Source organism: Pantoea sp. ME81, assembly GCF_903970985.1.
In the GTDB taxonomy this organism is placed as follows: domain Bacteria; phylum Pseudomonadota; class Gammaproteobacteria; order Enterobacterales; family Enterobacteriaceae; genus Pantoea; species Pantoea communis.
Window position 1 is genome coordinate 1 of the sequence record NZ_CAJCKS010000008.1, and the last position, 57,671, is coordinate 57,671.

At 56.0% G+C, this 57,671-nt stretch carries 46 protein-coding genes, 1 tRNA gene, 1 pseudogene and 1 riboswitch (1 of these 49 running past the window's edge); of the genes and pseudogenes, 28 read left to right on the plus strand and 20 right to left on the minus strand.

Translation table 11 applies throughout. The features are described from left to right. Together H7A81_RS02720 and fdnG are read right to left on the minus strand one after the other, a co-directional pair. Nucleotides 1–306, minus strand: a pseudogene (locus tag H7A81_RS02720) (formate dehydrogenase subunit beta); the annotation flags it as partial. A 10-nt stretch (nt 307–316) separates the two neighbouring features. Further along, nucleotides 317–3,364, minus strand: a complete 3,048-nt coding sequence (gene fdnG / locus H7A81_RS02725; RefSeq protein ID WP_182056661.1) for a formate dehydrogenase-N subunit alpha — start codon at nt 3,362–3,364, stop codon at nt 317–319. Between the two features lie 303 nt (nt 3,365–3,667). On the opposite strand from fdnG, the gene fdhD reads away from it, so the two are divergent. Next, complete coding sequence (fdhD, locus tag H7A81_RS02730) at nt 3,668–4,450, plus strand: formate dehydrogenase accessory sulfurtransferase FdhD (protein WP_255253273.1); 783 nt, start codon at nt 3,668–3,670, stop codon at nt 4,448–4,450. On the opposite strand, the gene H7A81_RS02735 is transcribed toward fdhD, so the two are convergent. Then, entirely contained in the window at nt 4,447–5,223 is a 777-nt protein-coding gene (locus H7A81_RS02735) for a DeoR/GlpR family DNA-binding transcription regulator (RefSeq protein ID WP_058961122.1), read from the minus strand. The two genes, fdhD and H7A81_RS02735, sit on opposite strands and share 4 nt — an antisense overlap. A 172-nt stretch (nt 5,224–5,395) precedes the next feature. On the opposite strand from H7A81_RS02735, the gene H7A81_RS02740 reads away from it, so the two are divergent. Next, nucleotides 5,396–6,736 (plus strand): aspartate aminotransferase family protein, encoded by a 1,341-nt coding sequence (locus tag H7A81_RS02740; protein ID WP_034827718.1) that lies wholly within the window; start codon nt 5,396–5,398, stop codon nt 6,734–6,736. Nucleotides 6,737–6,855: 119 nt separating this feature from the next. On the opposite strand, the gene alsE is transcribed toward H7A81_RS02740, so the two are convergent. From alsE to H7A81_RS02760, 4 genes are read right to left on the minus strand one after another with little or no spacing between them, the layout of a single operon-like run. Next, nucleotides 6,856–7,536, minus strand: a complete 681-nt coding sequence (alsE, locus tag H7A81_RS02745; RefSeq protein ID WP_182056662.1) for a D-allulose 6-phosphate 3-epimerase — start codon at nt 7,534–7,536, stop codon at nt 6,856–6,858. A 50-nt stretch (nt 7,537–7,586) separates the two neighbouring features. Beyond that, the gene (locus H7A81_RS02750; protein WP_034827723.1) at nt 7,587–8,849 is read right to left on the minus strand and encodes a PTS ascorbate transporter subunit IIC; all 1,263 of its coding nucleotides are present in this window, start codon (nt 8,847–8,849) and stop codon (nt 7,587–7,589) included. Nucleotides 8,850–8,878: 29 nt separating this feature from the next. Then, nucleotides 8,879–9,145, minus strand: coding sequence for a PTS sugar transporter subunit IIB (locus H7A81_RS02755; protein WP_034827725.1), 267 nt, complete (start codon nt 9,143–9,145; stop codon nt 8,879–8,881). An 18-nt stretch (nt 9,146–9,163) separates the two neighbouring features. Further along, complete coding sequence (locus H7A81_RS02760) at nt 9,164–9,604, minus strand: PTS sugar transporter subunit IIA (RefSeq protein ID WP_182056663.1); 441 nt, start codon at nt 9,602–9,604, stop codon at nt 9,164–9,166. 294 nt (nt 9,605–9,898) lie between these two features. Between H7A81_RS02760 and H7A81_RS02765 the strand changes: the two genes are divergently transcribed. The 3 genes from H7A81_RS02765 (at nt 9,899) to H7A81_RS02775 (ending at nt 12,925) form a co-directional block, all read left to right on the plus strand. Further along, nucleotides 9,899–10,924 (plus strand): LacI family DNA-binding transcriptional regulator, encoded by a 1,026-nt coding sequence (locus tag H7A81_RS02765; protein ID WP_166933285.1) that lies wholly within the window; start codon nt 9,899–9,901, stop codon nt 10,922–10,924. Nucleotides 10,925–11,111: 187 nt separating this feature from the next. After that, nucleotides 11,112–11,729 (plus strand): superoxide dismutase [Mn], encoded by a 618-nt coding sequence (gene sodA, locus H7A81_RS02770; protein WP_034827730.1) that lies wholly within the window; start codon nt 11,112–11,114, stop codon nt 11,727–11,729. Between the two features lie 191 nt (nt 11,730–11,920). Continuing rightward, nucleotides 11,921–12,925: a VirK/YbjX family protein gene (locus H7A81_RS02775; protein ID WP_160868665.1), complete on the plus strand. Its 1,005-nt coding sequence runs from the start codon at nt 11,921–11,923 to the stop codon at nt 12,923–12,925. Nucleotides 12,926–12,932: 7 nt separating this feature from the next. On the opposite strand, the gene H7A81_RS02780 is transcribed toward H7A81_RS02775, so the two are convergent. From H7A81_RS02780 to H7A81_RS02835, 12 genes are all read right to left on the minus strand, one after another. Beyond that, nucleotides 12,933–13,295, minus strand: a complete 363-nt coding sequence (locus H7A81_RS02780; RefSeq protein WP_058961117.1) for a YibL family ribosome-associated protein — start codon at nt 13,293–13,295, stop codon at nt 12,933–12,935. Between the two features lie 88 nt (nt 13,296–13,383). Next, nucleotides 13,384–13,917 (minus strand): MltR family transcriptional regulator, encoded by a 534-nt coding sequence (locus tag H7A81_RS02785; RefSeq protein ID WP_034827734.1) that lies wholly within the window; start codon nt 13,915–13,917, stop codon nt 13,384–13,386. 76 nt (nt 13,918–13,993) lie between these two features. Beyond that, nucleotides 13,994–15,142: a mannitol-1-phosphate 5-dehydrogenase gene (gene mtlD, locus H7A81_RS02790; RefSeq protein WP_160868666.1), complete on the minus strand. Its 1,149-nt coding sequence runs from the start codon at nt 15,140–15,142 to the stop codon at nt 13,994–13,996. 94 nt (nt 15,143–15,236) lie between these two features. Next, nucleotides 15,237–17,171 carry a PTS mannitol transporter subunit IICBA gene (locus H7A81_RS02795; protein WP_034827738.1) on the minus strand — a complete coding sequence of 645 codons (1,935 nt, stop codon included), beginning with the start codon at nt 17,169–17,171 and terminating at the stop codon, nt 15,237–15,239. Between the two features lie 479 nt (nt 17,172–17,650). After that, nucleotides 17,651–18,364 carry a DUF3053 domain-containing protein gene (locus tag H7A81_RS02800; protein WP_034827740.1) on the minus strand — a complete coding sequence of 238 codons (714 nt, stop codon included), beginning with the start codon at nt 18,362–18,364 and terminating at the stop codon, nt 17,651–17,653. Nucleotides 18,365–18,637: 273 nt separating this feature from the next. Further along, the gene (locus tag H7A81_RS02805; protein WP_182056664.1) at nt 18,638–20,236 is read right to left on the minus strand and encodes a gamma-glutamyltransferase family protein; all 1,599 of its coding nucleotides are present in this window, start codon (nt 20,234–20,236) and stop codon (nt 18,638–18,640) included. A gap of 9 nt (nt 20,237–20,245) precedes the next feature. Next, complete coding sequence (locus H7A81_RS02810) at nt 20,246–21,127, minus strand: ABC transporter permease (protein ID WP_058961112.1); 882 nt, start codon at nt 21,125–21,127, stop codon at nt 20,246–20,248. Nucleotides 21,128–21,129: 2 nt separating this feature from the next. Then, a complete protein-coding gene (locus H7A81_RS02815) occupies nt 21,130–22,071 on the minus strand; it encodes an ABC transporter permease (RefSeq protein ID WP_182056665.1) in 942 nt (313 codons plus the stop codon). Between the two features lie 17 nt (nt 22,072–22,088). Then, nucleotides 22,089–23,606: an ABC transporter substrate-binding protein gene (locus H7A81_RS02820; protein ID WP_182056666.1), complete on the minus strand. Its 1,518-nt coding sequence runs from the start codon at nt 23,604–23,606 to the stop codon at nt 22,089–22,091. An 18-nt stretch (nt 23,607–23,624) separates the two neighbouring features. Continuing rightward, entirely contained in the window at nt 23,625–24,686 is a 1,062-nt protein-coding gene (locus H7A81_RS02825; protein ID WP_182056667.1) for an ABC transporter ATP-binding protein, read from the minus strand. Further along, nucleotides 24,683–25,678 carry an ABC transporter ATP-binding protein gene (locus H7A81_RS02830; protein WP_182056668.1) on the minus strand — a complete coding sequence of 332 codons (996 nt, stop codon included), beginning with the start codon at nt 25,676–25,678 and terminating at the stop codon, nt 24,683–24,685. Before H7A81_RS02830 ends, H7A81_RS02825 begins: the two co-directional genes overlap by 4 nt. After that, a complete protein-coding gene (locus H7A81_RS02835; protein ID WP_160833346.1) occupies nt 25,675–26,397 on the minus strand; it encodes a FadR/GntR family transcriptional regulator in 723 nt (240 codons plus the stop codon). Before H7A81_RS02835 ends, H7A81_RS02830 begins: the two co-directional genes overlap by 4 nt. A gap of 408 nt (nt 26,398–26,805) precedes the next feature. After that, nucleotides 26,806–26,900, plus strand: a riboswitch (guanidine-I (ykkC/yxkD leader). A 63-nt stretch (nt 26,901–26,963) separates the two neighbouring features. Here H7A81_RS02835 and H7A81_RS02840 point away from each other — a divergent pair. From H7A81_RS02840 to H7A81_RS02870, 7 genes are all read left to right on the plus strand, one after another. Next, nucleotides 26,964–28,022 carry a putative urea ABC transporter substrate-binding protein gene (locus tag H7A81_RS02840; protein ID WP_182056669.1) on the plus strand — a complete coding sequence of 353 codons (1,059 nt, stop codon included), beginning with the start codon at nt 26,964–26,966 and terminating at the stop codon, nt 28,020–28,022. A 14-nt stretch (nt 28,023–28,036) separates the two neighbouring features. After that, a complete protein-coding gene (locus H7A81_RS02845) occupies nt 28,037–28,849 on the plus strand; it encodes an ABC transporter permease (RefSeq protein WP_182056670.1) in 813 nt (270 codons plus the stop codon). 14 nt (nt 28,850–28,863) lie between these two features. Next, nucleotides 28,864–29,625, plus strand: a complete 762-nt coding sequence (locus H7A81_RS02850; RefSeq protein ID WP_182056671.1) for an ABC transporter ATP-binding protein — start codon at nt 28,864–28,866, stop codon at nt 29,623–29,625. A gap of 11 nt (nt 29,626–29,636) precedes the next feature. Next, nucleotides 29,637–30,344 carry an urea amidolyase associated protein UAAP1 gene (locus H7A81_RS02855; RefSeq protein WP_182056672.1) on the plus strand — a complete coding sequence of 236 codons (708 nt, stop codon included), beginning with the start codon at nt 29,637–29,639 and terminating at the stop codon, nt 30,342–30,344. After that, nucleotides 30,344–30,979 (plus strand): urea amidolyase associated protein UAAP2, encoded by a 636-nt coding sequence (locus H7A81_RS02860; protein WP_182056673.1) that lies wholly within the window; start codon nt 30,344–30,346, stop codon nt 30,977–30,979. The genes H7A81_RS02855 and H7A81_RS02860 overlap by 1 nt, the downstream gene beginning before the upstream one ends. A gap of 81 nt (nt 30,980–31,060) precedes the next feature. After that, nucleotides 31,061–34,660, plus strand: a complete 3,600-nt coding sequence (gene uca, locus H7A81_RS02865) for an urea carboxylase (RefSeq protein WP_182056674.1) — start codon at nt 31,061–31,063, stop codon at nt 34,658–34,660. A gap of 249 nt (nt 34,661–34,909) precedes the next feature. Then, nucleotides 34,910–35,206 carry an HTH-type transcriptional regulator gene (locus H7A81_RS02870; protein WP_034827767.1) on the plus strand — a complete coding sequence of 99 codons (297 nt, stop codon included), beginning with the start codon at nt 34,910–34,912 and terminating at the stop codon, nt 35,204–35,206. A 44-nt stretch (nt 35,207–35,250) separates the two neighbouring features. Here the strand turns inward: H7A81_RS02870 and H7A81_RS02875 are convergent, their stop codons facing one another. After that, complete coding sequence (locus H7A81_RS02875) at nt 35,251–35,844, minus strand: HD domain-containing protein (RefSeq protein WP_034827769.1); 594 nt, start codon at nt 35,842–35,844, stop codon at nt 35,251–35,253. Between the two features lie 61 nt (nt 35,845–35,905). On the opposite strand from H7A81_RS02875, the gene H7A81_RS02880 reads away from it, so the two are divergent. The 16 genes from H7A81_RS02880 to H7A81_RS02955 all read left to right on the plus strand — a co-directional run. Continuing rightward, nucleotides 35,906–36,370 carry a MarR family winged helix-turn-helix transcriptional regulator gene (locus tag H7A81_RS02880; protein ID WP_182056675.1) on the plus strand — a complete coding sequence of 155 codons (465 nt, stop codon included), beginning with the start codon at nt 35,906–35,908 and terminating at the stop codon, nt 36,368–36,370. A 98-nt stretch (nt 36,371–36,468) separates the two neighbouring features. Next, on the plus strand, nt 36,469–36,897 hold the full coding sequence (locus tag H7A81_RS02885; protein WP_034827959.1) for an organic hydroperoxide resistance protein: 429 nt from the start codon (nt 36,469–36,471) through the stop codon (nt 36,895–36,897). Nucleotides 36,898–37,155: 258 nt separating this feature from the next. Next, entirely contained in the window at nt 37,156–38,847 is a 1,692-nt protein-coding gene (gene eptB / locus H7A81_RS02890) for a kdo(2)-lipid A phosphoethanolamine 7''-transferase (RefSeq protein WP_182056676.1), read from the plus strand. Nucleotides 38,848–38,972: 125 nt separating this feature from the next. Further along, nucleotides 38,973–39,049 (plus strand) — tRNA-Pro (locus H7A81_RS02895). Between the two features lie 1,020 nt (nt 39,050–40,069). Further along, nucleotides 40,070–41,680, plus strand: coding sequence for a dipeptide ABC transporter periplasmic-binding protein DppA (gene dppA / locus H7A81_RS02900; protein WP_034827775.1), 1,611 nt, complete (start codon nt 40,070–40,072; stop codon nt 41,678–41,680). 198 nt (nt 41,681–41,878) lie between these two features. After that, a complete protein-coding gene (gene dppB, locus H7A81_RS02905; RefSeq protein ID WP_034827777.1) occupies nt 41,879–42,898 on the plus strand; it encodes a dipeptide ABC transporter permease DppB in 1,020 nt (339 codons plus the stop codon). Nucleotides 42,899–42,908: 10 nt separating this feature from the next. After that, nucleotides 42,909–43,811: a dipeptide ABC transporter permease DppC gene (gene dppC, locus H7A81_RS02910; RefSeq protein WP_034827779.1), complete on the plus strand. Its 903-nt coding sequence runs from the start codon at nt 42,909–42,911 to the stop codon at nt 43,809–43,811. 12 nt (nt 43,812–43,823) lie between these two features. Further along, nucleotides 43,824–44,810, plus strand: coding sequence for a dipeptide ABC transporter ATP-binding protein (gene dppD / locus H7A81_RS02915; RefSeq protein ID WP_038643846.1), 987 nt, complete (start codon nt 43,824–43,826; stop codon nt 44,808–44,810). Further along, nucleotides 44,800–45,807 (plus strand): dipeptide ABC transporter ATP-binding subunit DppF, encoded by a 1,008-nt coding sequence (gene dppF, locus H7A81_RS02920; RefSeq protein ID WP_160868678.1) that lies wholly within the window; start codon nt 44,800–44,802, stop codon nt 45,805–45,807. The genes dppD and dppF overlap by 11 nt, the downstream gene beginning before the upstream one ends. Nucleotides 45,808–46,283: 476 nt before the next feature. Next, entirely contained in the window at nt 46,284–47,060 is a 777-nt protein-coding gene (gene bcsO, locus H7A81_RS02925; RefSeq protein ID WP_182056677.1) for a cellulose biosynthesis protein BcsO, read from the plus strand. Beyond that, complete coding sequence (bcsQ, locus tag H7A81_RS02930; protein ID WP_034827788.1) at nt 47,051–47,851, plus strand: cellulose biosynthesis protein BcsQ; 801 nt, start codon at nt 47,051–47,053, stop codon at nt 47,849–47,851. Before bcsO ends, bcsQ begins: the two co-directional genes overlap by 10 nt. A 62-nt stretch (nt 47,852–47,913) precedes the next feature. Further along, on the plus strand, nt 47,914–50,019 hold the full coding sequence (gene bcsA, locus H7A81_RS02935; RefSeq protein WP_160868680.1) for a UDP-forming cellulose synthase catalytic subunit: 2,106 nt from the start codon (nt 47,914–47,916) through the stop codon (nt 50,017–50,019). Continuing rightward, nucleotides 50,016–52,559: a cellulose biosynthesis cyclic di-GMP-binding regulatory protein BcsB gene (bcsB, locus tag H7A81_RS02940; RefSeq protein WP_182056678.1), complete on the plus strand. Its 2,544-nt coding sequence runs from the start codon at nt 50,016–50,018 to the stop codon at nt 52,557–52,559. The genes bcsA and bcsB overlap by 4 nt, the downstream gene beginning before the upstream one ends. Nucleotides 52,560–52,570: 11 nt before the next feature. Continuing rightward, nucleotides 52,571–56,374: a cellulose biosynthesis protein BcsC gene (locus H7A81_RS02945; protein ID WP_182056679.1), complete on the plus strand. Its 3,804-nt coding sequence runs from the start codon at nt 52,571–52,573 to the stop codon at nt 56,372–56,374. Continuing rightward, on the plus strand, nt 56,375–56,821 hold the full coding sequence (bcsD, locus tag H7A81_RS02950) for a cellulose biosynthesis protein BcsD (RefSeq protein ID WP_034827794.1): 447 nt from the start codon (nt 56,375–56,377) through the stop codon (nt 56,819–56,821). A 9-nt stretch (nt 56,822–56,830) separates the two neighbouring features. Further along, nucleotides 56,831–57,671, plus strand: partial view of a glycosyl hydrolase family 8 gene (locus tag H7A81_RS02955; RefSeq protein ID WP_045833193.1) — the 5' portion only. It continues 164 nt past the right edge of the window; the window shows 841 of its 1,005 coding nt (coding positions 1–841); its start codon is at nt 56,831–56,833; the stop codon falls past the right edge of the window.

Here is a 57,671-nt window from a genome sequence, read left to right on the forward strand (position 1 = left end):
GTGCATGCACCCATCCTTGCGGATAAGCCACTCTAACTTGCCATTCTCCTCCACTTCTGAGAAGCGCATCACCGTCCAGGATTTGGCGGTAAGATCCGCTGGGTTGTCATACACCCCAACGTTATGCCCAACCTCATCGCGGATGTCGTTCCACTCTGAACACGCCACCTGGCAGGCTTTGCAACCGATGCAGGTGGTGACGTCGATCAGCTTCGCCACCTCCTGCTGATGATTACGCGCCTGCGGGGCAGGCGTGAAACCATTGGTGGCGGAGCGGCGGATAATGTCTTGCGATTGATAAGCCATCTACGTTCTCCTACACCTTCTCAACGTTAACCAGGAACGCCTTAAACTCCGGCGTTTGCGTGTTGGCATCACCGACAAACGGCGTCAGGGTATTGGCGATAAAGCCTTTCTTCGCAATGCCCTGATAGCCCCAGTGAATCGGAATGCCGACGGTATCGACGGTTTTGCCATCCACATCGAGCGGACGCAGGCGTTTGGTGACCACCGCTTTGGCTTTGATGTAACCGCGATTGGAGCTCACTTTCACCGTATCGCCCTGCACGATGCCCAGCTTGTTGGCCAGTTTCTCGCCAATCTCCACAAACTGCTCCGGCTGCGCGATGGCATTCAGCAACGCGTGTTTGGTCCAGTAGTGGAAATGCTCGGTGAGACGATACGTGGTGCCGACATACGGGAAGTGCTCGGCTTTACCCATCGCCGCCAGATCGTCTTTGAATACGCGTGCTGCCGGGTTCGAAATGACGTTCGGATGCAGTGGATTCGTGCCGAGTGGCGTTTCAAACGGCTCGTAGTGTTCCGGGAACGGACCTTCGGCCATTTTATCGAGCGCGAACAGGCGGCCCATGCCTTCTGGCTGCATGATAAACGGCCCGACGTTGCTGCCCGGTGCGGCGGTGCTGTAGTCCGGAATATCCATGCCGCCCCACTTGCTGCCATCCCATTTGAGGATTTGCCGTTTCGGATCCCACGGATTGCCCTGTGGATCGGCCGATGCACGGTTGTAGAGGATGCGACGATTGAGCGGCCATGCCCAACTCCAGTTCAGCGTATTGCCCAATCCACTCGGATCGGTGTTATCACGCCGCGCCATCTGGTTGCCATCTGGCGTCCAGCTGCCCGCAAAAATCCAGCAGCCGCTGCTGGTGGTGCCGTCATCTTTCAACTGCGCAAAGCTACTGAGCTGCTGGCCTTTTTTCACCAGCAACGTGCCTTTGTCATCGAACACATCCGCCAGCGCTTTGCCGTTGCTCTCCATCGCCACTTCTTCCGAAGCAGGGTTATCAGGCGTCTGGTAGTTCCACGTCATGTTCAGCACCTGTTCGGGCAAGGCACCGCCCTCACTGGCGTACATTTTGCGCAGACGGCTGTAAATGCCGGAGAGAATTTCGCCATCGTTCAGCGCTTCGCCCGGCGCATCCTGACCTTTGAAGTGCCACTGCAGCCAGCGTCCGGAGTTGACGATGGAGCCATTCTCTTCCGCGAAGCAGGTGGAGGGCAGGCGGAACACTTCGGTCTGAATCTTCGCCGGATCGACATCGTTAAACTCACCGTGGTTTTGCCAGAAGGTCGAGGTTTCGGTGTTGAGCGGGTCGATGGTCACCAGGAACTTCAGCTTCGACAGTGAATCGATCACTTTGCGTTTGTTCGGGAATGAGGCCACCGGGTTAAAGCCCTGGCAAAGATAGCCATTCACTTTGCCCTGCGACATCATCTCGAAGTACTGCAAAACGTCGTAGCCTTTGTCCCATTTCGGTAACCAGTCGAATCCCCAGCTGTTCTCTGCTTGCGCTTTGTCGCCAAAGAAGGCCTTCATCATGCTGACAAAGAATTTCGGGTAGTTACCCCAGTAGTTCACCTGGCCGGGTAGCGTCGGTTTCGGCGTGTTGGCCGCGAGGTAGGTTTGCAGATCGGTTTGTTTCTCCGACGGCAATGTCATATAACCTGGCAAACTTTGCGACAGCAGGCCGAGATCGGTGAGCCCCTGAATGTTGGAGTGACCGCGCAGGGCGTTAACCCCGCCGCCCGCCATGCCCATGTTGCCGAGCAACAGCTGGATCATCGCCATGGTGCGGATATTTTGCGCACCGACCGAGTGTTGCGTCCAGCCCAGCGCATAGAGGAATGAGGTGGTGCGATCGCGCGCGCTGGTCTCACCGATCAGCTCGCAGACGTGCAGGAAGTCCTCTTTCGGCGTGCCACAGATGCGTGACACCATTTCTGGCGTGTAGCGGCTGACGTGTTGCTTGAGGAGATTCCACACACAGCGTGGATGTTGCAGGCTGTCATCACGTTTGGCAAAGCCGTCATCGCCCAGCTCATAGTTCCAGCTGGTTTTGTCATACTTGCGATTGGCTTCGTCGTAGCCGCTGAACAGGCCGTCATCAAAATGATAGTCTTCGCGCACTATCAGGCTGGCGTTGGTGTACGCCTGCACATATTCATGCTGGATTTTGTCATTTTGCAGCAGCCACAGCAGCACGCCCGACAGGAAAGCAATGTCGGTGCCGGAACGGATCGGCGTGTAAAAGTCTGCCACCGATGCCGTACGCGTGAAGCGAGGATCGATAACAATCAATTTGGCTTTGTTGTGAATCTTGGCTTCCATCGCCCAGCGGAATCCCACAGGATGCGCTTCAGCGGCGTTGCCACCCATCACAACGATCAGATTGGCATTACGGATGTCGACCCAGTGGTTGGTCATCGCACCGCGACCAAATGTTGGAGCAAGACTTGCTACCGTTGGTCCGTGTCAAACGCGTGCCTGGTTGTCGACCGCTAACATGCCGAGCGATCGGGTAAATTTTTGGGTTAAATAGCCAGTTTCATTGCTGGATGCGGATGCACACAGCATGCCTGATGAGAGCCAGCGGTTCACGGTAACGCCTGCGGCGTTTTGCGCGATAAAGTTGGCGTCGCGATCCGCTTTCAGCAGTTTAGCGATACGATCAAAGGCGTCATCCCAACTGATACGCTGCCATTTATCGGAGCCTGGCGCGCGGTATTCGGGGTAGTGCAGGCGGCTTTCACTGTGGACAAAATCCAGCAGGCCAGCGCCTTTCGGACACAATGCGCCACGGCTCACCGGATGATCCGGATCGCCTTCAATGTGGAAAATGGTCTCTTTGGCGTTTTTCGCGCCGTCACCGAGGCTATACATTAATAAGCCACAGCCCACTGAGCAGTAGGTGCAGGTGTTACGGGTTTCGCGGGCACGCAGCAGCTTATACTGTCGCGTTTCCGCCAGCGCCACCTCTGGCGTGAAGCCGAGGAGTGCTGCCGATGTTCCTGCCATACCGCCAGCACAGATTTTGAAGAATTTTCTTCGGCTGACGTTCATGAATAATCCTTGAGTCGACATTGCTACAATTTGCCTGCGTCGTTCAAATGGTCGCTACATGACCTTCACCCATTCGTTTCTGTCGCTTACGGGTGTAAGCTCCCGGTTTGAAGGGGCTTGCTGCCTTGCCACCATCCGCATGACGGGCAAAATTTTTTGTGAAGCGTTGGGCCGAGATTCACAATGACCCAACTAACAGTGTGAGAATAGCAGTAGAATAATACCACTGCTTTAATAGGGTTGTTGTCCGAGGCGAGCAAAGTGAAAGTCAAAGCACAGGAAAGTCATCAGAGTGTGATTGAGATCTCAGGCGCAGTGCAGGCGCCGGTACGTCAGCGGCGTGATATCAGCACGTCTGAAACCGACTGGCTGGCACAAGAGGTGCCGATCGCGCTGGTGTATAACGGCATTTCCCATGTGGTGATGATGGCCACGCCCAACGATCTTGAGGCGTTTGCGCTCGGTTTCTCACTCTCAGAAGGCATTATTGAGAAGCCTGATGAGATTTTCGGCATGGATGTGGTGCCCGGCTGCAACGGTATTGAAGTGCAGATCGAACTCTCCAGCCGACGCTTTATGGCGCTAAAAGAGCAGCGCCGTGCCATGGCGGGCAGAACCGGCTGTGGCGTGTGCGGCGTGGAACAACTCGACCAGATTGGTAAACCGCTGCAACCGTTGCCGTTTACCCAAACCTTCGATCTGGCAAACCTCGATAGCGGGCTGGCGCAACTGCGCAATTACCAACCCATCGGCAATCTCACCGGATGCACGCACGCGGCGGCATGGATGTCGCCGCAGGGGGAATTGCTCGGTGGCTGCGAAGACGTGGGTCGCCATGTGGCGCTGGATAAACTGCTGGGGCATCGTAGCCAGCAGCCGTGGCAGCAGGGCGCGGTGCTGGTCTCCAGTCGCGCCAGCTATGAGATGGTGCAAAAGTCCGCGATGTGCGGGGTGGAGATTTTATTTGCGGTATCCGCTGCGACCCAGCTCGCCGTTGAGGTCGCCGAGCGTTGTCATTTAACGCTGATAGGGTTTAGTAAGCCGGGACGCGCCACGGTGTACAGCCATCCGCAGCGCCTGGTTTAAACCACCTGTACCTGTGGCAGCGCCTGCTGGAGCGCAGCTAATGCGCCTGCTTTGGCGGGGCCGCTGTCGCAAATAAGCAAATCCACTTCTCCAATCGGCGCGTACACCGTGCGGCTGATCACCCCCAGCTTGCTGTGATCTGCCAGTAAGAAGGTGCGCGCAGCCTGCTGCACCATGGCACGGGCAATCGCCGCTTCGTGTGGATGGAAACTGCTGGCGCCGTTTTTAGCATCAATGCCAACCGGTGACAGCAGGGCAACGTCGGCGCGATAGCGGTAAATCTCGCTGACCGTGATTTCGCCGCGCGTCTGCTGTGCACCTGCCATCATCATCCCACCGAGCAAAATCACCTGATTATTCAGCGTTTCATGTTCTTCGGCGGCGCTTAGCGCCAGTGCAGCCTGCAAACTGTTAGTGATAATGGTTAAGCCGGCCATGCTGCGCAGCTGCTCCGCCAGCATGGTGGTGGTGGTGCCGGCATCCAGAAACAGCGTCTGGCCCGGCTGCAAGTGCTGTGCGGCCGCCACGGCAATCGCACGTTTCTCTTTGGCTTGAGCACTACGGCGCACTTGCAGCGGTGCTTCCGGCTGGCTATCTACCGCGACTAAACCGCCGTGCACCCGTCGTGCTAAACCCTGCGCTTCCAGCTCAATAATGTCTCGCCGTGCCGTTTCCCGTGAAATACCCAGCTCATTGATAATGCGCTCGGTGCTGACCTGATGCTGCGTGGTCAGCAGGGCTCGAATGCGGTGTAAGCGGGTTTCCTGCAGCATGACTTTTCCCTGTAGCGTAATAATCTGGGCCTAAGCTTACCTGAGTGTCATTACGGCGTCATGTGTATTTGGTTGTATTTGTGTATTTGGTTGCATTTCTCGTTAAAGCAGGCATGATGGTGACAACGGTCACACATCATGCACCCCTTTCACCTTCGCAACGGGAGTTACCATGGCTACACGTTCCACCATCATGGACACCAACAGTTTTCGTGCTGAGCACGCCGACGGTCTGGATGCAGCAACCCGCCAGCTGACGGACAAGCGCAGCAAAGTGTTGGGCGAGTCGTATCGCCTGTTTTATCGTAAGCCGGTGCATCTGGTACGCGGTGAAGGGCAGTATCTGTGGGATGCTGCAGGTAACAAATATCTCGATGTGTACAACAATGTGGCCAGTATTGGCCACTGCCATCCGGCGGTGATCGAAGCGGTGAATCAGCAGATGAAGATGCTGAACACCCACACCCGTTATCTGCACGAACGCATTCTCGATTACACCGAAGAGCTGCTGGCAACCACGCCAGACGCCATCGACCGTGCCATGTATATGTGCACCGGGTCGGAAGCTAACGATTTGGCGATCCGCGTGGCGCGTGCTTTCAGCGGCGGCACGGGCATTATCGTGTCGCAGGAGGCCTATCACGGCACCAGCGATCTCACGTCTGGCGTCTCCCCGGCACTGGGCAGCGGTCAGCCACTGGCGGCCACCACGCGTTTGGTTTCGCCACCCGATGCTTACCGCGTCAACGCACCGGATCTCGGCGAATGGTTTGCCAACGAAATTCAGAAACAGATCGATGACATGAAAGCACACGGCATTAAATTTGCTGGCTTCCTCGCGGATTCGATCTTCTCTTCCGATGGTGTGTTACCGAATCCACGCGGCTTCCTGCAGAAAGCGGTGGATGTGGTGCACGCTAATGGCGGTATCTTCATTGCGGATGAAGTGCAGCCTGGCTTTGGTCGTACTGGCGATGCGTTCTGGGGCTTTGCCCGTCACGGCGTGGTGCCGGATGTGGTGACCACGGGTAAGCCGATGGGTAACGGCATTCCGGTTTCCGGCCTGCTGGCGAAGAGTGATGTGCTGGCGGCGTTTAGTGACGATATCCCTTACTTCAACACCTTTGGCGGTAACCCGGTTGCTATGGCGGCGGCGCAGGCGGTCCTGACGGTGATTAAAGAAGAGGGCTTGCAAGAGCACAGTCGCGTGGTGGGTGCCAAACTGCTCGCCGAGTTGCAGAAGTTAATGGATCGCCATGAAAGCATTGGCGATGTGCGCGGAGCGGGGCTGTTTATCGGCTTCGAACTGGTGCAGGACCGCACCAGCAAAACGCCGGATAAAGCGCTTGCGCTGGATCTCACCGAGAAGCTGCGCGATCACCATGTGCTGACGTCGGTGGCCGGTCCGTACGGCAACGTGCTGAAGCTGCGTCCACCATTGGCGTTCCAGGAATCGGATATTGATTGGCTGGTGGGTGCGCTGGATAAGTCACTGACCGAGCTGGGTCGGTAAAAGGCTAAGGTTGCCCCAAAGCAGTATCAGGAAGATGAAGCGGGTCGCCATTCCTGGCGACCCGGCTGAGAATCTGCACGTTTCACTCAATGTGCACGTGGATGCGCACCTGGAAAGGATTACGCGGCTGCCGTTTCCTCGGCAAAAATACTTTCCATCTTCTGCCACGCCTGCGCCACATCGTCATCCAGATTGAACAAACCTGACGTGCCAACGATAAACACATCCACACCAGAAGCCGCAATCTGCTTAAAGGTGCGCGCATTGCAGGAACCATCAATCTCGGTCAGATAGTGATAACCGTGCTCTTCGCGCATGGCAATCAGCTGGCGAATCTTGTTCAGCGTCTCCGGAATAAATTTCTGCCCCGCAAAGCCAGGATCCACCGACATCACCGTAACCTTATCCAGCAGATGTGCATACTCACGAATGCTCTCGGCAGGTGTCGCCGGGTTTAATACCACGCCGCAGCGACGGCCCGCATCCTTAATCTGAGTCAGCAGGCGGAATATTTTGTTATTCGCGGTTTCGGGATGGAAGCTAATAATATCCGCCCCCGCTTCAATGCACATCGGAATAATATCTTCCGGGTGATTGACCATTAAATGCACATCAATTGGCACATCGGTAATTTTACGCAGGTTCTCAATAAAGAACGGCGATAACGTAATATTTTTAACGTAGCTGCCATCCATAATATCGACATGATAAAAAGCCGCAGTACTATTCATCGCTTCGATCTGTTCACGAAAGCGGGTGAGATCCATACACATTAATGACGGTGAAAATTGAGCGTTCATTGTTTTTTCCTCATTACATAAACAGCGCCCGCAGGCGCTGTGTTATGACATCAATGGAAGAACGAAATAATGTGGCCGAGTACGATGCCGACAATACCGAAGTCCGCGTCGCCGAAGGTGGTCGAAGCAAAGCCCAGGTCGCCCATCAGCGGCAGCAGAATCGCCGGCAGGAAGGAGATCAGCAGCCCTTGTACAAAGGAGCCGACTACCGCGCCACGACGTCCACCCGTGATGTTGCCGTATACACCCGCGGTGGCACCGCAGAAGAAGTGGGGCACCAGACCAGGAACAATCACGCTCAGACCAAACAATGGGCACAGGAACATGCTGATCAGACCGGCGGAGAAACTGCACAGGAAGCCGATGATCACGGCATTCGGCGCGAACGGGAACACGGTTGGGCAGTCCAGCGCCGGTTTGGCGTTCGGTACTAACTTATCTGCGATGCCTTTAAAGGCCGGCACGATCTCGGCAATCACCATACGCACACCGGCGAGGATGATATAAACGCCCGCCGCAAAGGTGATGGACTGAATAATCGCGAACACGATGAAGTTCTGACCGCCGCTCACCTGGCTTTCGGTGAACTCTTTACCCGCCACCAACACCAGCGCGATAAACAGAATCATCATGGTCAGCGAAATCGCGACCGAGGAATCACGCAGGAAGTTGAGGGTTTTCGGCACCTTCAACTCTTCGGTGGATGGACTGCCTTTGCCCACTGCTTTACCGACCAGCGCAGACAGCAGATAACCGGTTGAGCCGAAGTGGCCGAGCGCCAGATCATCCGAATTGGTGATTTTACGTGTGAACGGCTGCAGAATCGCCGGGCACACCACCATCATGGTACCGAGAATCAGTGAACCGATTAGCACCAGCCAGAAGCCATGTACGCCGCCGACGGAAAGAATCACCGCCAGCATCGCCGACATATACAGCGTGTGATGACCGGTCAGGAAGATGTACTTCAGCGGGGTGATACGCGCCAGCAGGATGTTCACCAGCATACCGAACACCATGATCATCGCGGTTTCAGTACCGTAACTCTTCTGCGCCAGCGCGGCCATCGCATCGGTATTCGGCACCACACCCTGAATATTGAATGAGTGCTCAAACAGCTGGCTGAAAATGGTCAGTGTCGCCGCAATCAGGTTGGCCCCGGCGATAAGAATCACAAAGCCCATGATGGTTTTCAGCGTGCCGGAAATCACATCCGACACCGGTTTCTTTTGCAGTAATAAACCAATCAGGGAAAAAAGGCCGACAAGTATTGCGGGTGTTCCGAGAACATCCTTGATGATAAATTGCAGCATAATTACTCCATGTGAGTAAAATCGGGCTATTACAGATTTTCCGCCAGGATTTCTTTAATTTTGGCGTTATCTAATAAATTCGTCAGGCCAAATACCTGCGCACTATGCCCGGATAACTGATCGGCAATATCTTTGGCGCTGATAATGAGGTCGGCCTGTTCAGATTTTGCCGTGGTTAAATCGGTATGGCCCACTTCGGCCTCTTTCCCTAATTCCGCCACAATTTTCTTCACGTTCATTTCCACAATAAAGCTGCTGCCTAAACCATTACCGCACACAATCAGGACTTTTTTCATAATAGGATTCTCTGGTGGTTAATTTGTAATAACAGCTTCAATCGCTGGTAGGGTTGCCGCCGTCAGCAACTGCTGCAGGCGAGATTCGTCACTGAATACTTCGGCTAACGCTGTGATCATCTGGATATGATCGTCGCCGGAAACGGCGCACAGCATAATCACCACATGCACCGGATCGTTTTCATCCGCTGCAAAGCTCACACCGTTCTTCACATGCAGCAACGACAAGCCATTCTTACGCGCGCCCTGTTCCGGACGGGCATGCGGCATCGCCAGGCCGGGTGCCAGTACGTAATAAGGCCCCAGTTCGGCATGCGAAGTGAAGATGGCATCAAGATAGGCTGGGGTAATCGCGCCTTCAGCCAGCAGCGGCTCAGCGGATAAACGCACCGCCTCCTGCCAGTTGCTGACCTGATCTACGATGCGGATATGTTGCGGTGTCAGCCATTGAGTGAGCATCAGTAATTCCTGGTTATTCGTCGATGGAGTGCACTTTAGGTGATTTTCTCAGCGTTTTTCTGTGATGTTTGTCGCAAAAGTTAGCGCTAACACGAGTGTTGTTAAAAACTGTGTTATCGCTAACATTTTTGTGCAGCCCGTTTGTCATCGTTGCAAGCACCTGACATGCTCCGAGAATCTGAAAATCCTCAGCAGGTGAGGCGTGCCCGAATCTGTGGTGATTAACGTGGCACGTTGACGCATTTGGTTTTAAGCTGCGTGCGGGCATTTGTAGCGAGTCAGTTAGGAGAAGGCATGGCAGAGAAAAAACGGCGCGGTACCGGCAAAAGCACACTGGCCGATGTTGCCCGTTTGGTCGGCGTGAGCACCATGACGGCATCACGTGCGTTACGCATGCCGGAAAAGGTCTCGCCTGAAATCCGCGCCAAAATTGATGCGGCCGTCGCCGAACTGGCTTACGTGCCCAATATCCAGGCGCGTAATCTGGCGTCGGCATCGTCGAAGCTAGTCACCATGGTGGTGCCTTCGTTCGCCACGCCGGGCAGCGCGATTGTGTCGGAAGCGCTGCAAGAGATCCTGCGTCCGCAGGGCTACAACATGATGCTGGCGGAAGCCAACCACTCGGCGGCGGAAGAGAGCGAGTTGATCGAGATGCTGCTCTCGTATAATCCGGCGGCGATGGTGCATTTCAACTTCGACAATGCCGCTGAAGCTCATCGTTTGCTGAGTAATTCCGGCCTGCCGGTGATGGATATCGGCGGGGTGCATCAGGAATCTGCGGGTATTAGCATTGGTGTCGATTACGCTAAAGCGATTCGCCAGCTGGTGCAGAGTTTGGTGGAACGTGGCTATCGCCATCTCGGCTTGTTGTGTACGCAAACCAATACCACGATTTTCCGCCAACTGCTGAATGGCTGGCATAGCGGCATGCTGGCATCAAATCAGGCGCCGCACCGCGTGGTGACCTCGCCGAAAATGCCGACCTTTGCCGCTGGACATAGCCTGCTGGCGGAGATCCGGCTGACCTGGCCGGAACTGGATGTGCTGATTTGTACCAGCGATGAAGTGGCGTGCGGTGCCATCATGGCTTGCCACGCCGCAGGCATCTCCATTCCCAGCCAGCTGGCGATTGCCAGCATCGGTGGCGGCCCATTGGCAGCAGTCTGCTCACCGCCGCTCACCAGCGTTGTCCTGCCTTATGAAGAGATGGGGCGCATGGCGGGCAAGCGCTTACTTTCCGCATTGAAAGGCGATGAGCCTCCTGCCATCAACGAACTGCCGGCACAGCTCAAACTGCGTGCCAGCACCCACAAGATGTAATCCTGCGGCATCGCGTGCATGAGATGTGACTCTGCGTGCGGTGCTTTTCCCAGATTCATCAAATCCTTATCATTACTAAGGCATTGATAACCCTTTTACCGATCATGATTTTAACTATAATGATCCGACTGCTTACGCGGCACCCTGCTAAGGTGATGCTGCAAAACACTAAATGGAGAGGAAGAACATGAGTTATTCACTGCCATCCCTGCCTTACGCGTACGACGCACTGGAACCACACTTCGACAAGCAGACGATGGAAATCCATCACTCTAAACACCACCAGGCTTACGTTAACAACGCGAATGCAGCGCTGGAAGGTACCGAATTCGCTAACCTGCCGGTTGAAGAATTGATCGCTAAACTGGATCAGCTGCCAGCAGATAAAAAAGGTCCACTGCGTAACAACGCAGGCGGCCACGCTAACCACAGCTTCTTCTGGAAAGGCCTGAAACTGGGCACCAGCCTGCAAGGCGAACTGAAAGCCGCTATCGAAAAAGATTTCGGCAGCGTTGAAGCTTTCCAGGCTGAGTTCGAGAAAGCCGCTACCACCCGTTTCGGTTCAGGCTGGGCGTGGCTGGTGAAAAAAGGCGATAAACTGGCTGTGGTTTCAACCGCTAACCAGGATAGCCCGCTGATGGGTGAAGCCATCTCTGGCGCATCCGGTGAGCCAATCATTGGTCTGGATGTGTGGGAACACGCTTACTACCTGAAGTATCAGAACAAACGTCCTGACTACATCAAAGCGTTCTGGAACGTGGTGAACTGGGATGAAGCGGCTGCGCGTTTCGCTGCTGCTAAGTAAGTTCAGGCGATAGCCAACGCACAGAACCGGTGAAGCTGCTTCACCGGTTTTTTTCTTTACGAAAGCTAAACACTTCTTAAACCACTTCGAGATTACCTCTGCTGACAATACCGTTACGTTCGTTATTAACCTGCCGTTGATAATTTGGGGCATACAGTAGCCGCAGTTGATCACACGAAAGTAAAATAACTATGTCTACTATCACTACCCCTGTGGCGAATAAAGATTCGTCGGCATCCCTGTTTTTGCCGTTAATTAGCGGAAAAGTCAGACCTGATAAGTTATGGAATAGCAGTATGTTCCGCTTTAAATTTGCTTTAAGGTCTTTAATCTTTCCTGTTACAACATTTAATTACCTTAACGCATTAGCGAAACTGCCGTTTCTGCCGCAACTGCTGAAAATGCAGGGTTTGCTGCCGGCTAAACCGCATCGCCCTTACCTGCGCGCAGGCTTTAGCGTGGCACAACGTGCGCAGGCACTGCTTGACCATTACACGCTGATGGATCAACTCGATAATGCCAAACTGCGCCAGTTACTGCTGAGTCCGGTGTTAAATGTGATTGCCACTTTTAACGGAAAAAATGATGAGGTGTTTGCTATTAATTGTTGCCCGGGACATTTTGACCGTGAAGGTGAAATAACCCTGACACTGCATTATCAAACCATGAATATTGCCTCGCTCTCTTTTTCCATTATTCAGGAAAAGGGCAAGCGCACATTATTGATTGGTGGATTGCAGGGGCCGCGCAAACACATCTCAAATGATGTTATTCGCGATGCAACCAAAGCCGCACATGGCGTATTTCCGAAACGTCTGTTAATGGAAGCGGTATTTATTCTGGCGCAACAATGTGGCGTGCAAGCGATTTGCGCAGTAGGAGATACCACGCATGTGTTCCGCAGCATGCGTTATCGCCACAGTAAAGGTGATAAGTTCTTTGCCAGCTACAGCGAGTTCTGGCTGTCACTGGGCGGTGAAGCCCGTGCCGACGACCTGTTTACGTTGCCGCTGCAGATGGAAAGGAAAGCACTGGAAGAGATCGCCAGTAAGAAACGTGCGGAGTATCGTCGTCGCTATGCACTGTTGGATGCGTTGAACACCCAGGTATTGCTGGCAGCAGGGGTTGAACCCGTGGCAGGGGTTGAAGCAGTGCAGGAACAGAGCGTGGAACGCGACGTATCACACGCCGCGTAATCGGGTATCAGAACGGCTGCTTCGCGTAGCCGGTCATCACCTTCAGCCCCATCTCACGTCCCAGCGCGGTCATTGGATGCACCACCACCAGGCCGCGCACGCTCTTCTTAAATGCGCCCATGTTGGCTTGTTCTTTCCTGGTGATCTCACGGCTGAAACCCAGCTTCTGCAGCTGTTGCGCTTCTTTACTCAGTTTCTCATCGCGAACACTGCGCAGACGTTCAATTTCCTGCACCAGCTTCTCTTTTTCACGCAGCAGCTCGCCGAGTTTTTCGGCATCGCCAGATTCCAGCAGCTGGGGTTCTTTTCGATTCAATGCGTCCAGTTGATCACTGAGCAGTTTGATCTCGGCTTTTTCTTGTTCTTTCATCAGGGGAAACTCGTTAAGGAAAACAGGCAAAGGATACATCAAAACGGGGCGATTTTGCAGCGGGGCGGATTCGACCGCGACAGTGCCCCTAAACGGCCGGCTTCTTGAAGGCTTGCTTGTGGGAGATGCGCGATATCAGCTCTGTGAGCGACAGCACCATGGTGGATCGCACCATTTGCAGATAGCGCTGCTGCTGCATACTGCGTAATGCTTCGTCATCCCGGGTGAAGTCAGGTTGTGGCGGCCACGCTACAACGCAGTGCAGTTCACCAAATGGCCCCAAAATCTCATCGTCAGTAAAGCGGTAGTCGCTGGTGTCGTGATTGAGTTCTTCACGCAGCGCCAGCAGCAGCTCACAATCTTCATATTCATGGCGATTAATCACGCCCAAACCGTAAATCAGTTTCAAACGCACCGATAGCTCGCCCAGCGGACCGTCACCGAGCAGCAGCGGTTCAACCGCGTACTTTACGGCATAATCGTCTTTACGGAAAACCTGCAACACAAGCAGGTTGACCGCTTCAGCCAATAGCTCAACGGCGGCGATCAGGAAGCTTCTCACCGATCGACCGGCGTTCAGGCGCTCAAGCACCCGGTTTTCAAAAGCTTGCTTCTCTTCCATTATTGCCTGCATCGTTCCGCTACCGCCGACGGGCACGGTTGGCACCGCGCCCGAGTGAGCTATTAAAAGGCGCGCATTATGCCATAGCGTTGTAAGCACTCACCACTGAGGTGACCACTTCGCTATTGGCTTCCAGTCCAGAGATCTCGGCCAGCGTTGCCTGCGGGCCTTTTTCAGCCAACAGGGCAGTCAGTTCCTGCGCCTGCGGATCGGCTTCGCTGCGGTAGTGCATCGCGGCAGCAATACCCTGCACCAGGTTGGCGTGTGGCAGGTGGTACTCAAGGGTGCCGAGCGTGGGTTTGATCAGACGATCGCCCGCGCTGAGTTTACGCAGCGGCTGGCGGCCAACACGTTCAACATCATCTTTCAGGTACGGATTTTCAAAACGAGTGAGGATTTTCTGGATGTAAGCGGCGTGCTTGTCGGCATCAAAGCCATAGCGCTTGATCAGCACCTCGCCGCTCTCCTGCATCGCACCCTGCACCACGGCACGCACTTTCTCATCCAGAATCGCATCGCGGATGGTGGCGTGGCCAGCTAACTGGCCAAGATACGCGGTGATGGCATGGCCGGTATTCAGCGTGAAGAGTTTACGCTCGACAAATGCCATCAGGTTATCAGTCAGCTCCATGCCAGGAATGTTTGGCAATTCACCTTTGAACTGCGTTTTATCGACAATCCATTCGCTGAAGGTTTCGACTGTCACTTCCAGCGGATCGTTGCTGCCGGCCTCAGATGGCGGCACGATGCGGTCAACGGCGGAGTCGACGAAGCCAACGTGCTCTTCAACCCACGCGTGATACTGTTCTGGCAGCGCTTTCAGAACGTGCTGCTTCAACTGACTGGTGCCGCGCACCATGTTTTCACAGGCGATGATATTCAGCGGACGGACATTACCGTTGTCGCTGCGTTTGGCCAGACCTTTCGCCACACCGCCTGCGATGCGCTCCAGAATTTGCGGACCAACCGCCGTGGTAACGATATCAACCTCAGCAATCAGCGTGACGATGTCGTCGCTGGTGCTGTTCACTGCGCTAACGCCGGTAACGATTTCGACCTTTGCCTGCTCGCCAACTACATGAACCGGATACTCATGACGGGCGTTAAGGGCATCCAGAACCACTTGATTCACATCCGCGAAGACCAGTTCGATACCGGCATCAGCCAGCAACTTACCGATAAAACCGCGACCGATGTTACCTGCTCCAAAATGTAACGCTTTCATAAATTTGACCCATATCAAATGACGAAAGGGCGGGCAAATCCGCCCCGGAAATGTGGGACGGGCTTGCCCGCCCCAGGGAAGTTAAAACGTGGTATTACGCTTTCGCGGTGTTACCTGACAGCAGATCCAGCACATCCTGCACGCTGGTGGTGTTCGCCAGCTTCTCAATCACGCTGTCATCATCCAGCGCGTTGGTCAGGCTGGTAATCACCTGAATGTGTTCGTTATTGCGAGCCGCAATACCAATCACCAGGCGCGCCACGTCATCGGCTTCTTCGCCAAACAATACGCCCGCAGGGTACTGGCAGAACACCACGCCAGTTTTCAGCACGCGATCTTTGGCTTCCACGGTGCCGTGCGGCACAGCGATAGACTCACCGAGATAGGTCGGGGTCAGCTTTTCACGTTCCAGCATCGCTTCAACGTACTCTGGCTGGACATAACCGCCTTTCACCAACTGCTCACCAGCAAAGCGAATCGCCTGCTCTTTGTTGCTGGCGCTCAAGCCCAGGAACACGTTGTCCGCGCCCAATTTAAACAAGTTAGCACTGCCATCGTCGTAGCTGTCTGCCAGCGTGGTCTGCACGGTTTCACGATGTGCTTCACTGCGGTTAGCGGCGATCAGACGTTCAGTCAGATTGCTGTACAGCGCGCTATCGAGGAAGTTGTTCAGCGAAATATGCTGCGCCTGCGGTGCCTGGCGCATCGCACGCTCGGTCAGATCGCGGTGAGTAATCACCAGATCCACATCGCCCGGCAGTGAGTTAATCGCACTGTTGGTGACCGAGATATTGCTCAGGCCGGCATCCTGCACTTTCTTACGCAGCACACCTGCACCCATGGCGCTGGAACCCATACCGGCATCACAGGCCACGATGATTTTACGCACGTGGCTCACATCAACACTGTTGGCATCGGCGATAACCGGAGAACCGGCAACGGCCTGACCTTTCGACTGCGCTTTCATATCACGCATACGCTGAGTCGCAGCTTCGATGTCGTCATCTTCTTTTACTTTGCTGGTTTTCAGCAGGATAGAAGAGACCACGAAGGAGACGGCAAACGCCGCGATGATGGCCGCGATGTTGGCGAAGTATGCGCCTTTTGGCGTCATCGCCAGTACTGCGAGAATAGAACCCGGAGACGCTGGAGACACCAGACCGCCGTTCAGTACGGTCAGGGTAAACACGCCTGTCATACCACCGAGGATCACTGCCAGCAGCAGACGTGGCGCCATCAGCACGTACGGGAAGTAAATTTCGTGGATACCACCGAGGAAGTGGATGATTGCCGCACCGCCTGCAGACTGCTTAGCGCTACCGCGACCAAAAATCATGTAGGCAACCAGTACACCCATACCTGGGCCTGGGTTCGCTTCAATCAGGAAGAAGATGGATTTACCGGCTTCGCTAGCCTGCTGGATACCCAGTGGCGAGAAGATACCGTGGTTGATGGCGTTGTTGAGGAACAGGATTTTCGCCGGTTCAACAAAGATAGAAGTCAGTGGCAGCAGGTTGTTCTGCACCATCAGGTTTACGCCCGCCGCAAGGATGTGTGACAGACCTTCAACCAATGGACCGATGCCGATGAACGCCAGCAGCGCCAACAGCATACCGATGATACCGGCTGAGAAGTTGTTAACCAGCATCTCAAAGCCGCTTTTGATTTTACCATCAACCATACGGTCAAAGGTTTTGATCGCCCAGCCGCCCAGTGGACCGGCAATCATCGCGCCGAGGAACATCGGCATATCTGCACCGACAATCACACCCATGGTGGTAATGGCACCGACCACGCCACCGCGATCGCCGCCCACCAGACGTCCACCGGTGAAACCGATCAACAATGGCAGCAGGTAAGTGATCATTGGGCCGACGAGTTTCGCCAGCGTTGCGTTTGGAATCCATCCGGTTGGGATGAACAGTGCTGTGATGATACCCCAGGCGATAAACGCACCGATGTTTGGCATCACCATGTTACTCAGAAAGCGACCAAAGCTCTGGACCTTGACCTTCGCTGATGAGGACATAAACCCACCCCTTATTGAGACGCGCTGCAATAAGAGCGCGGTTGTTTTTGTTAAGACTTTTATTGAGCCGTTCCGGCGCGGGCCGTGGCATCACTGTATGCACGCGGACTCTAGCACTAGTTTATTACGCTGCGTAGCATCCGGGATAAGTGTGATGCAGATCACTCAAAATTGGGGTGGTCAGGGTGCTATAAGGTGATGAAGATCACATAAATAGAGTGTAAGAAAAGTACGAAGGCGAAATTTTAAGCAAAACAACGGGATAAATGTGACTTAAGTCACCTTTGCAGCTCTCAGGTTTGTTTCATAAGTGTGATTGAGATCACAAACTATTTTTGGTTGAAAATGCGTCAGATCACACAATAGCGATGCTGATAAGTAAGGTGTAAGGAAGTGACGAAAAATCTGAAAGATGCAATGAAAAGTATGTCAGGAAAAGGGCGACCTGTTAGTCGCCCCTGAACGCATTCAAAGCGAGGTTATAAACCACCCTGCACAGCATTCTGTGCCTGAGTCAGGGCTTGAGCATTGCTGGAAAGGTTGCTCATCAGGGTGTTGTACTGCGTGGCCTGATCCTGCGTTGGGAACTGAACGCCACCGTCATTGAAGGTCACACGCGTGCCCTGCGACTGCAGATAATCACCGGTTTGCACCGCCGCCTGGCTCAACGCCTGAAGCTGAGGCAGTAACGGAATCAGTGTACCCGCTGGCTGCGTCACCACTTTGGCGTAGACGCTGTCATACACTTTCTTCAGATCGTCAGGCTGCTTCAGCGTGGCTTTGCTGCTGTCGGCCTGCATTTTGGCGCTCTGAATCTGCTGTGACAGCACACTGAGGTTGCCGCTCGCCTGACGCAGACTATCGCGACGGGTCAGATAATCTTGTGGCACACGAATCGCAGCCAGTTCATCAACCACAGGGCGCATGCCTTGCTCAACCGCCTGATTGGCCTGCTGTGAGAAGCCATACAAAATGGCGTAGTCGCTGGCGTAGTTACCGAAGGTTTGCTTCTGGTTTTCGCTCAGGCTTGGCAGATGTTCGCCGCTACGCATCGCGGTGTTCTGCAGGAAATCGGTGAAAGCTTTACGCTGATCGCCTTCTTTATCGCCACAGGCGGTAAGTTGCAGCACAACCAGTGCGCTGATCATAAGCATGCCGGTACGCATCCAGATGCGGGATAATCCTGACGCCATGTTGAACTCCTGTTATGGCTAATTTCGATTCGGTGGGAATGGTCCTAAAGGATAGTGCAATGGCCTGGCGTGTACAACGGGTTGAGGCGCGGCAAACTGTGGGAAAAGGCGCACTCTGGCGCGCCGGATTAAGGTCATGAAAGAAATGTGCGGGTAGTCGGCCCTAAAGGTTGTGCTCCATCGACACCAACGAACGCAGGCAAAAACCGAACCCGAAGGCTGAAATCACCTGGCGGCATCTGGCTGTCCGCACTGATGCCGCCAGATTGTGATTTAAAACACCAGCGCCTGTCCATCCTTCCGGCTTTCAGTGGCGGCTATGTAGAAGCCCTGCGGGTCACGCACAATCGCCTGCGCACCGCCGAAGTTGTAGCTCTGTAATGGATCCTCCACCGAAATCTGGTGACCCATCTCGCGCAGTTTCGCCAGCACATTACGGTCAATACCCGGCTCCACTACTACCGCACGGCCTTGCTCAACACGCCAGCGCGGCGCATCAATCGCTGCCTGCGGGTTTTGCTTGTGCTGCATGATGCGCAACGCCAGCTGTAAGTGCCCCTGCGCCTGCATCGGGCCGCCCATCACGCCAAACGACATCAATGGCTGTCCCGCCGCATCCAGCGCAAACGCCGGAATAATAGTGTGGAACGGACGTTTGCTACCGGCCACTACGTTCGGATGGTGCGGATCGAGCGAGAAGCCGCAGCCGCGATTCTGCAAGCTGATGCCGGTGCCCGGCACAACCACGCCTGAACCAAAGCCCATATAGTTGGACTGAATAAAGGAGACCATCATGCCGCTGGCATCGGCAGTCGAGAGATACACGGTGCCGCTCTGCTGCGGGGAGCCGAAGGTAAAATCACCGGCCTGATCGGGATTGATGAGCTGAGCGCGCTGCTTGAGGTAGCTGTCACTCAGCAGCAACTCTGCCGGGAATTCCAGATGGTCGTAATCGGTGACGTAACGATCCAGATCGACCAGCGCCAGCTTCATCGCTTCAATCGACAAGTGCAGCCACGGCACGGAATCCGGCGTGTAGCTGCCGATGTCCCACTGCTCCAGAATGCCGAGCGCAATCAAGGTTGCGATGCCCTGACCATTAGGCGGCAGCTCCTGCACCGAGCCATCGGCAAACGGGCGTGACAACAGCTCAACCCAATCGGCGCGATGGTTGTTGAGATCGGCCATGCTCAGTGCCGCGCCGTGCTGCCCGGCAAATGCCACCATTTTCTCCGCCAGATCGCCCCGATAGAAGGCTTCCCCCCTGGTTTCGGCGATTTTCTGCAGTGTGGCGGCCTGCGCCGGGTTACGGAAAAGCTCACCAGCACGCGGCGGTCGGCCATCTGGCGCAAAACACTCAACAAAACCCGGCTGAGACTTCAGTTTGTTGTAGCCGCGCTGCCACAGATGGGCGATCAGCGGCGAAACCGGGAAGCCGTCGCGGGCGTATTCGATCGCCGGTTGTGCCAGTGTGGTCAGCGGCAGCGTGGCAAAGCGCTCGGCCAGCGTGACCCAGGCAGAAACCGCGCCCGGCACGGTGACAGCTTCCCAACCGATTTCCGGCATGGTGCTCTGTCCGGCAAAGCGTTCTGCATTCCAGCTGGCGGGGGAACGGCCGGAGGCATTTAAGCCATGCAGCGTTTTCCCATCCCAGATAATGGCAAACGCATCACTGCCGATACCGTTGCCGGTCGGTTCCAGTACGGTGAGCGCCATCGCCGTAGCAATCGCCGCGTCTACCGCATTACCGCCCTGTTGCAACATGCGCATCCCCGCCTGTGCCGCCAGCGGCTGTGAGGTGGCGACTGCATTGCGGCCCATCATTGGGGCGCGGTGCGAGGCATAGCTAACGTTGAAATCCAAATCACTCATAACGGTTCCTTAATGTGAGTCATTGCGCGGATCAAGTGCGTCGCGCAGTCCGTCACCCAGCAGATTGAAGCCCTGCACAGTGAGAAAAATGGCCAATCCAGGGAAAATCGACATCCAGGGTGCCTGCTCCAGATAGCCTTTTGCGGTGTTCAGCATCGCGCCCCAGGAAGGTGACGGCGGCTGCTGGCCAAGGCCGAGAAATGACAAGCTGGCTTCCGTGATGATCGCCGAGGCAATCGCCAGCGTGGCCTGTACCAGAATCGGCGACAGCACGTTGGGCAGCACATAACGCAGGATGATCCAGCGGTCCGGCAAACCGATGGCGCGCGCGCCGTCGATATACTCTTCATGGCGGATAGCAATCACCTGGCCGCGCGTCAGACGAGCAAAGATGGGCATGGCGGAAAGGCCAATGGCGATCATTGCATTGGATAAGCTTGGTCCGAGGAAAGCGCCCAACGCAATCGCCAGAATCAGAAACGGGCAGGCGAGCAGCGCTTCGATAAAGCGCGAGATGATGCCATCGCACCACCCCCGCCAGTAACCGGCAATTAAGCCCAGCGGCACGCCAATCAAAATGGCGATCATCACTGAAATACAGCCCGCCAGCAGAGAGGTGCGCGCCCCCCAAATCAGACGCGACAGAATATCGCGGCCCAGCTCATCGGTCCCCAACCAGAACAGCGCGGAGGGCGCTTTGCGCACGGCAAGGAAGTTTGCCTTGATCGGATCGGCCGGTGCCAGCCAAGGGGCCAGCAACGCCACGGCTACAAACAGCAGCACGATCACTGCGCCGATCAGCGCACTCTTATTACGCAGAAATTTCTTCAGCACCCGGCGGTTAGGCTTTGTGACCGCAGGCACTGCGCCTGCTGTTAACACCTCGCTCATGGTTAGCCTCGCATTTTCGGGTTGATTAACAGATAGAGCACATCGGCCAGCAGATTCAGCAGCAGAAAGCCGATCGCCACCACCAGCACCACACCTTGTACCACCGCGTAATCACGGTTAAACACCGCATCGACAATCATCTTGCCGAAACCGGGTAGGGTGAAAACCTGCTCGGTTAACACCGCACCGCCCAGCAGCTCACCAAACAGCAAGGTGGTGAGCGTGACGATCGGCATCAGTGCGTTACGGAAGGCATGTTTCAGCACCACTTTGGGGGCCAGCAGACCTTTGGCGCGCGCGGTGCGGATGTAATCGGCCTTCAGCACGCTGATCATTGACGCCCGCGTATGGCGCATCAGCGTGGCGGCGAGGCCAGTCCCCAGCACTAAAGCGGGCAGCAGCAGCGTTTTCAGGTTCTGCGCCACATCTTCACTGATGGGGACAAAGCCTGAGGCTGGCAGCCATTGCAGATGCACGGAAAACAGCAGGATCAGCAGAATCCCCAGCCAGAAATGCGGCACCGATATGCCGGATAACGCGACAAAGTTGGTGGTGTGATCGACCCAGGTGTCTTTACACACCGCCGCGATAATGCCCATGCTGATGCCAATCCCCAGCGCAATCACCATCGCCAGCAGCGACAGCTCCAGCGTCACCGGCAGTTTGCTGGCGATCAGCGAGGTTACCGGCTCTTTGGTGCGCAGTGACATGCCCAGATCACCCTTCAGCGCATTGCCGATCCACGAGAAATACTGCGTGGGGATCGGATCATCCAGGTGATATTCCGCCCGCAGTTGCGCGATGACCGCGGGATCGCGCTCCTCACCCGCCATCGCCAGCACCGGATCGCCCGGCAGCAGCTTTTGCAGCGCAAACACCATGATGCTCACCAGCAGCAGCGTGGGGATCGCCAGCAGTAAGCGTTTAACTATCAGTTCCAGCATCATCGCTCCTCAGCGGTTTACTGCGCCATGCTCACACCCGCGAGGCGTACTAAGCCATCAGGCCAGGCTTTAAAGCCCTGCAGTTTTTTCGTCATGCCGAAGATGCGCGGCTCGAAATAGAGATAGGCGATTGGCATATCGGTTTGCAGCTGATTCACCACTTTGGTGTACAACGCCTGGCGCTGCGCCTGATCGTTGGTAAGACGTGCGGCGTTCAGCCACTCATCAACCTGGGGATTGCTGTAGCGGCCGTCGTTGAGCGTGCCTTTGCTGTTGATAAACGAGTAGATGCTGCCGTCGGGATCGGGACGGCCGGACCAGCCGGATAAGCTGAGCTGGTAATCGCCGCGCTGCTGACGATCCAACAAGCTGGCGAACTCACTCATCTGCAAGTTGAGGTTAATGCCCGCCTCGCCGACCATCGCCTGAATCACCTGGCCTACCTGCTGTGCGGTTGGATTGTTGGTGACCAGCAGCGTCAGATTGAGCGGTGTAGTCACGCCCGCCGCCTTCAGCAACTCTTTGGCTTTCTCCACATCGCGTGTACTGATTGGAGTGTTGACGTGATAGGCACTGACCGGCGAGAAGGCTTGGTTGGATGGGGTATATAAGCCTTCAAACGCCACCTGATTCAGCGCATCGCGATCGATCGCCAGCGAGAAGGCCTCACGCACACGCGGATCTTTCAGCGGACTGTTGGCGTCTACCTTGCCGTTATTGATATTGAAAGTGATGCCCTGATAGCCGAGGCCGGTGACTTTGGCCAGCGCCAGCTTGCTGTCGCCTTCAACCGTTTTCACATCGCTGGCCGCCACGCCTTCTGTCAGGTCGAGATCGCCTGCGCGCAGGTTGGCGAGACGCACTGAGGCATCCGGGATCGGCAGGAAAATCACTTTATCGAAGTGGTATGCGCTTTTGTTCCAGTAGTTTTCAAAGCGCGTCAGCACGATACGGTCCTGCTGCACGCGGCTGGCAAACTGATACGGGCCGGAGCAGACTGGATGGGTCGCGAAGTCCGGTTTTTTAGCGGCTTCCGGTGCCAGCATCGCGCCAGCGCGGTCGGTGAGCTGGCTGAGCAGCGCCGCATCCGGTGTTTTCAGGTGGAATTTCACCTGCATCGGCCCGCTGACTTCCACGCTGTCGATGGAAGAGATTTCGCTTTTACGCAGCGAACCCGGCAGCGTCAACGCACGCTCAATATTAAACTTCACCGCGTTGGCATCAAACTTCTCGCCATCCTGGAAGGTCACGCCCTCGCGCAGGTTCATAGTCAGGGTTTTGCCGTCATCACTCCACGCCCAATCGGTTGCCAGGCCGGGCACCACTTTCAGGTTCTCATCCACATCCACCAAGCGGTCGCACATAGCCGCAAACACGAAACGTCCGTAATAGGTGCGCGCCAGATGCGGATCGAGCATGTCCGGGTCGGCACCCAGACCAATGCGAATCACACTTTCCGCCTGGCTGTGTGCACTGGCACCGAGTAAGAGCAGGCCGCTTAAGGCCGTGAGTAACGTTATACGAGCTTTCTTCACAGGCGAATCTCCAGAGGGTTAGGCTTGTTGCTTGACCGCCTGCTCAAACAGCGCGCGGCGACGTAAAAAGGCGGCAGAAGGGGGGGCAATCACGATGACGCTGCGATCGCGGTTAATCTCCTGCCAGCGATGACAGGCAATCTGGCGGCCACCGCTCAGCACCTGGTTAATCGGTTCAAACTGACGGCAATCCGATGTCGCCCATGGGCAGCGTGTGTGAAAACGACAGCCGCTGGGCGGATTGGCTGGATTGGGCAGATCGCCCTGCAACATCGGAATCTGGCGGCTGACGCCCGGTTGCATCTGCGGCGCGGAGGCGATCAGCGCTTGGGTATAGGGGTGCAGCGGCGCGTCAAAAATCTCGTCCACGGTGGCGACTTCAACAATCTGTCCGAGGTACATCACCGCCACGCGATCGCTCATATGGCGAATCACCGCCAGACCGTGCGCCACGATGATCATCGTCAGGCCAAACTGCTGTTTCAGGCTTTCCAGCAGATTCACCACCTGCGCCTGCACGGAAACGTCTAAGGCGGAAACCGGCTCATCGCCCAGCAGCAATTTGGGTTGGGAGGCGAGAGCACGGGCGATGCCGATACGCTGACGCTGACCGCCGGAAAATTCGTGCGGATAACGCTCTGCCCAGGCAGCCGGTAAACCCACGGTGCGCAGTAACTCAGCGACGCGCGCATGGCGCGCCTCTCGGCTCAGTTTTTCATGCAGCCACAGCGGCTCGCCGACAATCTGTTGCACCGTCATACGCGGATTTAGTGAGGCAAAGGGGTCCTGAAAGATGATTTGCAGTTCGCGGCGCAGTTGATTCAGGCGTGCGCCGCTGGCATCGGTAATACTTTCGCCCTGATAAAACACGTCTCCGGCACTGGCCGCCAGCAGACGTAGCAGCAAACGACCGAGGGTCGATTTACCCGATCCCGATTCGCCGACAATTGCCAGCGTCTCACCCGGCATCACCTGTAACGACACGCGATCCACCGCGGTGACGCCGCGATTGCGTTTGAACAGGCGGTTGGGTCCGGCAAAGGTTTTGCTTAAATCGCGGCACTCTAAAATCGGCTTCATGCGATCTCTCCCAACGAGACGTACTGTTCCAGCGGCGCGCGGAAACAGGCGACCTGATGATCGGTAGCCAGCGCACGCAGCGTCGGGCGGTTATGCTGGCAGCGGAGTTCGGCAAAGGGGCAGCGGTTGGCAAAACGACACCCTGCGGGCATGTTTTCCGGTAATGGAACCTGGCCAGGAATGGTGGCCAGTGTGCCGCTGCGTGCGCTCAGGCTGGGAATCGATCCCATCAGGCCAATGGTGTACGGATGCTGGGGATCGTTAAAAATCGCTTCCACGCTGCCGGTTTCTACCACCTGACCGGCGTACATCACCGCCACACGCTGCGCGACTTCCGCCACCACGCCCAGGTCATGAGTAATCATCAATACGGCGGTGCCGGTTTCCTGCTTCAGGGTATTCAGCAGCGCAAGAATCTGTGCCTGAATGGTGACATCGAGTGCGGTGGTTGGCTCATCGGCAATCAGCAGCTTTGGATTGTTAATCAATGCCATTGCGATCATCACGCGTTGGCGCATACCGCCAGACAACTGATGCGGGTAGGCTTTGAGGCGCATCTCCGGGGCGGGAATCTGCACTTTTTGCAGGATGGTCAGCGCGGCTTCCATCGCCGTGCGGCGATTGACGCGGCGATGACGCATCACCGCTTCACTGAGCTGATCGCCGAGGGTGAAGGCCGGATTGAGCGAGGTCATCGGCTCCTGGAAAATCATCGCCAGCTGATTGCCGCGCAGGCTAGCGTAATCGCTGGCACTAAGATCGCGCAGGCTGCGCCCGTCGAACTGCATCTCGCCTTGTAAAATCTCAGCATTGGCGGGTTGCAGGCCCATCAATGTGAGTGAGGTGATGCTTTTGCCGCAGCCCGATTCCCCAACCAGTGCCAGCGTTTCACCCGCGTGCAGCGTCAGAGAGATATCGTCCAATACCGTGACGGGCGAACCGCGAAACTGCACGCGCAGGTTGCGAACGCTAAGCACCGGGTGATCGTTCATGGCGTCTCCTCTTGATGGTTGTAAAGCGCTTCAAGCAGCGCCTGTTGCAGTGCCAGTAAGTGTTCGCGCATCGCGGCAGCGGCTTCATGCGGCTGGCGTTGCGCGATGTGATTCACCAGGCGCTGGTGATGGTCATCGTAGTTGTTGAGGCGAGCGGGCGTGCGCGCCTGCACCCGCAGATGCTGCCAGCCCGGATCGCGGCGCACGGCATCCACGGCATCGAATAATCCCAGCATCAAGCGATTCCCGGCAGCTTCGGCGATGGCGCGATGAAAGGCGCTGTCCCACAGTTCGTGCTGGTCGCCATCCTCCGGTGCCGTGATGCCATTCATGCGTTCCAGCAGGCGCTTCATCAGTGCAATCTGCTCTTTACTGGCGCGCAGGGCGGCCAGTCGCGCCAACCCTGGCTCCAGTTGCAAGCGCGCTTCCATCACTTCCAGCAGATTCGACTGCTGCGGCAGGTCGTGCAGCGCCAGCGGCTGCACCGGTGCAGCAGGGCCAACAAAGGTGCCTTTGCCCTGTTTCCGCCAGATGCGTCCCTCCTCTTCCAGCACGTCGAGGGCGCGGCGGATCTCACGGCGTCCGACGCCAAAACGCTCCGCCAGTTCACGTTCCGTGGGCAGCGCACGATCGGGCTGCTGCTCCTGTTGCTGGATCAGTTGACGCAGTTGCTCCAGAGCAGAACTGGAGTTGCGAGCGCTATCTGACGTGTGACTCATGATTGGTTCGCCTGTTTAAGCATCAGAAAAAGATCGGTAATCCCGGATTAACCAGCACTTTTACTGATGAAAGGCTGAACAATCGGCTTTATCAGCTTAGGCAAGAAGCGAACCAATATTGGATTGGTTCAAAGATGACAGGTACGTGACAGGAATAACCCTTTGAACAGTAAGTAAAAGTTTTTTCGGGCTTCGTTTAAAACTGCGAGGTGCATCAATATTCATGGTGGAAGTTGCGCTTCATGTTGGTGCGCTCACGCTGCATTGCTGTGCACGAGGCGAACCGTTCGAACTGGAAATAACGTGAATGATGTTGTTTTTCAATGAATTGAAATATTGGCACTTTTTTTGAATGTGTTTATGCAGATGCAGGAGCGATAGCGGGCAACCGATGTCGCCAGACAATTTGCAATGGGTCACTAGGGTTCCGGTCGAAAGATGCTGGTCCAAGAGTGACCGACCGTCCTCTGACGGTTACACGGCGGGACAAAAGCCCGGGAGGAAAGCGAGATCGTTGCTCGCCGCCTCCTGCTTTTATTTCGCCCGTTAACGCCAGAGGAACCATCATGATCAAAGCCTGCCTTCGCTTGCTGTTGCTTTGCACCGTCGTACTGTTCAGCGTCAATACGCTGGCCGCCGACAAACCCTCCTTCAAGATCTGTTGGTCCATTTACGCGGGTTGGATGCCATGGGATTTCGCCCAGCAGAGCGGCATCGTGAAAAAATGGGCCGATAAATACGGCATCGACATCCAGTTTGTGCAGGTCAATGACTACATCGAATCGGTGAACCAATACACCGCAGGTGGCTTTGACGGCTGCACCATGACCAACATGGATGCGCTGACCATCCCTGCCACCGGCGGCGTGGACAGCACGGCGCTGATCGTCGGCGACTACTCCAACGGCAATGACGGTATTTTGCTGAAGGGCAAAGGCAACATTGCCTCGCTCAAAGGCAAGCCGATCAATCTGGTCGAACTCTCGGTCTCTCACTATCTGCTGGCGCGTGCGCTAGAGAAATCGGGCATGAGCGAGAAGGATGTCAAAGTGGTGAACACCGCGGATGCCGATCTGGTGGCGGCGTTCGGCACGTCTGACGTTCACTCCATCGTCACGTGGAACCCGCTGCTGGCCGAAGCGGAAAAGCAACCGGACAGCCATCTGATTTTCTCTTCTGCACAGATCCCGGGCGAAATCCTCGACTTGCTGGTGGTGAATACCGCCACGCTGAAAAAGTATCCGCAGTTGGGCAAGGCGCTGACCGGTGCCTGGTATGAAACGCTGAAAACCATGTCCGGCGCCAGTGACAGCGCCAAAGCTGCGCGCACGCAAATGGCGCAGGCTTCCGGCACCGATCTGGCGGGCTTCGATCAGCAGCTGGCCGCCACTCACTTGTTCAGCGATGCCAAAACCACCCTCGATTTTGTCGACAGCCCGCAGTTGAAAGCCACCATGCAGCTGGTCGCAGAGTTCTCCTTCAAGCACGGTTTACTGGGTGAAGGCGCACCGAGTGCTGATGTGGTGGGCGTGGAAACGCCAGCAGGCAATTGGGGCGATACCAACAACCTGAAACTGCGCTTCACCGATGAGTTCACCAAACTGGCCGCTGCGGGTCAGCTTTAAGCGAGACGATGCCGATGCGTAAATTGATCAACTACCAACCGCTGCCGCTCGGTCGCCTGCTGCTTGGCATCCTGCCGCTGCTGGCGCTGCTGCTGGTCTATCTGTTCGCGTCGGATGCGCGTCTCAGCCTGAACGCCGCAGACAAACTGTTGCCAGGGTTTAACGCGATGGGGGACGCCATCAGTCGCATGGCGTTTCAGCCCAGCCCGCGCACCGGGGAATACCTGCTGTGGACCGACACCGCCGCCAGCCTGATGCGCCTGCTGAGCGGGGTGGCGATCAGCGCACTGCTGGCGCTGGCGATTGGCCTGTTCACCGGCGCGCTGCCGGTGGTGCGGGCAGTGCTGGCACCGCTGGTGACGGTAGTCGCGCTGGTGCCGCCGCTGGCAATTCTGCCGATTCTGTTTATCTGCTTTGGCCTCGGCGAAGTGTCGAAAGTGGTGCTGATCGTGATTGGTATTACCCCGCTGATTGCGCGCGATTTGCAGTTGCAGGTGGAGAAAATCCCGCGCGAGCAGCTGGTGAAAGCGCAGACGCTCGGTGGGCACAGCGCGCAGATTTTGTGGCGCGTGATTCTGCCGCAGATGATGCCGCGTCTGCTGGATGCGGTGCGTCTGTCGCTGGCGTCGGCGTGGTTGTTCCTGATTGCTGCTGAAGCGATTGCCGCCACTGAAGGGTTGGGTTACCGCATCTTCCTGATGCGCCGTTATCTGGCGATGGATGTGATTTTGCCGTACGTGGCGTGGATCGCGCTGCTGGCCTTTGTGCTCGACCTGCTGCTGCGGCTGATCAGCCGTCGTTGCTGGCCGTGGTATCACACGAAATGATTCAGGAGCGAACCATGCCATTACTGCAACTGAAAAACCTCGAAAAGCATTACGGCGATCAGGTGGTGCTGGAACGTCTCAACATCAACGTCGAGCAGGGCGAGTTTGTGGCGATTGTCGGGGCGTCCGGCTGTGGCAAAACCACTTTCCTCAACATGCTACTTGGCACCGAATCGCCGACCAAAGGCCAACTGCTGCTGGACGGTGAACCCATCCCCGACGAACCCGATGCCCATCGCGGCGTGGTATTCCAGCGCTATTCGGTGTTTCCCCATCTGACGGTGCTCGGCAATGTGATGCTGGCGGAAGAGTTCAGCAGCGCCCGCTGGCTGGGACGTGTGTGGGGCAAAAAGCGCCAGGCGATTCGTCAGCGTGCGCAGGCAATGCTGGCGCAGGTTGGCCTGGAGCATGCGCAAAGCAAATACCCGCACCAGCTCTCGGGCGGCATGCAGCAACGCCTGGCGCTGGCACAGGCGTTGATGAAACAGCCGCGTATCCTGCTGCTTGATGAGCCGTTTGGTGCGCTCGATCCCGGTATCCGCAGTGAAATGCACCAGCTGATTACCCGCCTGTGGCAGCAACACAACCTGACCATATTTATGATCACGCATGACCTGAAAGAGGGCTTCAGCCTGGCTTCACGCCTGCTGGTGTTCGACAAACTGCGTCATGACCCGCACGCGCCGCAAGCCTGGGGCGCGACTATCACTTACGACCTGCCGCTGGATCGCACACAGCCTGATGTTGCGCTGCCATCTGAGCCGCAGGTGGCTTAAAGGAGCAACACATGAATGCTTATCAAACCCTGTTACCGGCGGGATCGCACTGGTCGCTGGTGATGCGCAGCGGTACGGCGCTGACACTGACCGATATTGAAGGCGGTGCCAACGTCGGCATGCTGTTCTACAACCCGGAAAATCTGCTGGAGCGCTACAACGCGCCCGATACGCTGAAGTGCCAGCACACTTTCCGCCTGACGGCCGGGCACTGCCTTTATTCCGATATGGGGCGCATTTTTTGCGGCATCGAAGAAGACAGTTTCGGCTGGCATGAGAGCGTTTGCGGCACCTTGAATGCTGAGCACACTGCCGCACGCTTCGGCGCCAGCAACTATCAGCAGGCGCGCAATCTGCGCCATCAAAATGGCTACGACAGTTTCCTCGTCGAGCTGGCGAAATACGGCCTCGGCCAGCGTGATATGGCCTCTTGCCTCAACCTGTTTGCCAGGGTGCGCGCCGATGATAACGGCACGCTGCAACTGGAGCAGCAGGGTGCACCTGGCGCACAGGTGCGGCTGCGCTTCGCCATGGACACGCTGGTGATCCTACACACCTGCCCGCATCCGCTGAATGTAAGCAGCGAATATCCGCGCCAGCCGGTGCAGATCGCACTGGACGCCCAGCGCGCGCCGCTGCCGGACATTTGCCTGGCGCGTGGTGAGAACCAGCGCGGACTGCGCAACAACGCACTCTATCAGCTGCAAGGAGAAATCTGATGATCACTGAAAGCTTACTCTATCCCGCCGAAGCTAAATTCCAGCAGCAGGTGAACGCCGGTGATTACTGGTTGCAGCGCATCGAAGCGGGCCAGACCTTGCGTATCACCGATCTGGAAGGGAATCAGGCTGCCGATACCCTGTTCTTCAACGCCGACGACACCGCCGAGCGCTATAGCATGAGCGATACGCTGCGCGGGCAAAAGAATGTGTTCCTCAGTGCGGGCAGCGTGCTGCGTTCCAACTTGGATCGCCCGATGCTGACGATAACTGCCGATACCTGTGGTCGCCACGATACGTTGGGCGGCGCCTGCTCCTGTGAAAGCAACACCGTGCGCTACGACCTGGAGAAGCGCCATATGCATTCCTGCCGTGACAGCTGGATGCTGGCGGTGGCTGAGAAGCCAGAATTTGGCCTGACGCGTCGCGATATCACCCACAACATCAACTTCTTTATGAACGTGCCGGTGACGCACGACGGTGGTTTGACCTTCGCCGATGGCATTTCTGCACCGGGTAAATACGTCGAGATGGTGGCGGAGATGAATATCCTGGTGCTGATCTCCAACTGCCCGCAGCTCAACAACCCCTGTAACGGTTACAACCCGACGCCGATCTTAGTCAGCGTGTGGTGAATCTTTGACGCAACGGGACGACCCGTTTTTAAGCCGTCATTGTCCCTGCAGGACGACCTGCCGTAATAAGAGATTTCACTCATGATTGATCGCGTATTGATTGCCAACCGTGGCGCGATTGCTGTGCGCATCATCCGTACCTTGCAAGCGATGAACATCCGCGCGATTGCGGTGTATGCCGAAGCCGATCGCCACGCGCGCCATGTGCGACTGGCCGATGAAGCCTGGTCGCTGGGCGAGGGGCAGGTGCGAGACACTTATCTTAATCAGCAAAAAATACTGGAAATTGCCGCACAGAGCGGGGCGCAGGCAGTGCATCCCGGTTACGGATTCCTCAGCGAAAATCCCGAGTTTGTGACGCGCTGTGAAGCGGCCGGCGTGCAGTTCCTCGGGCCGAGTGTCGGGCAGATGGCCGCGTTCGGTTTAAAACATCGTGCGCGTGCGCTGGCACAGGAGAATCAGGTGCCGCTGCTGCCGGGCAGTGGTTTACTGACTTCGCTGGACGAAGCGCGAGTGATGGCGGAGAAGATTGGCTACCCGGTGATGCTGAAAAGCACCGCCGGTGGCGGCGGTATTGGCATGCAGCGTTGTGATGATGCCGAACAGCTCAATGCGGCGTTTACGCGTGTTAAACGACTGGCAGGCAATAATTTCGCCGACGATGGCGTATTTTTAGAGAAGTTTATCGCCCGCGCGCGCCACATTGAGGTGCAGATCTTTGGCGATGGTGCTGGCAATGTGATTGCCCTTGGCGAGCGTGACTGTTCTGCTCAGCGCCGCAACCAAAAAGTGCTGGAAGAGACGCCCGCACCGGGATTGAGTGCGGCGGTTCGCGCTGAGCTACAAGCAACTGCGGTGCGACTGGCGCGTGCGGTCAACTACCGCAGCGCGGGCACCGTGGAGTATGTCTACGATGATGCCAGCCAGCAGTTCTGGTTTCTTGAAGTGAACACCCGTTTGCAGGTGGAGCACGGCGTCACTGAAATGGTGTATGGCGTGGATTTGGTACGCTGGATGGTGGAGCTGGCGCAACAAACGTTGCCGCCGCTGCACACCTTATCGACCGAAGCGCAAGGCCATGCGATTCAGGTGCGCCTGTACGCTGAAGATCCGGCCAAACAGTTCCAGCCCAGTGCCGGTTTGCTCAGTCACGTCCAGTTCCCGACGGAAAGTGAAGACGCCACGCTGCGCATCGACAGCAGCGTGGAAACCGGCATGGAAGTATCGCCGTTCTACGATCCGATGCTGGCGAAAGTGATTGTGCATGCGGCCAGCCGTGAAATGGCATTGCGCAGTCTGGCACAGGTGCTGGACGCCACCGAGCTGTACGGTATCGAAACCAATCTGCTGTGGTTGCGCCATCTCTGTTCCCTGCCGGAAGTGCAGCAGGGCCGCATCATCACCGCCACGTTGGGCGGCGTGCAGTGGCAACCGCCGACGCTGGATATCCTCAGCGGCGGCACCTTGACCACGGTGCAGGATGCGCCAGGCCGCGTCGGTTACTGGCACGTCGGTGTGCCGCCGTCTGGCCCATTTGACAGCCGCGCGTTCCAGTTGGGTAATCGCTTATTGAATAACGACACGCAGGCGGCGGGACTGGAGATCACCCTGCGCGGTCCCACGCTGCGTTTTAATCAGGCGTGCAGTTTTGTTCTGACCGGCGCACCGATTGCCGCGCAGCTGGATCAGCAGTCGTTAACGATGCATCAGATCGTCACTGCACAGGCCGGGCAAACCCTGACGCTGGGTGATGTGAGTGGAGGGTGCCGCAGCTATCTGCTGCTGGCGGGCGGCTTGAATACGCCGCGCTATCTTGGCAGCCGCAGCACCTTTACGCTCGGCAAGTTTGGCGGTCACGCCGGGCGGGCTTTGCGGGCGGGCGATGTATTGCATCTTGCCGATCCGCAGGTGCTGGCAACGGCAGACTTGCCTCGCGAGTTGGTGCCGGAACTTAACGGCGAATGGCAGCTGCGGGTGATTTACGGCCCGCACGGCGCACCGACCTTCTTTACCGATGAAGACATCGAGGCGTTTTTTGCCGCCGAGTGGCAGGTGCACTACAACTCCAGCCGCACCGGCATCCGCCTGATTGGCCCCAAACCGACCTGGGCGCGCAGCGATGGCGGCGAAGCGGGTATGCATCCCTCCAATATTCACGACAACGCCTACGCCTTTGGTACGGTAGATTTTACCGGCGATATGCCGGTGATCCTCGGTCCGGACGGTCCTTCGCTCGGTGGCTTTGTCTGCCCGGCCACGGTGATCGAAGCCGATCTGTGGAAGCTCGGACAGCTCAAAGCCGGGGATCGTGTGCGCTTCCTGCCGATCGATCTGAGTGATGCCGATCAACTGGCCCAGGCGCAGCGTGAAGCGATCATTAAACTGCAATCAGCACCGCTTACAGTGAACGCTGCTCTGCCCCTTATTGATCCATTATTGCACCATCATGCGGCAGAAAATGGGCGTCCATCCCTCAGCGTACGTGTGGCAGGTGACCGCTTCCTGCTGGTCGAATATGGCGATTTGATGCTGGATATCGCCCTACGTTTTCGCGTGCATGCGTTGATGCAACAGCTGGAAGCCCATCCATTGCCGGGGCAGCTGGAGTTAACGCCGGGCATCCGTTCGTTGCAGGTGCACTACGACGCACAACACTGTGTGAGAAGTGAGCTGTTGGCGCAAATTTTGCACATTGATCATGCGCTGGGCGACCTCAGCGATGCCGCGGTGCCTTCACGTACCGTATGGCTACCGCTCAGTTGGGACGATGCGGCCTGTCGTGAGGCTATCACCCGCTACAGCCAGTCAGTGCGACCTGATGCACCCTGGTGCCCCAGCAATATTGAATTTATCCGCCGCATCAATGGCCTTACCAGCATTGATGAGGTGAAGGAGATCGTGTTCAGCGCCGCCTATCTGGTGATGGGGCTGGGCGATGTCTATCTTGGTGCGCCCGTGGCGACGCCGCTCGACCCGCGTCATCGCCTGGTGACCACGAAGTACAATCCGGCGCGCACCTGGACAGCAGAAAACTCGGTAGGTATTGGCGGCGCTTACATGTGCGTCTATGGCATGGAAGGGCCGGGCGGTTATCAGTTTGTCGGGCGCACCATGCAGATGTGGAACCGCGATCGACAAACCCCGGCCTTCACACAGCCGTGGCTGCTGCGCTTCTTTGATCAAATCCGTTTTTATCCGGTCAGCGCCGAGGAATTGCTCAGCATTCGCGAGCGTTTCCCGTGGGGTGACTATCCGCTGCGGAGCGAAGAGGGCGAATTCCGCCTTGCAGATTATCAGGCGATGCTGGTGGAGCAGGCGGAGGAAATCGACGCCTTCCAGCAGCAACGTCAGCAGGCTTTTGACTGTGAACTGGCGCGCTGGCGAGCAGAAGGGCAATTCACCTTCGACAGTCAGCTGCAGGAACAGAGTAGTGAAGAGATTACGGTGCCTGCAGGGTGTAGCCCGGTAGAGAGCCAGGTGGCGGGCAGCGTGTGGCAATGGTTGGTTGACGAAGGCAGTGAGATTGAAGCGGGTGCCACGGTAGGCATACTCGAATCCATGAAGATGGAAATCCCGATCGTGGCGCCAGTCAGTGGAAAAATCCATTGTTTCTATCGCCAGGCCGGGCAGCAAGTGCAGGCGGGTCAGTTACTTATGGTGATCGATCCTTCAGCGGCATAAGTAAGAATAAAAAATAATCAGTAATCAGGCAGCAAAGCCGGGGATCTGACCCATAATTAGTAACCCGGCTGGTTGTTGCATTGCTATGACATCTTTTCGCAGTGTGCAACAGGCTGTGTCCCGTAACGGTTTAATAAAAAATTGAAAAGACCGCTGCGGGATACAGCCTGACTTGGCCGGGTTTCAGCGCCTGGTGGCGCTTACCTCTCTACTTTCACGTGCTTCATAGTGAGTTTTAAGGAGTTCTCTATGGAAATAAAAGATCCAATGGTCGAGTTATTGAGTAGCCTTGAGCAGATTGTTTTGACACGTGATGCACAGCCTTCCGTATCAGAAATTACACTCAACGCAGTATCCGTTCCCGAGCCACAGCGTTTACGCGAAATGACCGGCATGCAGGTGGATGAATTCGCCCGCGTGATGGGGGTGAGCGTTTCATCTGTAAAAAGTTGGGAGGCGCAACGCACGCGCCCATCCGCTACGGCACGTAAACTGATGAAACTGCTGCAAGCGAATCCCTACCTGGGACGGCAGTTACTCGAGTAAGAAGACTATCGGTTCTCTGACCCGCCTGCACGGCGGGTTTTTTTTCAGCTTAATCCGCCGTATTTTGCCGCCTGTTTCACAAACCAACTCTCTGGCACGCTGTGTGGTGGCTGCGCCAGCTGATCAATGCCTTGCTGAATGATCTGCTCTGCCTGCTGCCACAATTGCGGATCGCCCTGATTCAACAACTGAATTTGGATCTGTTTTTCAATCAGGTAGATACGTGCAAAGTCGGGATCGAAATGCACAATGGCGCGGGTGTTGTCGATGATATCGGCCAGCTTGATGGTTTGCGCATCGGGACAGGCTTCGGCGGTATGGCGGAAGTGCGCCAGTTTGCGGGCGGTGCGGTTTTTCGCCTCGGGCTGCGCGCTGTCAGTCAGCATATCGACCAGTTGCGCGACGCGCTGTCCAAAATGGCTCTCAATGTCCTGTAACGTGCTTGGGGTATCTTCTACGGTGTCATGCAGCCAGGCGGCGGCAATCATCTGTTCATCATCGGTGACGCTGCGCACCAGTTCGGCCACCGCAGCCGGGTGCACGATGTAAGGCTCATCGGTGTATTTGCGACGCTGACCCGCAGCAGCATGTGCCTGCGTGGCATAACGGCGCGCTTGCTCTTCCAGTGAATCACGCATCTTTAACACTCCGGAATAAAGTTGCTTGCAATTATCTAGCGCGCTATCTATATTGAATCGCATGAACAGTAATCAAGATGACAAAAAAGTGCAGCAGACGCCACTCCAGGTTGATCAACACCTCTGCTTCGCGCTCTATTCGGCGAATCTCGCGATGCACAAAGTCTATCGCCAGCTGCTGGCTGAGCTGGAGATTACCTATCCGCAATACCTGGTGATGCTGGTGCTGTGGAATCAGGATGATGTGACCGTATCGGAGATTGGCGAGCAGCTTTTCCTTGATTCAGCCACGCTGACGCCGCTGCTGAAACGCTTAGAATCCGCTGGTTTGTTACGCCGTCAGCGTTCGCGTCGCGATGAGCGCCAGGTGGTGGTGACCCTGACAGATGAAGGTCGTGCGCTGCGTGAACGAGCACAAAGCATTCCCGAGGCGGTACGCTGTGCCACCGCCTGTGACGATGACACCTTGATTGCTTTGAAAAATCAGCTGGACGATTTGCGCACCAATCTTAACCGCGCCAAATAAAGCATTTTGGATGTCGCCAACGCGGCATCCTGGATATCAACGTCAAAACTGCGCATGGATATATAGTGCGCGATTATATAGCGAATAGTGAGGTTAATATGTCTTTAGATAAAGTTGTTTATACCGCAAAAGCCAAAGCCACCGGCGGCCGTGATGGTCGTGCGACTTCGTCTGACAACGTGCTGGATGTGAAACTGGGCGTGCCAAAAGAGATGGGCGGCGCAGGCGGCGAAGTCACTAACCCAGAGCAGCTGTTCGCCGCGGGTTACTCAGCGTGCTTCCTCGGTGCGATGAAGTTTGTGGCCGGCCGTGACAAAATCACCATGCCAAAAGATGCGTGGATTGAAGGCGAAGTCGGTATCGGCCCAATTCCAACCGGTTTTGGTATCGAAGCTAAACTGAACATCCACCTGCCAGAGATGGATGCAGCCGAAGCACAGAAACTGGTGGATGCGGCACACATTGTTTGCCCGTACTCTAACGCCACGCGCGGCAACATTGATGTGACTCTGAATATCATCAACTAAGGTCGCTGCCAGTCTAAAGAGAGGCTCCATCAGGGGCCTTTTATCATTTTATGGGGTCAGATCAATTATTGTCTGGTCTTACCATTGGTTAAATGTTCTACTGCTGCGCTGCATGCGCCTTCATTGCCGTTCCGGTTCAGATTCGTCCCGTTCCTGCTCGTTGCTTGCGCTTTTCTCGCTCACGGACGAACTCTATTGACTTTAAATAGTCACATTTAAGGTTGGTTTATTGACACCGGGTCAGGAATGAATAAGTAAATGAATTATATCAAAACGTTAACGCAGCAAAAGCTGTCGCTGTTGCTTGCGCTCTATCTCGGCATCTTGTTGAATTTGCCAATTTTTTATCGCCGATTTGACGGCTTCCTAACGAAATCCACCCTCTCTAACTGGCTTTCTGCGGTCGCAGAAGTGACCGCTGCGGTGCTGCTGACGTTTTTCCTGATGCGTCTGCTATCGCTGGGCGGTAAGTGGGTTTATCGCATCTTTGCCACGTTAACCGTGGTAATTTCCGTGGCTGCCGCCTATTACATGGCTTTCTTTAATGTGGTGATCGGCTACGGCATCGTGGCCTCAGTGATGACCACTGATGTCGATCTCTCTAAAGAAGTGGTCGGCATGCGCTTTGTGCTGTGGATGGTGCTGGTCAGCGCGCTGCCGCTGCTGCTGATTTGGCGTAATAACCTTAGCCAGACCTTGATTGAGCAATTGAAAACGCCGGGCCAGCGTCTGAAGCCTGCGCTGATCATGCTGTTGAGCGTAGCGCTGGTGTGGTTGCCGATTCGCTACTTCGACAAACTGCAAAAAGTGAATGAAGAGATCACCAATATCGACCTGCCAAGTTACGGCGGGGTGGTGGCGCACTCGTATTTGCCTTCTAACTGGATTGCGGCGCTAGGGCTGTTTGCCTGGACTAAAGTCGATGAAGAGATGGATGGTGCGGAACTGCTCGATCCAGCGAAGAAGTTTACTTACGTGGCACCGCCGGGCATTGATGATACTTATGTGGTGTTTGTGATTGGCGAGACCACGCGCTGGGACCACATGGGTTTGCTGGGCTATGACCGCGATACCACGCCGAAGCTTTCTAAAGAGAAAAACCTGGTGGCGTTCCGCGGTGAGTCTTGCGATACCGCCACTAAGCTGTCGCTGCGCTGCATGTTCGTGCGCGAGGGCGGCACCATGGATAATCCTGGCCGCACGCTGAAAGAGCAGAACGTTTTTGCGGTGATGAAGGAGCTGGGCTTTACCTCTGAGCTGTTCGCCATGCAGAGTGAAGTGTGGTTCTACGATAACGCCGATGTGAATAATTTCTCGTTCCGTGAGCAGATTGGTTCTGAGAAGCGTAATCAGGGTAAAGCGGTGGATGACATGCTGCTGGTGCCAGAACTGCAGGCCTCGCTGCAACGTTACCCGAAAGGTAAGCATCTGGTGGTGTTGCACACTAAGGGTTCGCATTATCTGTATTCACAGCGCTATCCGCGCAGCTTCGCCCGTTATCAGCCGGAATGTATGGGCGTGGATGAGACCTGTAGTAAAGCGCAGTTGATCAATGCTTATGACAACTCGATTCTTTACGTCGATACCATGCTGGATAGCGTGCTCGATCAGCTGCGTGATAAGAAGGCGATTGTGTTTTATGCCGCCGATCATGGTGAGTCGATCAGCGATAATATGCACTTACACGGCACGCCGCGTGAGATGGCGCCGCCGGAGCAGTTCCGCGTGCCGATGATGGTTTGGGCCTCTGATAAATATCTCGAAGATCCCACCAACCGCAGTAACTTCGAGCGTTTGCAGGCGCAGCAGCGCGTGGGGAAAACCCATCGTCATGTTGAGTTGTTCGATACCATTTTAGGCTGCCTGGGCTACAGTTCGCCGGATGGCGGGATTAAAGCGGCGAATAACTGGTGTCAGGCACCGGCGGCGACGCCTGCTAAAGCGTTGTAAGGGTTTTCTGGAAGGTGTTGAGCGGCAGGGCTTTTTGCGGCGCTGTTTGCTTTCCAGGCGATCGGGCGGATTTTACGGAAAAGGGATTGACGCTCCCAAGGGGGAGCAGTAATATTCGCCCCCATCGGCGAGTAGCGCAGCTTGGTAGCGCAACTGGTTTGGGACCAGTGGGTCGGAGGTTCGAATCCTCTCTCGCCGACCATATTTGAAAAACCTGCTTGAAAAAGCAGGTTTTTTTTCGTCTGTCGATCGCGGAATCGGTGCAGTCAGGAGTGAATACGGGGCCGCTGCGTAAAGTCGCTGTCTCGTCCCTGATCGCTCGACACACGCCATCCCTGGCGTGTAACGCTTTACTCCGCGGCCCCGCATTCCCTCCTTCATCTGATTCTGTGCGGGTTTTTGAAGGCTAACATTCGGTTCTGTGCGTGTTGCAAAAAGAAAACATGATGCCGCCTAAGTGCTTGCTGCTTTTCAAAACAGCAGCATCAATGCTGATGAGCGATGGGAAGGGGGCTCGGGGAGCAAAGCGTTCGCTGCAGGGATGCGGCGACCGAGGCTACAGGGATGTATTTACGCCGTCTTTGCGATCGAGCCGCCTTCCCTGAGCAGCGCACCATTTAAAAGCGATGCTGTTTGCACCTAACCTTAGAATTCACCCATCCCATCCGACAAATCACATTTACCCGCCATTATTCCCACTTTACCGACTCGACCCCTCACGTAATCAACCCTGCACGCTTAATTCGCGACACATTCTTCTTATGACCGATTAATGCTTTTTGCTGATTTCTTATGCCATTACACCAGCATATTTCGCTGCCTGAACGTCATAACGCACGGCGAATCGTTCAGTTATTCGACGTTTACCAATAACTTTTGTGTGTTTTTTAGCGGTGATAATCACTGTCATTTGACTGTATAGCCAGACAATCACGCGGCATTGAGCGCTTTATCACCTTTTTAAATTTTGGCTCAGCGCAATAACCCTGTTTTTTATCGTTGCTTGCACTTACTCACACTCTGTGTAAATAACCCCACCTTGTATTGACGTTCTTTGCAACTGTTGACAAATTGATGCGTCAATAACATGCAGAGTAGGGCGATTCTGAGGAGCCATTGGCTATCGGATGACAAAAAAAACCACTCGCATGCTGCCCGAACCGCATAAAAAAATTCAGAGGTCGGGCGACGCACACAACATCACATCACAATGGAGCAAAACATGATCAACTCCCTGGCTAAATCCAGGATGCTGAAGGTCGGTCTTAGCCTGATTGCTATGACTGTTGCCGCGGGTGTCCAGGCGAAAACCCTCGTATATTGTTCAGAAGGTTCGCCGGAAGGCTTCAACCCACAGCTCTTCACATCGGGTACCACTTACGATGCCAGCTCCGTGCCGATCTACAACCGTCTGGTTGAGTTCAAAACCGGTACTACCGAGCTGCAGCCTGGCCTGGCTGAAAAATGGGACGTTAGCGAAGATGGTAAAACCTATACCTTCCATCTGCGTAAAGGCGTGAAGTGGCAAACCACCAAAGACTTTAAGCCAACGCGTACCTTCAACGCTGACGACGTCGTGTTCTCCTTCGAGCGCCAGCTCGACAAAAACAACAAGTACCACGGTGTATCGGGCGGCAGCTACGAATACTTCGAAGGTATGGATATGCCGAAGCTGATCGAGAAAATCGAGAAAGTTGACGACTACACCGTACGCTTCACTCTGAGCCGTCCTGAAGCACCGTTCATTGCTGACCTCGGCATGGACTTCGCCTCGATCCTGTCTAAAGAGTACGCTGACAACATGCTGAAAGCCGGCACGCCAGAGAAGCTGGACCTCAATCCAGTGGGCACCGGTCCATTCGTGCTGCAGCAGTATCAGAAAGATTCACGCATTCTGTATAAAGCCAACCCGGACTTCTGGGGCACCAAGCCGAAGATTGATCGTCTGGTGTTCTCTATCACGCCTGATGCGTCTGTGCGTTACGCCAAACTGCAGAAGGGTGAGTGCCAGGTGATGCCGTACCCGAACCCGGCTGACATCGCCAGCATGAAGAAAGATGACAAAATTAACCTGATGGAGCAGCCTGGTCTGAACGTCGGTTACCTGTCATTCAACACCGAGAAAAAACCGCTGGATAACGTGAAAGTGCGTCAGGCACTGACCATGGCGGTGAACAAACAAGCCATCATCGACGCTGTTTATCAGGGCGCTGGCCAGGCCGCGAAAAACCTGATCCCACCAACAATGTGGGGCTACAACGACGATGTGAAAGATTACGCTTACGATCCTGCCAAAGCGAAAGAGCTGCTGAAAGAAGCCGGCATGCCTGATGGTTTCTCTATCGACCTGTGGGCGATGCCTGTTCAGCGTCCATACAACCCGAACGCTCGTCGTATGGCGGAAATGGTTCAGGCTGACTGGGCGAAAATTGGCGTCAAAGCCAAAATCGTCACCTTCGAGTGGGGCGAGTATCTGAAGCGCGCTAAAGCCGGTGAGCATCAGACCGTGATGATGGGCTGGACCGGTGATAATGGGGATCCGGATAACTTCTTCGCCACCCTGTTTAGCTGTGCTGCCGCAAAAGACGGTTCTAACTACTCACGCTGGTGCTACAAGCCGTTTGAAGATCTGATTCAGCCTGCACGTGCAGAAGCCGATCACAACAAACGTATTGAGCTCTACAAACAGGCTCAGGTAGTGATGCATGACCAGGCTCCGGCGCTGATTATTGCTCACTCTACCGTGTATGAGCCGGTGAGCAAGAAAGTGACTGGCTATGTGGTTGATCCATTAGGTAAACATCACTTCGAAAACGTCGATATCCAGGAATAACCTTTCGGATTATCGCGGTCTGGGCCAGCGCTGCTGGCCCTCGGGCGGCACCTTTGCCGCCCGGTCTCCGCACTTTTTTTCCGGCTAATTTCTTATATTGAAGCGCTTCTTGCGTCGCGATCGGCTTTGTCGATTGCGTGTTGTGAGCAATGTAGTCCCTGGCGGCAACGCCACGGGAAATGACTGAGAATCCGGCTTATGCTGCAATTCATACTCCGACGTCTGGGCCTTGTCATCCCAACGTTCATCGGTATTACCTTACTGACCTTTGCGTTTGTCCATTTGATCCCCGGTGACCCGGTGCTGATCATGGCCGGCGAACGCGGTATTTCTCCCGAGCGTCATGCCCAGCTGATGGCCCAATTTGGCCTCGACCAGCCGATGTGGAAACAGTACATCACCTACATTAATGGTGTGCTGCACGGTGACCTCGGTATCTCGCTGAAAAGCCGCATCCCGGTATGGGATGAGTTCGTCCCTCGTTTCAAAGCCACGCTGGAACTTGGCATCTGCGCGATGCTCTTCGCGATTGCAGTGGGCATTCCGGTGGGCGTGCTGGCGGCGGTAAAACGCGGTTCGGTGTTTGATCACACCGCTGTGGGTATCTCCCTGACCGGTTACTCCATGCCGATTTTCTGGTGGGGCATCATGCTGATCATGCTGGTATCGGTGCAGCTCAACCTGACGCCGGTATCCGGGCGTGTCAGTGACACGATTTTCCTTGATGACAGCCACCCACTCACCGGTTTTATGCTGATTGATACGCTGCTGTGGGGTGAAGAGGGCGATTTCAAAGATGCGGTGATGCACATGATTTTGCCAGCCATCGTGCTCGGCACTATCCCGCTGGCGGTGATCGTGCGTATGACGCGTTCTTCAATGCTGGAAGTGCTGGGTGAAGATTATATCCGCACTGCGCGCGCTAAAGGCCTGACGCGTATGCGCGTCATCGTGGTGCATGCGCTGCGTAACGCCATGCTGCCAGTGGTCACCGTGATTGGTCTGCAAGTCGGCACTTTGCTGGCGGGCGCGATTCTGACGGAAACCATCTTCTCGTGGCCGGGACTGGGTCGCTGGCTAATCGAAGCATTGCAGCGCCGTGACTATCCGGTGGTGCAGGGCGGCGTATTGCTGGTGGCAATTCTGATCATTGTGGTCAACCTGCTGGTTGATCTGTTGTACGGCGTGGTCAATCCGCGCATTCGACATAAGAAATAAGGGGGGCATCATGACAACTGTTGATCCCGCAAGCGTAAGCGCTGCACCCAAGCCGATGACCCCGATTCAGGAATTCTGGCACTACTTCAAACGTAATAAAGGCGCGGTGATTGGCCTGGTTTACATCATTCTGATGCTGCTGATCGCCATCTTCGCCGATGTACTGGCGCCGCACGCGCCGTCAGAGCAGTTCCGTGATGCACTGCTGCATCCGCCGGTGTGGCAGGAAGGCGGTAGCTGGAAATTTATCTTTGGCACCGATGACGTGGGCCGTGATGTGCTGTCACGCCTGATGTTCGGCGCACGTTTATCGTTGCTGGTTGGCTGTCTGGTGGTGGTGCTGTCGCTGATCCTTGGCGTGGTGTTTGGCCTGATGGCGGGTTACCTCGGCGGCGTGGTCGACGCGGTGATCATGCGTCTGGTGGATATCATGCTGGCGCTGCCAAGTCTGCTGCTGGCATTGGTGCTGGTGGCGATCTTTGGTCCGTCGATTGTCAACGCCTCGCTGGCGATCACCTTCGTCGCCCTGCCGCACTATATCCGTCTGACGCGTGCTGCGGTGCTGGTGGAAGTGAATCGCGACTACGTGACCGCTTCCAGCGTGGCGGGTGCCGGTACGCTGCGCCAGATGTTCGTCAATATTCTGCCTAACTGCCTGGCACCGCTGATCGTGCAGGCTTCATTAGGCTTCTCCAACGCCATCCTCGATATGGCGGCGTTGGGCTTTCTCGGAATGGGGGCGCAACCGCCAACGCCGGAGTGGGGCACCATGCTCTCCGACGTATTGCAGTATGCGCAAAGTGCCTGGTGGGTGGTGACGTTCCCTGGTGTCGTCATCCTGCTCACCGTGCTGGCATTCAACCTCATGGGCGATGGTTTGCGTGATGCACTCGACCCGAAACTCAAGCAGTAAAGAGGCACCGAGATGGCACTATTAAATGTAGAAAAACTGTCGGTGCACTTCGGCGACGAAAAAACACCGTTCCGTGCAGTAGACCGTATCAGCTACCAGGTTGAACAAGGCCAGGTGGTGGGGATTGTGGGTGAATCCGGCTCCGGTAAGTCGGTCAGCTCGCTGGCGATTATGGGCCTGATTGATTATCCCGGTCGTGTGATGGCGGAAAAGCTGGAGTTCAACCAGCGCGACTTGCAGAAGATCTCTGAAAAAGAGCGCCGCCAGTTGGTGGGCGCAGAAGTGGCGATGATCTTCCAGGACCCGATGACCAGCCTCAACCCGTGCTACACCGTGGGCTTCCAGATCATGGAAGCGCTGAAGGTGCATCAGGGCGGCAGCAAAAGCACGCGCCGTCAGCGTGCTATCGACCTGCTGGATCAGGTCGGTATTCCCGATCCGGCCTCTCGTCTTGATGTTTATCCGCATCAGTTGTCGGGCGGTATGAGCCAGCGCGTGATGATCGCGATGGCGATCGCCTGCAAACCCAAGCTGCTGATTGCCGATGAACCGACAACTGCACTGGATGTGACCATTCAGGCGCAAATCATCGAACTGCTGCTGGAGTTGCAGAAGCAGGAGAACATGGCGCTGATTCTGATCACCCACGATTTGGCGCTGGTGGCAGAAGCCGCGCAGCACATCATCGTGATGTACGCCGGACAGGTGGTAGAAAGCGGCAAGGCGGTAGATATCTTTAAAGCCCCGCGTCATCCCTACACCCAAGCGCTGCTGCGCGCGTTGCCGGAGTTTGCCGCAGATAAAGCGCGTCTGGCTTCGCTGCCGGGTGTGGTGCCGGGCAAATATGATCGTCCAACCGGCTGTCTGCTCAATCCGCGCTGTCCGTATGTGACCGAACGCTGCCGTCGTGAAGAACCTGAACTGCGTGACATTCCGGGTCGCCAGTCTAAATGCCATTTCCCACTGGATGATGCCGGGAGACCGACTTATGAGTCTTGATAATACTCAGCAGGATTACCTGCTGCAGGCGATCGACCTGAAAAAACACTACCCGGTGAAGAAAGGGCTGTTTGGCCAGGAGCGCCTGGTGAAAGCACTGGATGGCGTCTCGTTCAACCTTGAACGCGGCAAAACGCTGGCGGTGGTCGGTGAGTCGGGCTGTGGAAAATCCACACTTGGACGCTTGCTGACCATGATTGAAACACCGACCGAAGGCCAGCTTTACTGGCATGGTCAGGATTTGCTGAAACACGATCCACAGGCGCAAAAACTGCGTCGTCAGAAGATCCAGATCGTGTTCCAGAACCCGTACGGCTCGCTTAATCCGCGCAAGAAAATCAGCCAGATTCTCGAAGAACCGCTGTTGATTAACACCTCTCTGACTAAAGCGGAACGTCGCGAGAAAACGCTGGAGATGATGGCGAAGGTGGGCCTGAAAACCGAGCATTACGATCGCTATCCGCATATGTTTTCCGGTGGCCAGCGTCAGCGTATCGCCATCGCGCGCGGTTTGATGCTCGACCCGGACGTGCTGATCGCCGATGAACCGGTTTCTGCGCTCGATGTATCCGTGCGTGCGCAGGTGCTCAACCTGATGATGGATTTGCAGCAGGATTTGGGTTTGTCCTATGTGTTCATTTCTCATGATTTGTCGGTGGTGGAGCATATCGCAGACGAAGTGATGGTGATGTATTTAGGTCGTTGCGTTGAGCGCGGCAGTAAAGAGGCCATTTTCAGCAATCCGCGTCATCCTTATACGCAGGCCTTGTTGTCAGCCACGCCACGTTTGAATCCAGATGAGCGTCGTGAAAGGATTAAATTGACCGGCGAACTGCCAAGTCCACTCAATCCGCCGCCGGGCTGTGCGTTTAACGCGCGCTGCCGCCGCCGCTTTGGTACCTGCGTCCAGTTGCAGCCCAAACTTAAGCAATATGGCGAGCAGCAAATTGCCTGTTTCGCGGTGGATCAGGACGAGAATCAGCCAGTGGGCGTGTAATTAACAACGCCAAAAATGAATAAAGGCTCCTGCGGGAGCCTTTATTTTTTCCTGCGTTATACTTCAGGGATGCTAACAAGAAAAATGTTTCTGCCAGAAGCGCCTGGAAATGTATTACTCCAGTGCATCAGTAATCGATTGGTCCTGATTAGGGGTTAAATCGTTAAGGCAAATTCTGAATAGCGTCAGGATTATGTGAGCATAATCACGCACCTGTTAAATCCGCAACTTGAACCACTTCTGCTTCATATCAGTAGCTTAGGTGAATGTTTTTGTCGTTATTATTTCAGTTAATCGATATTAATAAATCTCCGGCCTTAAATATCTGCATGCTTTTTGCATTGCCAGAATTTCAATCATATTGATAAAAGTCTTTTGTTGAATCCGCCGTTTTTGTAATCAGAATTCCCTCACTCTCTTTTAATGTGTGTGATATATTCGCGGAAAATTCCCTCCCGCTTTTACAGGCTCTGATCATGAAGAATTACGACGATCTGCAGCGTTTTAAAGAAAAGACCAAAACGCTCGATATCGCTTTTAAGGATATGTCTGGGCAATCGCAGGAAGCGGATCACAGCCAGTGGGCGATCATTCGCCAATTAGCGACCGATAATGAGCCTGAGTTAGGCAGCGGCCAGCGTATTGACCTGCCACAGCCGCAGCCGATTCGCGGTGATGAGTTCAGCGCACCCGCTGCTGCACCGGCGGCAATTTCACCTGCGGCCAGCACTTCACGCGGTTCGATTCTCGACAGCCTGGCGGCCACTGCGCCTGCAGAACCTGCGCCAGCCACGCCGCCTGCGGGAGTCTCGTCTCTCTTCCCGCCTGCACCCGCGGCTAAGCCGGCGCCTTCTGTGATCTCACAGGCACCGAAAGCGACCCATGTTGAGCGTCAGGCCACGACGTCGCTGTTTCCACCGCCGCCAGCGAAACCGGCGGCTGCACCTTTATCTGCATCCGCACCTATCGCTGCGGTACCTACAGTAACGCCGGCTCCCGCACCTGTAGCGAACCCTGCTCCAGCGCCTTTAACCTCACCGATTGCCGCGACATCGGCTGAAGCGCCGCAGGCTACAACAACGTTCAGTGCGCCCGCGTCTACCTTTACCGCTCCGGTTGAACCGGCGCGTCCGGCAGCTTCTGCACCCTCACGTTTTGGTGCCCTGTTCCGCTCGCGTGCGACGGAACCCGCTAATCTTTCAAAAGAAACACCCTTAAAACCGCTATTGGAGAAGATTGCGCTATGCCGTTAGTTTGTGTGTGCTCGCCAAAAGGGGGAGTAGGGAAAACCACCATGGCGGCCAACCTTGCATGGAGCCTGGCTCGCGCTGGCAGCAAGGTGTTGGCAATCGATTTCGATGTCCAGAACGCATTGCGCCTGCATTTTGGGGTGCCACTGCACGATGGTCGCGGCTTTGTTGCGCGCTCTGAAGAGCAGGCTGACTGGAGCCAATCCATCCTCACCACCGGCGGTAATATTTTCGTCATGCCTTATGGCGATGTGACCGAAGATCAGCGTGAGCGTTTTGAAGAGAACCTGATTAAAGATCCGCATTTCCTGCGCCGCGGTCTGGACACGGTTTTAAATTACCCGGGACTGGTCATTATTGCCGATTTCCCGCCAGGCCCAGGTCCGGCACTTAAAGCCATGGCTGCTTTGGCCGATATGCATTTAGTGGTGATGCTGGCAGATACCGCCTCGGTCTCTTTACTGCCGCAAATTGAAAATGACCGCATGATAGGTCAGCCGCTCAATAATAAGCGTGGTCATTATTTCGTGCTTAACCAAAGTGACAATCGCCGCAATATTAGCCGTGAAGTCACTGGCTTTATGCAGCAACGTTTGGGCGAGAATTTATTAGGCGTGGTGCATCGTGATGAAAGCGTCGCGGAAGCCAATGCTTCACAACAATCAGTTTATGATTTCAGCCCGGCATCAGCCGCAGCCTTTGATATCGAACTGGTGGCGAAGCGCGTAGCCAATATCCTGAATATTACCGTGGGTAACGGTGAAGTTCAGGCACCTATCCGCAGCCATTATTAATCGCCAGGCATTTGCCTGGCGGTATTAGCAATAATAACAACACAGCTTCTTTAGGGTGAATCATGAGTAAACTCGGGTTTTACCTGCTGCTGCTGGTGCTTGCACCTGTGGCCGCGGTAATCGTCATCACGCCTATGGACAGCCAAAAACAATATATTTTTGGCTTAATCAGCATCGGGATGATGTTTTTACTGGGTTTCAGCAAAAGCCGCAAAATAACTGTCATCATGGTTATCCTTTCTGCGCTGATGTCGACCCGATATATCTGGTGGCGCACCACGGAGACGCTGCAGTTTAATTCCGAGATTGAAGCGATTCTCGGCATCGGCTTATATCTGGCCGAACTGTATGTCTGGCTGATTCTGATTCTCGGCTTCCTGCAAACCACCTGGCCATTAAAACGCACCATTGAACCGTTGCCGGACGATACCAGCCTGTGGCCTACCGTTGACGTCTATGTCCCGACCTATAACGAAAGCCTCGACGTAGTGCGTGATACCGTGCTGGCGGCGCAGTGCATCGATTATCCGCGTGACAAGCTCAAGGTCTATCTGCTGGATGACGGCAAGCGCAGCGAGTTTGCGGTTTTTGCCGCCGATGTAGGGGTGGGCTATATCACCCGTGACGACAACAGTCATGCGAAAGCCGGTAACCTCAACCATGCGATGAAAATCACCAAGGGTGAGCTGATCTGCATCTTTGACTGTGACCACGTCGCCACCCGTACTTTCCTGCAGGCGACCGTCGGTCCGTTCCTGAACGATCCCAAGCTGGCGCTGTTGCAGACGCCACACTATTTCTATTCACCGGACCCGTTTGAACGTAACCTGCGTGCAGCGCGTACCATTCCGAACGAAGGCGCGCTGTTCTACGGCCCGGTTCAGCAGGGTAACGACAACTGGAACGCCACCTTCTTCTGCGGTTCCTGTGCGGTGATTCGCCGTAGCGCGCTGGAAGAGATTGGTGGATTTGCGGTGGAAACCGTGACCGAAGATGCGCACACCGCATTGAAAATGCAGCGCCTGGGTTGGGGGTCTGCCTTCCTGGCGATTCCGCTGGCTGCAGGTCTGGCCACCGAGCGTCTCGGTTTGCACGTGGTTCAGCGTAACCGCTGGGCGCGTGGCATGACGCAGATCTTCCGTGTGGATAATCCGCTGTTTGGCCGTGGTCTGAAATGGCAGCAGCGTCTCTGCTACCTCAACGCCATGCTGCACTTCCAGTTCGGTCTGCCGCGCGTGGCATTCCTGACCGCGCCGCTGGCGTACCTGCTGTTCAACCTGAACATTATTCACTCGTCGGCGTCGCTGATCTTCGCCTACGTATTGCCGCATCTGGTGATGTCGCTGTACGTCAACTCCCGCATGAACGGCAAGTTCCGTTACACCTTCTGGGGTGAAATCTACGAAACCGTGATGTGCTTCCACCTCGTGATCCCGACATTGCTGACCATGCTGGCGCCAAAGCGCGGTAAATTTAACGTAACGGATAAGGGGGGCCTGCTGGACCAGGGCTTCTTCGATTTCCACATCGTCCGCCCCCATGTGATTGTCGCGGTACTGCTGACCATTGGTATCGTCGCGGGTGTGGTGCGTGCAACGGCACATGATTACTTCGGTGTTGACCCTTATGTTATCGCCCTCAACGTCGGCTGGGCGGTGTTCAGCCTGATCATCCTGATGGCGGCGATTGCCGTGGCGCGCGAAACCAAGCAGGTACGTAAAACCATTCGTATCGAAGTGCAGATTCCGGCGGTGATTCACTACGCCAGCGGTATCTCATCACGCACCCAAACCAGCGACCTGTCGATGGGCGGCGCGCAACTGGATGCACCGGACAACCGTCATGAGCATGATGAAATTGAAGAGATTGATCTGCTGCTGAAATCCGGTGCCATCACTATTCCGGTGAGCAAAATCTCCGGCGATGAAGAGACCATTCGTCTGCGCTTTGGTGATATGCCGCTATCGCGTCGTCGTGAGCTGGTGCGTGTGGTACTGGCGCGCGCCGATGCGTGGATCCAGCCCGAGTATAAGCAGGACAACCCGCTGGTATCGCTGGGCACCATTATTCGTACCGTATTTGAGCTGTTCTGGCTGACCTGGAAAGATCGCCGTGAGAAGCATAAGCGTGAAAACCAGTCGGCAGTGAAAGAGGACAGCGCAGTATGAAGAATTTGACGCAAACGTTGCTGGCAAGCTCGCTGGCAACGGCGCTGATGCTCGCCCCGGCCTGGGCAGAAACCCCTGCGGTAACGCAGGATAGTTCGGCCTTGTCCAACGTGCCGCCACCGCAAGGCATCCAGAGTGAAGCGGATGCCCAGTTGCAGCAGGCGGCGGGTGCAACACCTTATGCGCCCACTGAAAATGCACCAGCAACTGAAAATACTGCCCCGGCTGCGACGGATATGCCAGCAGCCAACGCCACGAACTCGGCTGCACCACAGACGGAGCCGCCTGCTACCACGCCAGCGCCAGAGATGGTACTTCCTGATGTGGCACCTGCGGCATCAGTCGCCGCACCTGTGGTTTCCGCTTCTGCGATGCTCAATCAACCTATCAGCAGCACCATTTCCGTGGCGCAGATGGGCCAGCCGCAGGGCATCACCTTAACGGGCGGTCAGCTGCAATCCGGTATCGTGTTTACTCTGCCGAGCGATGAAGTGATCACCAACGCGCGCCTGAATCTGTCGCTGCGCGTTTCAGCAGCACTGGCGGCGCGTAATACCTCGTTGCAGCTGATGCTGAATGGTCAGCCGCTAGGCACCTTGCCGCTGGGTTCGAGCGACAGCGATGTCAGCGACTACCAGTTGGATATCCCAGCGGCAATGGTGGTCTCAAGCAACAACCTCAGCTTCAAAATTAACGATGCCGACAAACTGCTGTGCGAAAAAGAGAGTGCACAGCAGTATCAGGTGTCGATTCTGCCTAAAACCACGCTGAGCCTCGAAGGCCAGCAGTTGAATATCGGCACCAGCCTGCGCAACTTCCCGCGTCCGTTTATGGATGCGCAGCGTATGACGCCCGCCAGCGTCACTTTTGGCTTTGCTGCCAATGCCACGCCGGACAGCATCAGCGCGGCGGCGTTAGTGGCATCATGGATGGGTATTCAATCGGACTATCGCGGCATTCGTTTCCCGGTGGTGCGTGGCGATCTGCCTGAGCACAACGGCATTTTGATTGGTCACCCCGGTGAGAAGATCGGTTCTGTGACCTTGCCAGCGACCAACGGTCCGCTGCTGCAGGTGATTGATAACCCGAACAACCCGGTTTACAAACTGCTGTTAGTGGTTGGCGCGGATGATGCACAGCTGCGTCAGGCGGCCAACCGCTTAACCACCCAGCCGCTGGCGACCGATGCCAGTAGCCTGAACGTGCAGCCGCAGCCGATTGGCCTGCGTAAGCCGTATGACGCGCCGCGCTGGATCAACACCAGCCGTCCGGTGCGGTTGAGCGAGCTGCTGCGTAAAGATCAGAGTCTGACCACCACCGGCATCTGGCACGATGCGCTGAGCGTGAACTTCCGCGCGGCGCCAGACCTGTTTATGTGGGATGGCGACACCATTCCGGTGGAGCTGCACTATCGCTTCCCGTCAGAAAGCTGGATTGATGAGAACAAATCGTTCCTCAATGTGATGATTAACGGCACCTTCCTGCGCAACCTGACCGTAAACAAAGTCGGCTTGCTGGAGAGCGCCTGGCATCGTCTGGGCGGCGACGCCCGTCAGGAGCACTACACCCTGAAGCTGGAGCCGTATCTGATTTACGGTGATAACCAGCTGGCGCTGTACTTCAACATCAAACCGAAAGCGGACGCGCCATGTGGTGTGTTGCTCAACAACAACATCAAGAGCCGCATCGAAGATGATTCGTGGATCGATCTGAGCCACACGCGTCATTTCACCATGCTGCCGAACCTGTCGTACTTCGTTGGCGCATCATTCCCGTTCTCGCGTCTGGCGGACTTCTCGCAGACCACTTTGCTGCTGCCAGAAAAACCGACCGATGCAGAGATCTCCACGCTGCTGGATATGTCTTCACGTGCCGGTAACGCGACCGGTGTACCGCTGGTGCAGAACCAGGTGCTGTTTGGTTTGCCAAATGGTGGCACTAACCTGACACGCCTGCAGGACAGTGATCTGCTGGCGGTGAGCACCACACAGAACAGTGAATTCAATCAGCAGATGCTGGCTAACACGCCTTATCAGACCAGCGGTAATACGTTGGGCGTGAAAGATCCGACGACCTGGGACAAGCTGCGTGGCTGGCTGACCGGCGACTGGAACCTTCAGCAGCTGGATGCCGATCGTTACTTCTCCTCCAACGAAGCGTGGCGTGGCTTTGTCAGCTACCGCTCGCCGTGGAATGCCGATCGCCTGGTGGTGATGACGGTGGCAACCAGCGATCAACAGCTGCTGCGTTTGCATGAAGATCTCAACTCGGCGCGCATTAACGCGGGCATTCGTGGCGATACTGCCATCATCACTGATGAAAACGGTATTCGCAGTTTCCGCGTCGGCCCACAGTTCCCGAGTGGCGAAATGCCGTGGTACATGATGGTGGTGTGGTATGCCAACCAGCATTCGGTGCTGATGGCGCTGGCCGCTCTGGTGCTGGCAACGCTGGTCGGCGGTAGCGCATGGGCGATGCTGAAGCGTCATGCATGGCGACGCCTCAACCCGAAAGCTGATAGCAAGTCCGGCAAGAAGTAAGGATAAAAACAATGAAAAAAAATCTGTTGAGTGCCGGTATTCGTCATGCCCTGATTCTGGGTGGGGCACTGGCGTTCTCTCAGCCGCTGCTGGCGGCGGAGAGCACCAATCCTGCGTTACAAGCGTTGTTTGATCAGGCGGCTTACTGGCATCAGAAAGCGCATGACGATTTGGCCAAATCTTCGCTGCAAAAAGTGTTGATGGTGGAACCCAACAACACTCAGGCGCTTTATTTGCTGGCGCTCTATTCCCAGCAGAGCGGCAGCAGCGCGGAAGCGGCGCAGTGGCGCGCGCGACTGAGTGCCGCATCGCCGAACGATCCGCACCTCACCGAACTGGATAATGCGCGTCAGCTGCAAACCATCCCACAGGCGCAGCTGTCGTTAGCGCGCCAGCAGGCCCGCAGCGGCAATATTGCAGCTTCGCTGCAAACCTGGCGCAATACCTTTAATGGTAATGAGCCACCACCGAGCGTGGCGGCGGAATATTACCTGACCATGGCCGGAGACCGCTCGCTGCTGCCGCAGGCGGTCGAAGCGCTGCGTCAATTCGCGGCCGATCATCCACAAGATACCGGCGCGAAGCTGGCACTCGGCAAAGCACTGACCTATCAGGAATCGACCCGTCGTCAGGGTATTGATCTGCTGGGCACGCTGGCGGATGGCAACAAAGATGCTGACCGTTCACTGCGTCAGGCGCTGCTGTGGCTCGGCCCGCAGGCGTCCGATGCCTCGCTATACCAAACCTGGCAGCAGCGTCATCCGCAAGACAATGCGGTGATGGATTACTACCGTAAAAATGTTGGCGGCGCTGAGAAGGGTGCTGGCTTTACCGCACTGAACAGTGGTGACGTCAGCAACGCGCAGAACAACTTTGAGAAAGTGCTGCAGGCGAACCCGCAGGATGCCGATGCACTGGCGGGTATGGGCTATGTGGCTCAGCGTGCCGGGCGCTATGCCGAAGCGGCTGATTATCTGACGCGCGCCGCGCAGATGGGCGGCGATCAGAGCGAGACGCGCCAAAAGCAGGCAGCCGATGCGCGCTTCTATGCTCAACTGGCGACCGCGCAGCGGGCGCTGAAAAACGGTGACAGCGCGCAGGCATTAGCCTTGAGTGAACCCCTGGCGCAGGCCGATGGCGAGAAAGGCGTTTCCGCTAAGCTGTTCCGCGCGGACGTGCAGCGTCGCAGCAATCAACTCGACCAGGCAGAACAAACTTATCGCTCTATCCTGCAAGCCGATCCGAACAACCGTAACGCCAAAGAAGGCTTGTTCTACGTGCTGCGTCAGCAGAACCGCAGTGCCGAAGCCAACACGCTGCTGGCTTCTCTGCCGGATAGCGTGCGCCAGAGCGTGGCCCCGCGCGGCAGCAGCACCGATCCGATTCGTGCGCAGGCTAAGCGTGAGCTGGCGGCAGGCAACAACAGCGCCGCGATAGCCACCTTGAACAGCGGTATTCAACGCTTCCCGAATGATGGCTGGTTACGCCTCGACCTGGCGCGTATTTATCGCGCACAGGGCGATAATATGATGGCCGCCAATATCATGCAGCCGTCGATGCGCAGCGGCGCCAGCACGGCAGAGCTGTATGCTGGCGCATTGAACGCCAGCGAGAGCGGTGCCTGGCAGCAGGCGAGTTTACTGCTGTCACGCATACCGAACGGCAGCAAGAGCAGCGATATGCGCGAGCTGGCGCAGCGTGTGAACTTCAACCTGCAGATGACCACCGCCGATCAGTATCTGGCGCAGGGCTCGAATGCTGCAGCGGCGAATACCCTGCGTGCGCTGGCCTCGTCACCTCCGTCCAACCCGGTGGATGCCGGTAACCTGGCACAGAAGCTGGCGAAAGCGGGCGATCTCACCACCGCTGTCTCTGTGGTGCGCAGCAATATGCAGCGCGGCATTCAGGGGAATGCCGGTGATTACGCTGCACAGGTTGCGGTGCTCAACCAGGCGGGTCTGAATACCGAAGCGCAGAGCTTCCTCAGCAGCCCGGAGTTGCAGGCGCGCAGTACACCAACGCAGCTGGCGGGTATTCGCAACGGTTACGTGATCAACGAAGTGGATCGTCTGCGTGAGCAGAAGCAGTACGCCGCGGCTTACGACAAGCTGGTGGGCGCACTGCAGCACGATCCACAGAACCGCGATCTGATGTTCGCCATGGCGCGACTGTATCAGTCCGGCAAGATGAACAAAGAAGCGGGTGTGGTGTATGACTACCTGATGACCCAGGATACGCCAACGCAAGATGCGCGTATCGGTGCCATCAACGTGGCACTGGCGAATAATGACGTCAATAAAGCCAATACCCTGACACGCGGCCTGAACAATGAGCAGTCACCGGATCGCCAGTTGTTACTGGCGCGCGTGGCTGAAGCCAACGGCAATCACAGCCAGGCCATGAGCTATCTGCGCAGTGCGCGCGGGCAGTTGATTGGTCTGCAGGGTGCCACCAACGGTGATACGCCAAGCGTGGGTGGCCTGGCATTGGCGGATAACCCGTTCATCAACCGGGGTACTTCGCCGGTGGGACGTTCTCCGTCTGCTTATGGCGCGGTGATGCCATGGCAATCGGCACCGGATGTCACCAGCAGCGCAACGGGGACCACGCTGGCCAGCAATACACCGGCAATCCAGCAGAGCCAGACGTTACGCCAGATCGACAGTATGATGGACGATCTGCAAGAGAAAACCGGCACCTGGATTCAGGGTGGCATGCAGGTACGTGGTCGTGACGGCGAATCGGGTCTGAGCAAACTGACCGAAGCCAAAGCGCCACTGACTTTCTCCACCGTCCCGTTTGGCGAATCGCGCTTTGACTTTACTATGACACCTGTCTCGCTCACGGCGGGCAGTGCGGCGGGCGACGCGTGGCGTCGTTTCGGCACCAATGCCCTGGTGCAGGGTAATGTGGTGGCGTCTGGCGATGCCAAAATTGACGATGTCCCGTCTTCATCCACTGATTCGCAGAAAGCCACCGGTGTTGAGCTGAACCTGGCATTGAAAGGCGATAGCTACAAAATCGACCTCGGCAGTACGCCACTGGGACAGGATTTGAGTACCCTGGTGGGGGGCGTGCAGTGGTCACCGAAACTCACTGACTTCCTGACGCTGATCCTCACCGGTGAACGTCGTGCGATGACCGACAGCCTGCTCTCCTATGTGGGCGTGGAAGATAAAACCAGCGGTAAGCGCTGGGGTCGCGTGACCAAAAACGGCGGTAATGCGTTGCTGAGCTACGATAACGGCGATGCCGGTTTCTATCTCGGCGGCGGCGCTTACAGCTACATCGGTGAAAACGTGGCGAGTAACAACAGCGTGCAGGCGACTGCCGGTGCGTATGTGCGTCCGTTCCACTACGACGATCGCGAGCTGAAGGTGGGCATGAGCCTGTCGTGGATGGATTACTCGAAAAACCTGAGTTACTTCAGCTACGGCCAGGGCGGTTACTTCAGCCCGCAGAACTATGCATCGGTCTCGTTCCCGATTGAGTTCTCACGCAAGTTCGACGATCTGAAAGTGAACGTGGGCGGTTCGGTGGGTTATCAATCCTACAGCCAGGATAAGAGCGCTTACTTCCCTAACGATCCGACTTACCAGGCACAAATGCAGAGTCTGGCCGATCAGGGTTACGTGAAGAGCGCTTACTACAGCGGCGAGAGCAAGAACGGTATTGGCTATAACTTGCATGCTGGTGCGGACTATAAGATTAACAAAGATGTCACCATTGGCGGCCAGTTAGGCTACGACACCTTTGGCGATTACAACGAGAGCACAGCGAATCTGTACTTCCGTTATCTGTTCGGAGACAACTAAATGAGTGAGCAGGCAACCGCGCGCGTCAGCCATCCGCATCAGCCGGGTTGGTTTGATCTGGTCAGCGTGATGATTGAAGGGATGCTGGACAACGCGGGCGAGGAAGCCGAAGGCTTCCTCAACAATGTGGGCGCATCGCTGGCAGCGCGCTATCCTTTAGCGGAAGCGCGCACCGTGCAGGATCTGGAACGCGAGATGAATCTGCAACTGGCGCGCTTTAGTTGGGGTTTCACCCAGCTTCAGCCGCTGGAAAATGCCATTCTGATTCAGCATCATGCGCTGCCGCAGGGCGACAGCAAGGTGGGTGCAGAGCGCTGGCAGCTGGCAATGAGCGCCGTGCTGGCCGGTGTTTATTCACAGTGGCTGCAGGCACAGGGCGGCAGCGCTGCGGTGCCGGTTACCTTCGAAAAGAATGACGGCAACACGCTGCATTACCGATATCAATAGGATTGTTTGATGAGAGTCATGCGCTTCTGGCGTCAATGGATGCTGTGTTTCATGGTGATGTTTTTCAGCGCCCAGGCTGCTGCAGATGGCTGGAGCACCTTCAAAGGCCGCTTTATGAGCGGCGATGGACGTATCAGTGATACGGCCAACAATAATGTCAGTCATACCGAAGGTCAGGGTTATGGCATGCTGCTGGCCGTCGCGAACGACGACCGCACCACGTTTGATCTGCTGTGGAAGTGGACGCGCACCCATCTGCGTAATCCGCAAAACGATCTGTTCTACTGGCGTTACACGCCGGGTGCTTCAGACCCGATTGCCGACAAGAACAATGCCTCTGATGGCGATGTGCTGATTGCGTGGGCACTGCAGCGCGCAGGCCAAAAGTGGGGCGGTGATTATCAGTCAACTTCTGACCGTATTCAGCGCGCCATCGTCAAACAAAACGTGATCACGTTTGGCGGCCACACGGTGATGTTGCCAGGCGCACAGGGCTTCAATAAAAACAGCTATGTGGTGCTGAATCCCTCTTATTTCCTGTTTGCCGCCTGGCAGGAGTTTGCTGACCGCAGTCACCTGCGCGTGTGGAATAACCTGATCGATGACGGCATGGAACTGCTCGGTGATATGCACTTTGGCAAAACCGGTCTGCCGCTCGATTGGGTGGCGCTGAATGCCGATGGTTCAGTGGCACCGGCAGTGGGTTACTCCAATCGCTTTAGCTACGATGCGATTCGTATTCCGCTCAATATCTGGTGGTATGACCCGCAAAGCCTGCGTCTGGTGCCGTTCCAGCGCGTCTGGCAGGGCTATGGTCGCCAGACGACACCGGCCTGGTTTGATGTGCTCG

Excerpts from the sequence above, each read along its gene's own strand:
- H7A81_RS02775 (WP_160868665.1), top strand. The coding sequence starts at position 11,921 with ATGTCTACTATCACTACCCCTGTGGCGAATAAAGATTCGTCGGCATCC.
- uca (WP_182056674.1), top strand. The coding sequence starts at position 31,061 with ATGATTGATCGCGTATTGATTGCCAACCGTGGCGCGATTGCTGTGCGC.
- H7A81_RS02805 (WP_182056664.1), bottom strand. The coding sequence starts at position 20,236 with ATGAGTGATTTGGATTTCAACGTTAGCTATGCCTCGCACCGCGCCCCA.
- H7A81_RS02850 (WP_182056671.1), top strand. The coding sequence starts at position 28,864 with ATGCCATTACTGCAACTGAAAAACCTCGAAAAGCATTACGGCGATCAG.
- H7A81_RS02750 (WP_034827723.1), bottom strand. The coding sequence starts at position 8,849 with ATGCTGCAATTTATCATCAAGGATGTTCTCGGAACACCCGCAATACTT.
- H7A81_RS02855 (WP_182056672.1), top strand. The coding sequence starts at position 29,637 with ATGAATGCTTATCAAACCCTGTTACCGGCGGGATCGCACTGGTCGCTG.
- H7A81_RS02735 (WP_058961122.1), bottom strand. The coding sequence starts at position 5,223 with ATGCTGCAGGAAACCCGCTTACACCGCATTCGAGCCCTGCTGACCACG.
- dppB (WP_034827777.1), top strand. The coding sequence starts at position 41,879 with ATGCTGCAATTCATACTCCGACGTCTGGGCCTTGTCATCCCAACGTTC.
- bcsB (WP_182056678.1), top strand. The coding sequence starts at position 50,016 with ATGAAGAATTTGACGCAAACGTTGCTGGCAAGCTCGCTGGCAACGGCG.
- alsE (WP_182056662.1), bottom strand. The coding sequence starts at position 7,536 with ATGAACGCTCAATTTTCACCGTCATTAATGTGTATGGATCTCACCCGC.
- H7A81_RS02840 (WP_182056669.1), top strand. The coding sequence starts at position 26,964 with ATGATCAAAGCCTGCCTTCGCTTGCTGTTGCTTTGCACCGTCGTACTG.
- H7A81_RS02830 (WP_182056668.1), bottom strand. The coding sequence starts at position 25,678 with ATGAACGATCACCCGGTGCTTAGCGTTCGCAACCTGCGCGTGCAGTTT.
- bcsO (WP_182056677.1), top strand. The coding sequence starts at position 46,284 with ATGAAGAATTACGACGATCTGCAGCGTTTTAAAGAAAAGACCAAAACG.
- sodA (WP_034827730.1), top strand. The coding sequence starts at position 11,112 with ATGAGTTATTCACTGCCATCCCTGCCTTACGCGTACGACGCACTGGAA.
- bcsD (WP_034827794.1), top strand. The coding sequence starts at position 56,375 with ATGAGTGAGCAGGCAACCGCGCGCGTCAGCCATCCGCATCAGCCGGGT.
- H7A81_RS02800 (WP_034827740.1), bottom strand. The coding sequence starts at position 18,364 with ATGGCGTCAGGATTATCCCGCATCTGGATGCGTACCGGCATGCTTATG.
- H7A81_RS02860 (WP_182056673.1), top strand. The coding sequence starts at position 30,344 with ATGATCACTGAAAGCTTACTCTATCCCGCCGAAGCTAAATTCCAGCAG.
- bcsA (WP_160868680.1), top strand. The coding sequence starts at position 47,914 with ATGAGTAAACTCGGGTTTTACCTGCTGCTGCTGGTGCTTGCACCTGTG.
- mtlD (WP_160868666.1), bottom strand. The coding sequence starts at position 15,142 with ATGAAAGCGTTACATTTTGGAGCAGGTAACATCGGTCGCGGTTTTATC.
- H7A81_RS02780 (WP_058961117.1), bottom strand. The coding sequence starts at position 13,295 with ATGAAAGAACAAGAAAAAGCCGAGATCAAACTGCTCAGTGATCAACTG.
- eptB (WP_182056676.1), top strand. The coding sequence starts at position 37,156 with ATGAATTATATCAAAACGTTAACGCAGCAAAAGCTGTCGCTGTTGCTT.
- H7A81_RS02885 (WP_034827959.1), top strand. The coding sequence starts at position 36,469 with ATGTCTTTAGATAAAGTTGTTTATACCGCAAAAGCCAAAGCCACCGGC.
- H7A81_RS02880 (WP_182056675.1), top strand. The coding sequence starts at position 35,906 with ATGAACAGTAATCAAGATGACAAAAAAGTGCAGCAGACGCCACTCCAG.
- H7A81_RS02945 (WP_182056679.1), top strand. The coding sequence starts at position 52,571 with ATGAAAAAAAATCTGTTGAGTGCCGGTATTCGTCATGCCCTGATTCTG.
- H7A81_RS02755 (WP_034827725.1), bottom strand. The coding sequence starts at position 9,145 with ATGAAAAAAGTCCTGATTGTGTGCGGTAATGGTTTAGGCAGCAGCTTT.
- H7A81_RS02740 (WP_034827718.1), top strand. The coding sequence starts at position 5,396 with ATGGCTACACGTTCCACCATCATGGACACCAACAGTTTTCGTGCTGAG.
- dppA (WP_034827775.1), top strand. The coding sequence starts at position 40,070 with ATGATCAACTCCCTGGCTAAATCCAGGATGCTGAAGGTCGGTCTTAGC.
- H7A81_RS02875 (WP_034827769.1), bottom strand. The coding sequence starts at position 35,844 with ATGCGTGATTCACTGGAAGAGCAAGCGCGCCGTTATGCCACGCAGGCA.
- H7A81_RS02760 (WP_182056663.1), bottom strand. The coding sequence starts at position 9,604 with ATGCTCACTCAATGGCTGACACCGCAACATATCCGCATCGTAGATCAG.
- H7A81_RS02810 (WP_058961112.1), bottom strand. The coding sequence starts at position 21,127 with ATGAGCGAGGTGTTAACAGCAGGCGCAGTGCCTGCGGTCACAAAGCCT.
- H7A81_RS02825 (WP_182056667.1), bottom strand. The coding sequence starts at position 24,686 with ATGAAGCCGATTTTAGAGTGCCGCGATTTAAGCAAAACCTTTGCCGGA.
- H7A81_RS02870 (WP_034827767.1), top strand. The coding sequence starts at position 34,910 with ATGGAAATAAAAGATCCAATGGTCGAGTTATTGAGTAGCCTTGAGCAG.
- dppC (WP_034827779.1), top strand. The coding sequence starts at position 42,909 with ATGACAACTGTTGATCCCGCAAGCGTAAGCGCTGCACCCAAGCCGATG.
- H7A81_RS02815 (WP_182056665.1), bottom strand. The coding sequence starts at position 22,071 with ATGCTGGAACTGATAGTTAAACGCTTACTGCTGGCGATCCCCACGCTG.
- bcsQ (WP_034827788.1), top strand. The coding sequence starts at position 47,051 with ATGCCGTTAGTTTGTGTGTGCTCGCCAAAAGGGGGAGTAGGGAAAACC.
- H7A81_RS02845 (WP_182056670.1), top strand. The coding sequence starts at position 28,037 with ATGCGTAAATTGATCAACTACCAACCGCTGCCGCTCGGTCGCCTGCTG.
- H7A81_RS02785 (WP_034827734.1), bottom strand. The coding sequence starts at position 13,917 with ATGGAAGAGAAGCAAGCTTTTGAAAACCGGGTGCTTGAGCGCCTGAAC.
- H7A81_RS02765 (WP_166933285.1), top strand. The coding sequence starts at position 9,899 with ATGGCAGAGAAAAAACGGCGCGGTACCGGCAAAAGCACACTGGCCGAT.
- H7A81_RS02835 (WP_160833346.1), bottom strand. The coding sequence starts at position 26,397 with ATGAGTCACACGTCAGATAGCGCTCGCAACTCCAGTTCTGCTCTGGAG.
- dppF (WP_160868678.1), top strand. The coding sequence starts at position 44,800 with ATGAGTCTTGATAATACTCAGCAGGATTACCTGCTGCAGGCGATCGAC.
- dppD (WP_038643846.1), top strand. The coding sequence starts at position 43,824 with ATGGCACTATTAAATGTAGAAAAACTGTCGGTGCACTTCGGCGACGAA.
- H7A81_RS02795 (WP_034827738.1), bottom strand. The coding sequence starts at position 17,171 with ATGTCCTCATCAGCGAAGGTCAAGGTCCAGAGCTTTGGTCGCTTTCTG.